This is a genomic window from Streptococcus tangpeifui, assembly GCF_044503215.1.
GTDB classification, from domain to species: Bacteria; Bacillota; Bacilli; order Lactobacillales; family Streptococcaceae; genus Streptococcus; species Streptococcus tangpeifui.
In genome coordinates this window covers 691,845-749,515 of record NZ_CP172427.1, presented here as the reverse complement: position 1 = coordinate 749,515, position 57,671 = coordinate 691,845, and the positions used below count along the sequence as shown (strand labels likewise).

Here is a 57,671-nt window from a genome sequence, read left to right as displayed (position 1 = left end):
TCTGGAGCTTTCAAAGCATCCGCTGAAACATCATTGGCTTCGGTATCGTCTGTCGAAACTGGCACGGTCAAATCGACTGTAAAGCTGGGACCTTCTGCATCGAGCAGGGCTTCCGCTTGGATTTGAGCAGGCTGATAATCCTGGTTTGAAGCTGCTTCAAAAACTTGTGCTGGGTCCGTGAGGGCAGCTCCTGCTTCTTGAAGTGGTTCATCTGCGGGTGTATCTCCAGCTGAGTCATCTACTGGTACGTCCGTCGTTTCTAAGTCCCGAGTAGCTTCTGCAACCTCTTCGTAAACAGTTTCAGCAGCATTAGCTTCTGCTTCCATATTATCTGCAGGCACTGTGCGGTCTGACTGAGCTGTTAGAGGACTGTCCTCAACTTCTGGCAGCGCTGGTTTCGGCTGCCCCAATTCACGGCGATAATCCTCTGGCATAGCTAGGTTCGCCGCCTTATATTGGGATTGGAGATCCAGAGTGATGGCTGCTCGATTGCCCAAAACATTACGGAGCTTATCGCGGAAGCTGGCATAGTTACCCAAGCCGAAGAAGAACTCAGGAGCTGAGTACCGAGGATTGTGCATCCGCTCCTTGAAACCGAGAATCAACTGACGACTTTCAAAAGCGGTCCGAATGGCCGAAAGAATTTCATTGCCCTGATTAATATCCAAATAGATATCACAGCGGCCAAAAAGCTGACGGACAGTCAGATTAGTCACATTGGGATAGAGATGGACATTGCTGAAACGGCCCAGACTGAGAAGCTTACTGGACATTTCCGTTAGAGCAGCAATATGCAAGGTCATGTCAGGGAAATCTTCGATAATATTTTCCACATAATCCAACTGGTCAGAATTGGTCAAAATCAGCGCTTCCTTGCGCGCCTGATTATCACGCTGGAATGGATAGAGGAGACCGACATAGGTAAAGGCCTCTCTCTGCTCTGGAGTTACCATCCGCAGGATTTGCTCATAGGTTTTAAAATCCTGAACAATAATCTTAGTCTTTCGCTCTGCTGCTGGATCCAACAGTAACTGCATGTTATAAGGCAGACTATCGCCAATTGGCTCCTGCCAGAAGAGAACATCTTCTCCTTTTTGGTGCAGCTGATATTTTACCAAGAAAGGCATTCCCAGAGAATTAAAGATAATGCGATCCAAATCATAGCCAGAGGCCTGAATATAGTAAGTAACAAAATCAGCCTTGGACTTGAAGATGTAAATCTTACCTTCATGTTCCAAAATCAAATCGCTCGTTACATAATTTTCCACCAAGACTTCCTTGCCAGACTTGTCATAATAAGACTTCTGAACAGCTTGACTCTCGCGGTTGTAGATGGTTTGAGCAAAGCGGTAACCGTATTTATTGTAATGGTCGGTTGAGCGAACCTTGCCAGCTTCATCTAACCAGTCAACTGATTGAACAAAGCGGTTGTGACTAGGTTTTGAAAAATGGATATTGGCCCGTTTTTTATTGAGGTCAAAAATTTCACCACTAGAATTAGTCGCCTTGATTTCCCAGAACTTGGGTACCGGGATTTCGTTGAAATGCAGAGGCTTTCCTGTCGCATTGACAAAACCAGTGAAAAAGAGGAAGGGAGAGGTCACATCATCTGGCAGAAAACCATTGTCATTGATGGCAATAGTCGTATTTTGGTAGCCTGACAGAATGAGAGAATAATGCAGGTCCCAGCTGTCTTGATTATAATTTTCAAAAAGATTAATCATTGCTCAAGCTCCTTAATCAGTTGATTCCATTTTGCTTCAACCTTATCAGTTAGATAGTCCTTAGCCATATCATAAGAGACCCGATGCATGCTGTCTAAGTTGGCCAGAGTAAAGATCTGGACAATCTTCGTACTCAAGCTTTCAACGATTTCTTGATCGGTATCCAATTCAGAAATGGGAATCAGATAACCGTTTTCCTCGTCCTTGATAAAATTCTGATTACCATAACGGACATCAAATCCAATCAGAGGCATTCCTGAGCCAATGGCCTCCATGAGGGTCAGACCAAAGCCCTCACTCTTGGAAGCTGAGAGGTAAACCTCATGGTGCATATAGGTATGACTCAAATCCTGATGGCCTCGGAGTTGGATATAATCCTTAGCGCCTTTTTCATCAATAATTTGACGCAGTTTGTCTTCTTCGCTGCCAGAACCGTAGATATCAAAATTAATATCTGGCACCAACTCACGAGCTTCGACAACGGCCTCAATCAACCAGTCCACATGCTTTTCAGTTGCCAAGCGCGAGGCCGTCATGACAGAGAAAGGAATCCGTGGACTCTTAGGCTCTTTAATCTCATCTAAGGAACCGACCGGAATAGTCACAATCTTGGGTTCCTGATGCTTATAAACCGAGAACTGCTGGCTAAGGATTTCTCTTTGGCGGTCAGTTGCCACAATAAAGACATCAACACTGTCTGCATTGGTAAACTGGAAATCGTAGTAATTATTCCAGAGGACTGAATTAGCATTAGTCCCATTTTCACTGTAGTGCTCAGCATGGACAACCACACCTAATCTAGCAGGTTTAACATGGCGAAAGACAGCCTGACCAATACCTGTTGAACGATCCAAAAGGACCAAATCTTCTGAAGTCAACTCTAGCCTTTCCATAAAGTAAGCAACCAATTCCTCTTTGGAGTAGAGAATCCGATTTGGAAAACGGAAGAAAGGTTGATCCCCATCGGTAATTTCATCGTAGGCAATGCTGCCATCTAAATTGTAGTAGGATCGCTTATAGAGCTTGGCTGCATTGTCTTTAGGGGCATAGTACTCGGTAAAGGAAAGATGCTTACCATTGTTATAGAAGTCCTTACGAACCAGATTCCCATTAGAAACAAATTCAATCCGATGAATAATTTCCCTGCTGTGGCGGCAATAATAGGCAGTTGCAAAATCGCGGTCGCCAAAATAGAAACGCACCAACTTGTCTTCTCGGTCAGTCTTGGTAATATCCCTTGTAAATTGGGCCTTGAGATCGGCTTCAGTCAAGGTCGTTGGAGCGGGCGTCTGGTCAGTAAAATAGGTATACATCCAGATAATCTGGTCATCACTAAAACCGACATTGCGGGCCATATCAACAATATTATCCTGACTGAAAAAGTCGGTAAAAACAAACTTGGCAGCTATCCCAAGTTTTTTAAAAACTTTAGAACGGTAGGCTTGGGCGTATTCAACACCGCTGGAAGCCCAACCAATTCCTAGATTGATATTATAAACTGTCATAGTGACCTTTCTAAATCAATAATTATCTAACTAGACTGACTAGTTGGAAAAATGGCTGAGTCTGAGACAAAAGTCCAAACTCGTTAGCATTATTCTAAATTTACCAAATTGACGCAGTGGTCGGGAGTAAGACTTCTTGGCTAGGCCAAGAAGTCTTACTCTTGCACAGTTCATGAGGTACTTTAACACCAATGAACCACTGCTGATTAGCTGTCCCTATCTTGGGCGCAGTCACATTTTCAGGCGCCCTCTTAAACAGTCCACTGAAACTGTTTAACTACCACACAAGAGATAGGTCAAACAGTCTGGGAGACTGTTTGAGAAAACCAATATCAACTGTGCGGAGGTGGATTGAAATGCTCCAGTGATCTTTGGCAGTCTGGGGATAGGCTGCCAAATCCTGCCACCTAAAAACAGAAAAGTGACAAAGAACTGAGTTTTAAAATGGGAGAGTGAAGATAATCAAAATCGTGATTTTATCACGATTTACTGATTGAGTCCCACTCTCTTAATGACCAATTGAAATTAGCACTAAGCGCTTTTTTCTGCACCCTTCATCATACCATAATTCTGGTCATTTCGCCTCTCTTTTAGACAAAACCTAACCGAAAAATAATGGCAGCTAGAAACCTTATCAGCCACCAGCCTAGCTGGTGGTTTTCTTATTTTTCTCTCTGAGAAAAACTAGCTAGAAGCCATAACAGGATAAAGCTGGACGAACTAAAGGGCTTGAACTACTACCTCTTTGCCACCTAAGCAGACTAAATATTTATCAACCTGCTGAATTCCGAAAGAATCTCTGAGAGCCTTGGCATAGAGGTCCATTTGACTTTGATACCGATGAACTAGATCTGCAGGGTTTTGGTAGTAATCAGTTTTGTAATCAAAGAGGACAATGTGATCCTCATAGCGAATAAAACCATCGACAATCCCCCGAATAACCATCTCTTCTTGAGAATCTCGGTCTTCGTAGAGCATAGCAAAGGGAGCTTCCCGTACAACCTTATCACCTCCAGCGAGAATTTCCTGACCCAGAGCCTCGTTCTGGAAGAAATGCACAATTTTTTTCAGGTCAATTCTTTTTTTTACAGCTGGCTCAGCCTGAACTTGAGCTAGGACAGCCTGTAAATCCGTTAAGGACAAGGTCGCTTTCAGAGGGATTCGCTGCATGAGTTCATGGGTTGCCGAACCGATAGCAGCTCCTGTAACCTGGTTCTGCTTACCAAAGCTAGGCAGGTCAAATTTAGGTGTGCTAGTCCGTTTTTCCATGATATCCATCCCCTCTTCATCCATCACGGGATGGTAAAACTGCTTAATTTGACTCGGAGTACGAACGGTCGGAAGATCGATGGCAGCTGCATACCGCTGATTGAGCCTGTCAACATTTTCCAGAGCTTCCAGTGCTTGACTGATCGTCTCCGATTGGCAGTTATGAGTCTGGTCATCCACATCCATGGGCAGACTAGGTTCTAAGCTGCCCATCTCCTCTAAGTCTTGATCAGAAATAAAAGAGAGGTCAAAACCCAAGTCATCATCTGGGAAATTTTGTTTGAGAGCTAGGAACCAATCCTGAAAACTAGTCCACGTCTCACGCCCAGCAATACTCAAACGCTCTTGATCTCGATTTCCTTGATACCTGTCGGCTAACTTTTCTTGACTGCCTTTACCAATCAGATAGAGCTTGGTTTCAGCTCGAGTCATAGCTACATAGAGAAGTCGCATCTGTTCCGATAGCATGGCACGATGAAGCTGCCGCTGATTAATCTGATAGGGCAGGGTCTCCATAGCCACCTTGACATGATCAAACTTAGCTTCTGGAAACCGCTTAGCCAAATCAGCCACATACTGGATGCCAACACCATTTTCCCGACTGAGAATTACCTTACTTCTTTGATCTTGCTGATTAAAAGTCTTGTCCAAATTAAGCAGGAAGACATAAGGAAATTCCAATCCCTTACTCTTATGGGCTGTCATCAGCTGAACAGCATTCTTAGGCAGGGCCACTTCAACATCAGCCAAATCATTATCGGTTGCGATAATCTGGTCAATCATATTGATAAAGCGGGGCAGACCCTTAAAACCAGTCTTTTCAAACTGATGAGCTCGCAGAGTTAAAGCGTAGAGATTGGCCTGCCGCTGTTGGCCATTGGTCAGAGCCCCCACATAATCGTAATAGAACTTGTCATTGTAAATCTTCCAGATAAGATCATGCAGACTATTGGTCCGAGCAAAGGCCCTCCAAGACTTCAAGACCTGATTGAAGGCTTCTACTTGCTCATAAAGTTTGGGCGTTAGCAAATCAGGGTGGTCACCTGTACGATTCAAGGACAAAAGAATTTTATCATAAAAATTGCCCCTCTTAGCCTGAAGGGAAATCCTAGCCAGCAGGTCCTCGCCAAAATGAAACATGGGCGACTTAAGCAGGGCCAGCAAAGATTGATCTTGCAAAGGATTATTGATGGTCCGCAAAGTGTCCAGCATAACCAGAATTTCTAGGGATTTGAGATAGTGCCCTGTGCCTGATTCAGCTACTAAAGGTACACCGTATTGCTCAAAGGTCGCAAGAATTTGATCATTTCTGGTTCGAGTCGGTACCAAGAGGGTAATGTCATCAAAAGGCACCCCTTCTTCTTGGTGGAGGCGGATAATTTCCTTGACCACCAGCTTAACCTCGCCAACCGATAATTCAGGAAGGGTTGACTCACCATCAAGAGGACTTTCCTGCTCTTCTTTTTGGCCTTGGTCATAGATAAGCACTTGGGTACGATTGACTGGAAGAGGCTGGGCTTTTTGAGCATGGCCCGCTACTAAAAAGTGACTCTGATCATAGGTAATCTCGCCGACTGCTTGATCCATCAGGCGAGCAAAAACAGCATTGGTCGCTGCCAAGACTTCCAAATGGCTGCGGAAATTTTCCTTGAGAATAATCAAGAGTCCTTGACTTTTACCGATTTGAAAGTTCTCAGAACTATCATAGGCCTGAAACTTAGCCTGAAAAATCATAGGGTCGGCCTGACGAAAACGATAGATAGACTGCTTAATATCACCTACCATAAAGCGGTTGTACCCATTGGAGAGCAAGTCCAGCAGACGCTCCTGCATGTGGTTGTTATCCTGATACTCATCAACCATGACCTCGTGGTACTTAGCCTGATAGAGCTGACGAATTGGCTCATCAGTCTCCAAAATCTTAATGGCTAAATGAGCAATGTCGTTGAATTCAAAGGCATTTTCCTGTTTTTTTCGCTCCAGATATTGGGCAGAGAAGTCCAGCACGAAAGCTTGCAAGATTTCTAGCAGGGGCAGGGCCTGAGGCTGATAAATCCGCAGAGCTTCAACCGTTGACAAAGCCCGCTCCAAGTCCAAGATGGGAGCCAAATAGCTGGGCCTCTCCTGATTGTAGGCAGTCGCGAAAGCCTTGAGAGCCTCATCTTTGCTGGAGCCGAGACTCATGGTCAGTCCCCGATTGATGGACGTAATGGCTTTAACCGCCTGCAATTGTTCTCGCAGTTGGTCTAGGGGAGCTTGAAGGTTAACATTAGCCAAGGCTTCCAAAAGATTTTCAACATTGTCCAAATATTTATAAGACTTTTTAAATTGATCACGAACAGCACTCAGATGATCGCGGAAAAAGGCTTGAGCTTGGTCAAGAATCTTTCCAAAATCCTGCTCCTGCAGAAAAGGTGCCAGATAAGCATCCACCTGCTGATCAAAATCAACTTGATAAGACTTGAGGAAGGTCTTCTCCAACCAAGCCTTAGGATCTGCTGTCGATTGACTGAAAGAATGGACTGCATAAACCACCTGACGAAAGCCTGTTGAATCCTTCCCCAGACCTGTAAAATTACGGACGGTTTGTTTAAAAATTTGACTATCAGGACCAGTCATATAGCTGGTAAAAAGGTCACTATAGACTTCATTTTTAAGAATGTCTTGCTCACTTTTATCCTGCATAATCCGAAAATTAGGAGATATGCCCAGACTGTAGCCATAGGTATTGACCAGCTTCTGGGTAAAGGCATCCATAGTCCCAATATCAGCATTTTGGACATCTCCCAACTGGGCAGATAGATGCTGTTTGAGAGTTTGATCCTGAGTTTTAGCGATTTCCTTAATCAGTTTGTCTTCAATACGCTCTTTAAGCTCACCAGCTGCCTTGACAGTAAACGTTGAGATGAATAGCTGGCTGATGTTGACGCCCCGTTTGAGCATGTCGATAATCCGCTCAACCATAACGAAGGTTTTCCCAGAACCAGCCGAAGCCGAGACTAAAATGTTAGTACCATTGCTGTAGATAGCCTCAATCTGTTCAGGCGTGCGAGGCAGACGCTCTTCTGCTTGACTCAGTGTCAGCTCTTGGGCCTTAAGTTCTTCAATTTCTTGGGGACTTAAAAATTTATCTCGAACCATCAGTTGGCACCTCCTTCCTCATTAAATTTCTGCATGCTGGCTAGATAGTCTTCCCGCTTGGCCTTGATGAGACGGCGGGCATATTTCATGTGGCGGTCTGCTTCAAAACCTGTAATACTTTTAAGCTGATCTCCCTGAACTGAGCGACTATCTTTAGTATATGGATTAATAGCAAAGCGTCCTGAAAGAATAGTTAGAGCCGCCTTGCGATAGAGCACTTTAGTATAAGTCAAAAGCAAGTCCAATTCTTCCTGACTGAATTTATTGGCCTTGCTAGTATTGTAATACCGAGCTAAATGATTAGCCTGTTGAGCATCATAGAGTCCTTGATACTTAAAGGTTTTAGCTAGAGCACTGGCTGCATCATCCAAATTTTTTAAATCCCTGAACTTGAGCTCAGGATCCTGCATGTGGAGATAGGTAGCGCCAAAAATAGGAGCCTGATAATTGCTCGGCATCTGCTCCTTAAGCGCTAAAATGTAGGTTAAGAGCTGGGGGGTCAAACCATTATAAAAGTCAGCCAAATTAAATTTTTTATCACCCGATTTATAGTCAACAATCCCTAAACCATCGGATGAACGTAGCTGATCCAGTCGATCAATCTGACCACGAATTTCTAACTGACGCTGATGAGCACCAATCGGTAATCGGTAACTAAAATTGACTTCCAAAGCTTTAAAGTCTTGAGGAGTTTTTTGCCAATCTTTATCGCCTAGATAATGTTGGGCTTCAGATCGGCCGAGCACTTGAACGGCTGAATTATCCCGCAAAATAGGAGCCGTGCTATGAGCAATATCCAAGAGAATGTCTTGGGTCAGCCGGCCTTCTTGATCGGTCTCATAGAGAATGCGGTAAGTTTCTTCCTGACTAACCTGATTAATAACCTGATTCAAAAGGGCATCAAAATCTTCTGAGCCTTCAGCCTGAGCCATGACCCGCTCAAAAATTTTATGCAGATAGACCCCATGGTGGCGAAAATCTGGATGGATGGATTCCTCTTCCTCCAGGTGCAAAACATGATTTAAGAAATAAGCATACTGGTTATTGTAAAAGGTTGTGAGACCGGAAGCCGACAGACGCAAAGGCTGATCGCTAGGATAGAGAATGTCCAGAACTTCTTGAGAAATCGGCTCTACTGTCAAATCATCCGTAATAGTCGGAATGGCCATATCCTGCTGAGTTAATTTTTGCCGCAATCGCCGAACCATAACGGACCAAAAAGTTGCCTGATCTCTACTTAAATCTTCTGTCTGACTGAACTGATTAGCCTCAATCACTCTGGACAGGAGAGCCTTGTAGGTCCCTAAGTCAGCATTTTCTTCAAAAGAAACTGCTGGCTTACTGATAAGGGGCACTCCTATATCCAGCAAGTCTTGCAGATAGGGTGAGAACTTGTCTTCATTTTCATTAAAAATTTGTGGAGCAGACAGAACCAGTTTCTGAGTCGCTGAATTAATCAAGGAAATCATAGCTGAATGATTCTTCTTAACATTTTCTTGACTAGGGAGGTCAAAATGGCCCTGACGCTCACTTGCAGCTAATTGCTCATTAAATGTTTGCCTTTCATCATCCGTAATCAAACTGCTATTCTTGTGAATTCTTGGGAAATTACCTGCTGTCAAGCCCAAAGCAAAGACATAGGGACTAGTATGAGGCTCAATCAGTTCATAATCCTTAACGGTCACCACATCCAAGGTAGCAGGAACAGTCCGATAGCTGCTTGCCTGCATACCAGCTTGAAGGAGAGCCAGAAAATCATCTATCTTTAGCTTCTCTTGGCCAAAAATAGCAGCCATCTCAGTCAATAAATCAGTCAAGGTCTTCCAAACTTCTTCTTCCTTTTCTAACTCTTGTTCTGATTTCCCATGAGCTAATTTAGCCATATTGGCTGGTAGATCTATAGCCTGCAAAAAAGGCAGGAATTTCTTGTTTAGGAGATTTTCTCCCAGCAAGGCTCGGCTGGAAAAGAGCTCTAACAAGGGATCAAGAAAAGAGCGACGAGTTTGATTGAGAGCAGTCAAATCGTATTTATAAAGGATTTGCCCATTGTCATCGACTCCTTGCTGGATATTAGCAGTGAAGTCCTTTTTAAATTGTGCCTGACCCTTGATATCAGCATATTTGAGATACTGATCAAACTTATCAATGTCAGTATCCTTAAAATCTTTGAAAAGGCCTGATTTTAAAAGATTAAGGACATCTTCTGCCCGAAAATTATAACGTTTGATGCGCTCCAAACTTTCAATAAAATTAACCAGAGGGTGATGACTCATAGGCTCAGCCTTGCCAAAATAGAAAGGAATGTCATACTTCTTAAAAATCTTACCAATCTGTAGCTGGTAGGACTCGGGGTCCCCTAATAAAACAAGAATATCCTTATAGCGAACACCGTCATTGAGCAGGTGACGAATTTCTCTGGCCACCTGTTCCACTTCTTCTTTCTGACTAACCACATCCCAGATCGTCAAAGCCTGCTTATCCTGTTCTGTCAATCTAGGCAAATCAACTGAAAAATCATGGCGAGCTTCCAAATAATCAGAGAGATGGGCTAGACTATCTCCTGAAGAGTGACCGATATATTCAGCCTGAAGGCCAAATTTTTGTCCTAAATCCAGGAGAAATTCGACATTAGCCTGATAGAGATTGCCACCTAGAAAAGTTGCCTTATAGGCTTTCTGACTGGCATAGGTCCCTATGATAATTTCTACGCCTTTTTCGTGCAAAGCACTCACCAATGCTTCTTCCTCTGCTGAAAAACGGCTGAAACCATCAATAATAACGACGAGATTTTCTAACACTTGATCCAATTCGCCACTGTTGACATGCTTTAAAAACTGAGCAATCTTAGTCTGAACTTCAAAATTTTCCTCTTCCAAAACTTGATAAAAGGCAGAAAAAATAGTAGTTAAATCTTGATATTTAAGGTCCGACGCTAATCCTTCCAAGTCAAAGATTGTCAGATTAGAGCGCTGCAATTCTTGATAAAGGTCAACCAGCTGCTGAATAAAATTGCTGTCCTTTCTCAAACTGCCATAAATTTTTAAATCACCTTCCTCAAATTGAGAAAGAATGCGAAAGAAAATCATAGCCAGCCCCGTATCGGTCACAGGCTTTTTATCTGATACATCATTGAGGACAAAATAGCGGGCCATCTGAGCAAAACGCGTAATAGTAATATTGAAAGAAGCCTTCTCTTTCAACGTTTGCAAAACTCTCCGCTCCTTTTCAAAAGAGAGAGAATTGGGAGCAATATAAAAGACCCGACGACCAGCTAATGCTTGCTCCTGCGCCAGCTGGGCCAGCTGATCCGTTAAATTATCACGAATAGCCGTATAAAGTAATCTCATGACCATCCTCCAAAACTGCTGAACTTAGCTTCTATTATAGCATAGAAAATCTAACAAACAGAGACCTGAAAATGGTGAACAGCTCCCTGTCAAGTGGACAGTGAAATAATAAAATTAGGCAGTGACTCTACCCCTATTTTTACATTAAGCAGAATATTGAAATAAAACCTACAGAGCAAATGCCGTGGAGGCGCAGAAATAGTGTAACTATTTATTAAGAATCTAACGACAGCTACCTACTTCTACAGTAGTATAGGCGTATTCAATGACAGTGATGTCGTGCTTACTTTCAGAGAAGATTAATATTGCCAGCGGCAGAAAGTAATAAATGGAAGCTAGAAGCCTTATCAGCCACCAGCTTAGCTGGTGATTTTCTTGTTTTTCTCTCTGAGAAAAACTGGCTGGAAGCCATAATAAAAAATGGACTCAATGTCAAAATAGCATGATTGTCGAAAATCCATAAGCTTTTCTAGTAAGTATTATTGTGGATACTAATAGCAAAAAGATTATAATAATCAAAAAAATATATTTTAGATTTCCTTAAGATTAAAATAATGACAATTATATTTCATATAAAGCGCTTTTATGTTACAATAAAATTGGCAAATCATCATTTGCTAAAAAATATTGGGAGAAAACAAATGAAAGTCAAACAAATTTACGGTTTTCGAAAAAATAAGGCTGTGAAGTCTCTATGCGGTGCTGTACTGGGAGCTACAGCATTGATGGCATTGACAAGCCATAGAGCCGCTGCCGAAGAAGTTATGGGATCCACCACAACAAGCGGTGTTGATACTCAAGTTGTCAGGACAGACAACCCAGCCACTAATCTACCGGAAGCCCAAGGGCCAGCCAGCGACGCAGCTAATCAGAGCCATAAACAGGCAGGGCAAAGTGAAGGTGAGCTAATAGTCGATGTCCCATCGCCGGAGTTGGAACAGACCATAAAAGATGCCTACCAAGCAGGCGTGAAAGTTCAGCGCGATGATGTGGTTGATCAAGGGACAGCACAGACTCCTGATGAAGCCGCTGCCAAGCAAGCAGAGATTGAAGCAGACTATGCCCAGCAAGTTCAACAATCTAAGGAAATAATAGCCGATTATTCCTCTTCTAAAGCCATTTATGATGCCAAAAAAGAGGTGTATGATAATGCTAAATTTCAGTACGATCAAGATAAAGCAGCTTATGATATAGCTAAGTCACAATATGATCAAGATAAAGCAGCTTATGATACGGCCAAAGTCAAGTATGATCAAGACAAGGCAGCCTACGATACCGCCAAACTCACATATAATCAAGATAAGGCGGCCTATGATACCGCCAAAACCAAATATGATCAGGATAAGATAGCCTACGGTATCGCTAAAACTGAATACGATCGTGCCAAGGCAGCTTATGATACGGCTAAAGCCAAATATGATCAAGATAAGGCAGCCTACGATACTGCCAAGGCCAAGTATGATCAAGATAAGGCGGTCTATGATACGGCTAAAGCCAAATATGATCAAGATAAGGCAGCCTACGATACTGCCAAGGCCAAATATGATCAAGACAAGACAGCCTACGACACGGCCAAGGCCAAGTATGATCAAGATAAGCATACTTATGACCTTGATAAAGAATTATATGACCAAGATATTATTAAATATCAGGAAGCGCTTAAAAAAGCTGAAGAAAAGAAAAACGAGGAGGGTTATCTATCCCAAGCAATGGCACAGCCCTTAATTTTTAGGCAGGAAGATAATGCCATCACTAGCTTAGAACCTTCTGTAAAACAGTACACTAAGGACGAACTAACAGATTATATTGCAGCCTTACCCATCGACACTCCTTCTAAAGAAATCATTGATATTATCAATAATATGGAGGATTTAGCAGACGGTACCAGGGTTGTTCTAAAAAAAGGTGTCCCGCTTACTGTTACCTATACCAATCTGGAAAATTCAACTTTTGATGGTAAAAAGATCTCAAAAATAACTTATACCTACACTCTAAAAGATGCTAGTATTACTGACCAAGAACTGCCTATAGTCCTATATAAGGATCCAACTAAAACCCTCTGGTACCCTGCTATGGGAGGAAGCGTTAAGATTAACATGGCTGCAAAATTTTATGATGCCGATGGCCAATTAATTGATTTAACAGGCGGTTTGTTCAGTTTTTCTTCCTTGAATGCAGATTCCAAATCAGTGGAGTGGGTCTCTGGCTTTAATGGTGACATGATCCCAATTTCAGGCTCTGCTATTGTCCCCCATCCAAACGGTGATGTTCATGCTGATCACTCTACAGATTCTATAGCAGAAGGCTCACGCTTTGACTATGCTGAGTGGGATACAGAACTCAGTTCACTTAAGTGGTATGGTGCGATCGTCGGTAAGGCTAATGGTAGCGATGTTAATTTCGACATCGCTTCAAGAGGTCGTTACTTAGTTTGGTTTGCTTTTAACTCTGATATTAAAGCAGTCGGTGTTCCGATTAAGCCAATAGAACCAGTTGCGCCAACTCCTCCAACTGAGCCAACAGCACCAGTTGCACCAACACCCCCAACAGAACCAGCTAGCCCAATAGAGCCGATTGCACCGACGCTCCCAACAGAACCGGTCGCACCAACTCCTCCAATAGAACCCACTGAACCAGTAGAGCCTGTAGCACCGACACCTCCAACTGAGCCAGTTGCACCAGTTCCGCCAACTGCACTGCTAGAACCAGCAGTCCCAACGATCCGCTACCACTATGCAAGATACGCCATCCAGCCTCAGGTTAACAAGGCAATCACCAATAACATAGGAGTCGATATTGACAAGACTCGAGTGGCTAAACAGTCAGTGGTCAAGTTCCAACTGAGAACGGCTGAACTGCCGGCCAACCGTGAGGAAACCACCTCCTTCGTCTTAGTCGATCCTCTTCCAAGCGGCTATCAGTTCAATCTGGAAGCGACTAAGGTGGCCAGCCCAGACTTTGACGTCACCTATGATCAAGCCACGCATACGGTGACCTTCACAGCCACCGCTGAAACGCTGGCCCTGCTCAATCAGGACTTCACCAAGGGCGTCACCGCTCCAGACCCAACCATTGTCGGTCAGGTCATGAATGACGGGGCTGTCTACAAGAATAACTTCACCCTAACAGTGAACGACGCTTATGGGGTTAAATCCAATATCGTTCGGGTAACCACCCCAGGTAAACCAGAAGACCCTGAAGATCCAGGCAACAGTTATATCAAACCGCACAAGGTCAATAAAAATGACAAGGGGGTTGTCATTGATGACAAAACCGTCCTAGCCGGAACGGTCAATTACTACGAATTGACATGGGATCTGGATCAATACAAGGGCGATAAGTCTTCGCCGGATACCATCCAAAAAGGGTTCTTCTATGTAGACGATTACCCAGAAGAAGCACTGAACTTGAATCCAACTCTCGTTAGAATTGTCGACGCTAGTGGAAAACCCGTTGAAGGGATCAGTGTCACTGATTATACCAGTCTTGACGCTGCCCCAGAGGACGTTCGGACCATGCTCCAAAAGGCTAACATCACACCAAAAGGCGCCTTCCAGCTCTTCACAGCGGATGATCCGCAAGCCTTCTATGAAGCCTATGTGGTTAAAGGAATTGATCTGACTATTGTCACTCCAATGACCGTTAAAGCCGAGATGGGTAAGACCGGCGGTTCTTATGAGAACAAGGCCTACCAAATTGATTTTGGCAATGGCTATGAATCCAATATTGTGGTCAATAACGTGCCTAAGGTGGATCCTAAGAAGGACGTTACCTTGACCCTAGATCCAGCCGATACCAGCAACATCGACGGTCAGACCGTAGCGCTCAACCAAGTCTTTAATTACCGTCTGATCGGTGGCATTATTCCGGGCAATCGCTCCGATGAGCTGTTTGAGTATAACTTCTATGATGACTATGACCAAACAGGGGATCAGTATACCGGACAGTATAAGGTTTACGCCAAGTCTGACATCACCCGTAATGATGGGACTGTAATCGCAGCGGGAACGGATGTGACTGGTTATACGACGGCAGACGTCAATGAAGCCGATGGTCTCATTGTCATCAGATTCCAGGAAGCCTTCTTGCGTTCGGTTTCGCTGGACTCTAGTTTCCAAGCGGAAAGCTATATTCAGATGAAACGGATAGCTGTCGGCACCTTTGAGAACACCTATATCAATACGATTAACGGTGTAACTTACAGTTCCAATACGGTTAAGACAACGACGCCGGAGGATCCAGCCGATTCTACGCCGCCAGCGCCTAATCATGACCGGATGCCGCTAACCGTGACCTATCACTTTGAGGACGCGACAGCGCAGCCAGCAAAGGCCAGCCTTTTGCCACAGACTGGCAGCAAAGACAGTGCTTATTTGCCACTTTTAGGCGTGAGTGCGATTCTGGCTGGTCTTGGTTTACTAGGCAGCCAACGCCGTAAAAAAGAAGATTAATCTCTTGATAAGAAGCAGACAGCCATCTGCTTCTTTTTTGGACCTTCCTTGCTTAAAAACATGTCTAACGTTCACTTTGCCTGTCGCCCCAAATGAGAACTGCCTACCATAGCTGATGACTGATCTCACTAACTGCATTTGGACATATAAAAACTCTTCTCACAGTGTCTGGTGAATTTTTGTTTTTTTACTGTCCACTAGTGAGGAGGGTATCATAAGTAGGTTGCCATGGCAGGTACTGCTGCAAATCAAGTTTATTCTAACTTTTCAGAGTTACTTTACCAACTGCAACAGAAAAACCAGCTCATTGTCTGAACTGGCTGCTAATCTATTCAAAAAAGGCATAATAGTCACTGAGGGCCATCTGGTTCTTGGCATCTTGGTCAAGGTCCTGAATAACTTTACCATCTTTCATAACAATCAGACGGTTGCCATACTTGAGGGCATCTTCCATGTGGTGGGTAATCATAAGGCCGGTCAATTGATCCCGTTTCATAATATTGTCAGTCAACGCCATCAGAGATTGGCTAGTCTTGGGATCCAAGGCCGCTGTATGTTCATCCAAAAGCAGTAAATCAGGTCGCTTAACCGTTGCCATAAGCAGACTGAGAGCCTGACGCTGTCCACCCGACAAAAAGCCTGTCGGTGTATCCAAGTGCTTATCTAAGCCATTGCCAATCTGGGCAATCAACATTTGAAAATCATCACGAAAAGTATGGATTTTTCGTGGGACCAATCCTCTGCTCTCACCGCGATACTTGGCCACCAGAAGATTTTCAGCTACTGTCATCCGCGGAGCTGTTCCCATTTTAGGGTCTTGAAAGACCCTAGATAAATACTTGGCCCGCTTTTGAGCCGGAAGATGGGTTACATCCTCACCCATAATATGGATGGAGCCAGAAGTAAGCATGAGGGTACCAGCGATTACATTGAAGAGGGTGGATTTACCAGCCCCATTCCCACCTAAAATAGTGATAAAATCATGCTCATAAATGTCTAGGCTAACCTGATCCAAAATCGTTTTTACATCATCATAACCATTACTGACAGTGACAGTGGCATCTTTTAATTCTACAATCTTTGTCATCGCGATAATTTAACCCCCTTGAAGAATTTTTCCTTGAATCTTGGCACAATCAAGAAGATAGCTAAAATTAGTGCACTAAAGAGCTTGAGATAATTAGTATTGAAACCAAGTGCTACTACTGCCCAAATCAAAATTTGATAGAGGACAGACCCAATCATAATAGCAATGAAACGCTCCAACATGGTCAGATTGGCAAACATGACTTCCCCGATAATGATGCTGGCTAGGCCAATAACGATAACGCCAATTCCTTTAGAAACATCGGCGTAACCGTCCTGTTGGCTGACCAGAGCACCAGACAGGGCAATAATACCATTAGAAACGACCAATCCCATCAGCTCCATATTATCCGTATTGATGCCGAAACTACGGGCCATCTCACGATTGTCCCCTGTAGCAATATAGGCCTGCCCCAAACGGGTGTTGAGGAAAAAGATAATGAAGAAAATGACTAGAATAACGACAATAGTTCCCAAAATCAAGAGATTGAGTTCTTTGCTGAAAGGCAAGAAGTCTTGTAAAAGTTTTTGATTAAGCAAACCTAGATTGGAGCGACCCATGACCATCAGCATAATCGAGTTACAAGAAGTCATGACCAGAATCCCAGCCAAAATTGTCGGAATCTTACCCCGAGTATAGAGCAGTCCTGTCGCAAAACCAGCCAAACAGCCAGCACCGACCGCTGCTAGAGTCGCTAAGAGCGGGTTGACCCCCTGTGTAATAAGGGTAACCGCCACTGCTCCACCCAGAGGAAAACTCCCTTCTGTTGTCATATCTGGGAAATCGAGAATCCTAAAAGTCAGGTAAATCCCGATCCCTAGGACAGCCCACAAAAGACCTTGTGAAATTGTTGAAACCATATATCTTCTCCTATTTAAGCACTAGACCAGATTTTTTAGCATCCCTAAGAACTGAATCTGGAATATCAACACCCAACTGCTGGGCAACCTTGAGATTAACAGCTGGACTGCCAGTATCCACAACCTTGACTGGAATATCAGCTACCTTCTTGCCCTTAAGAATTTGCACGGCAATCTTACCAGTTTCCACACCCAATTGATGCTGACTCTGATAAACCGAAGCCAAACCGCCTTGCTTGAGCATGGTATCGACACTTGGATAGACCGGTAACTTATTACTATTAGCAATAGAAACAACTGTTGTGAAAGCTGAGGCAATCGTATTGTCCTGAGGAATCCAGAGAGCATCCACTTCCTTACTAATAACATTCATGGTCGTGGTAATTTCGTTGGTCGATGGGACAGCATAGGTCTTAACCTTAAGCCCTTTCTTCTGAGCTTCCTTGCTAAAACTATTTACCTGCGAAACCGAATTATCTTCACTGCTGGCATAGAGGATTCCAACAGTCTTGGCTTGCGGGGTCACCGTTTGAATCAGTTTAACCGTATCAGCGATCGGCACCTGATTAGATGTCCCTGTGACATTGCCAGTCGGATGCTTCATATCGGTCACCAGCTTAGCACCGATCGGATCACTGATAGCTCCCATCACGACGGGAGTATCTTTACTAGCATTGGCCAGCCCTTGAGCTGCTGGCGTTGCAATCCCAATCAAGACATCATTGTGACCATCGGCCAATTGCTTGCTCATCGTAGCAATTTTTGATTGATCCCCTTCAGCATTAAGAAATTGAATCTTAACTCGGTCACCAGAATAGCCTTCCTTGGCCAATTCATCCTTGATTCCATCATAGATATCGTCCAGAGCTTCGTGGGTAACGTATTGAAGAACGCCAACTTTGACCACACGATTGCTTTTACCTGCCTGCCCCAAGTGCCACTCATCCCGAATAACCAGAGCTAGGGTAAAGATGATTAAGAGGGACAAAACTGCCCACAAACGCTTGTTTTTCATAGAAATCCTCCTCAAACCACCAAGTCTCAGATAACCTAGGTGACATCCTAAAAACCACATTTTAGGAATCGATCACATATCCAGCACTCGGAGTACTATTATAATTGTTGGCCGCAACACCTAAAAGAGTGCCAACCCCTCCAGAAAAGCAGGACTTAGTTATGGAGAAAACTAAAACGCCCTCACATCCCTAAGGAATGTGAGGGCGTAGTCCACGCGGTGCCACCTCAATTGAAAAGACTAGTAAACAAAGGTCTTTTCATCTCTAGATCGTCTAACAACGATTAGCAGGATACAGTGTGCTAAACCCGAGGACTATGTGTTATCCTCATATCTCTGATTCACCGGTCAAACCGATGAACCACTCACAACAGCCCAATTTCAGAAGCCACAACTACTTGTTCACAATAACCACAAGCTCCCTGAAAATCATGACAACTTACTTTTCTGTTAAGTTCTATTATACTCAATTTGAAAAAGCTGTCAAGTGGAATTTTCAGAAAATTTAGCAAGCCAATTAGATAGTTGATTCCAACTCTTGTCAAACTCTATCAGTCTCAAAAACTAGTTGCTTTCACCTTAATCCGGCTGGAACCATCAAGTCCCTTTTCAATAAGGACCTGTTGCTGAATGGTATCTTTCATTTCCTTAACATGACTGATAACACCGACCATCCGGTTTTGTCCAATTTGTTCCAAAACAGCAATGGCTTTATCTAAGGTATCCTCATCTAGTGATCCAAAACCTTCATCAATAAAGAGAGTTTCAACCAAAGCGCCATTACTGGTATTTTGCACGACCTCTGACATAGACAGGGCAATAGCCAGCGAAGCAATAAAGGTTTCACCGCCAGACAAGGAAGCAGCTGGTAATTCCTTGTTATTAGTTCGATCGTAGATATTGATTTCCAGTCCCGACTGACTGTTACCAGACCCCTCCCTACCAATCAAAAATTCAAACTGCTGATTACTCAGCAAGCCGATGTAGTGGTCATTTGCGTAGGTTAGAATTTCCTCCAAGTAGGCTTGGATGACATAGGTTTCCAGTTTGAGCCGCTGACTACCTGTTTCAGTTCCACTGATGATATTTTTAAGCTGGGTCAGCTGGCTAAATTTTTCCAAATGATGGCCAGCTTGGGCTACTATATTCTCAATTTCAGCCACTAACTGGACAACTTGGTCCCGATGGTGCTCACTGAGAGCTAATTGACTAGCAGCCTGATTAAGAGCAGATTCTGCCTCTTCTTTTTGCTGAGCCAGAACTAACAAATCAGGCTCACTCTGATCCGCCAGAACTTGGTTGAGATCAGCTAAACTGGCCTCCAAACTTCGGCGATGCTGCTGATACTCAGTCAGCCAAGCTTGCAGGGTCAATTGCTGGCCTGCTGCTAACTCTGTCAACCATTCTTGGAGCTCAGAACGTTCATGAGTCAGAGCTCTCGAATCTGCTAACTTGCTCTCTAGCTGCTTAGTCAGGGCTTTAAGATCTGCTCGGTTAGCCTGCAGACTCTCAGTCAGACTAGCCAATCGGCCTTGGAGACTGGATAAAGCTTCTTTCTGACTAGCCACTTGTTGCTGACAAGACTCAAATTCTCTGCGAAATTGTTGGTAAGCTTCTCGGCGATTGGCAATCTCTTGTTGATAATAGTCCGGTGTTTTAAGATCCGGATAAACTTCATTGAGTTGGCTTTGACTTTGCTTCAACGTTTTAATCTGACCCGACAGACCAGCCATATCTTGCTGGACTTTTTGCTTGATTTGATCCAAGCTTGCTAAATTCTGAGTCAATTGCTCCAGCTGCTGAATTTGCTTAGTTTTCTTGGCAACAATATCTTGGTATTGTTGATCAAGCTGGTGCTTAATCACTTGGCCAAAATAATCAGAATAAGCTGTTTCCCATATAAAGTCACTCAAGTAACTGGATGTTTTCTCCCGCAAGATTTGGTAGCTAGATGCTAAGTTTTCTTGCAGATCTTTCCTTATTCTTCTATTATCGGCCAGTTGACTCTTTAGCTGGTCAGCTTCAAACTGTTTAGCTTGCAGGGCTTCCTGCTTATTAACTAATTGTGCTTCTAAATCCTCCACTTTTTGGGAGAGATCGACTAGAGTCTCTTCATCAACCGACCCAACTTGAACCCCCGGATGATCAAACGAACCACAGACTGGGCAAGGACTGCCTTCCTCTAATTCTGTCTGAAGCTTGGCCACCATCAATTTGAGTTGGTCTTGCTTCATTGTCTTAAGCCGAGAACGTACATCAATCAAATCACTTTCCAGCTTATCTTGAGCTTGACCAATGGCCACCTGCCGGTCAGAGAGGGACTTCTGCTCTTCTTGCAGCTGAGCTAATTTTTGTAAGCTATCTGACAAGTCGCCATCTATCAAATGCTGAGCCTCCTGCCGAATCTCCTTCAAATCCTGCAGCTCTTGCTCAGAGATCAAACTCGCTTCAAGGTCAGCCTTGTTCTGGCTAAGTTCTTGCTCTTGATTAAGCAATTTTTTCTGGTCATCCGCTAATTTTTTCAAGCCTAACTCTGCTGCTGTCAACTCAGCTGTTTGTTTGGTCAGCGTCTGGGCACTACTCAAAGCCAAACTCAGATTTTCAATTTCTGCCTGACTTTTTTCTGCTTGGATTTTCTGTCCCTGCAACTTAACTAGCTGTTTGTCTAACGGTGCTAGCTTCTCCTGCCTTTTAGCAACTTCTTCCTGCAAATTGGTCTGCGAACGATCCAGCTCTTGGGCTCTTTTTTGCTTACTATTTTCTTCCTTGACTAAATCGGACAAACCTGCCGCAAAATTTAACTGGTTTAGTTTAGCTTGTTTTTTCTGATAATCCTCAGCTTGATCTACAATCTGTTCTTGGTACTGGACTTGCTTGCTCCGACGGTCCTGAAATTGGGCAGCCAACCCCTGGGCCGCTTGATAAGCTAAGTCCGCCTCCCTAGCGCTTTTTTCAGCCACTGCCTTTTTCTGCTTAGCTGCTGTCAGCTCTTTTTGATAGTGTTGTAAGTGTTCATGAGCTTGTGAGAGTCGTTGTTCACTAGTCAACTCAGCAAATGTTGTCCGTTCTTCTGGTGTCCAAATCTGACTGGCAAAATGAGCATCTAAATTCGTTTGAAACTGACTCTGCTTCTGTTTAGCCTGAGACCATTTGTGAGCTAAATTTTCCTCAAATTGGGCAAAGACCTGAGTCCCAAAAATTTGCCGCAAAATAGGAATTTTCTCGCTGGTTGGCGACTTGAGAAACTGGCTGAATTGGTATTGGGGCAGGAGAATAATCTGTTTAAACTGTTCACTAGTCAGTCTCAGCAAATCAACAACAGCTTGATTAGTATCCTTAGGTTTGCCAGCCAATTTATCCAGCTCCAGACCACCGACACCGTCAACAACCGACAGACTAGCTTTACTAGTGCCGATTCCCTTGCCTCGATCAAGCCCCTTTCGAGGTTTTAAATCCAGCTCCCGCTCTAAACGATAGAGCTGGTTATGATGCTCAAAATAGAAAACAACCTTGGTTCTAGGATCCTTGAGCTCTGCAAAGCTTGAACGCAGTTCATTAACAGGACGATCGCTCGATGTCTTGTCATAGAGAGCATAGGTCATAGCATCAAAAATACTGGACTTACCAGCCCCTGTCCGACCACTGATAAGAAAGAGACTATTTTCGTCAAGAGAAGAGAAATCAAGAACTTCTCGGCGGTAGGGACCAAAATTAGTCATTTCAATGCGAATCGGCTTCATTTCTCTTCACCCCTTCCTAATAACTCCTGAACCAAGGCTTGTTGATAGGCTGAGAGCTGATCGCCTCCGGTCATCTCCGAAAAGAAGGTTGCAATTAACTGATCCTCAGACAAGGTTGACTTGGTGGGATTAAAATTAGCCCGACTAGATCTGACTCTGGCCTTAGTCTCCTTGATTCGCAAATCTATGATGTCTTTTCCATAAATGTCTTCCAGCTGGGCTCGGATGTTAATCCCTTCCAATTCTTTTCTGTCCTCCACCAAGATGTCAAAGGCAAAGCGAGCCGCTTTCCTCGGATAAGATTCATAAAAATCCTGATGCAACAAGTCCTGATAAGGAGATTCCAAAACGAAAAAGTCCTTGTAGGGTTTGAGCGGATGGAAGACCTTATTGATACCATCATCAGAAATCTCAACCAGATAGACCCCCTTAATATCCTTGCGCTTAGCTTCATCCTTGTTGAAAATTAAAGGGCTACCGCTATAGGCAACTGTCTCAGTTGGCGAGGCCAAACGAGTATGAATATGTCCCAAAGCCACATAGGCAAAATCATCAAAAAGATCACTAGTCAAGGTTGTCAACCCACCAACAGTTCTGGTCGTTTCTGAAAGCATCTGCTCCCGCAAAACACTATCATCTGCCCCTTGACTGACTGCAAAATGCGTTACTAAAATCTGTTTTTTAACTGGATCAAAAAGCTTTTTCATATCAGCCACAATCCGTCTGATAGCTTGATCCATAGTCGAAATCCCAGAATCTTGGTAGTAGATTTTAGCATCAATAGGGTCGATAAAGGGCAAAAGAAAAATCTGAACCCCTTCCAGCTCAATCGGCTGAAAACTATCGGCCAAATTGGAAACCAGATAAAATCCTTGGCGTTTAAAAAATTCCTGACCAAACTCCAAGCGTTTGGCCGAATCATGATTGCCCGTAATAGCATAGACAGGAATCTTAGCTTCAAAAAGGAAACGATTGAGAATTTGGTTAAAGAGATTGACCGCCTCAACCGGAGGCAGTCCCCTATCATAGAGGTCTCCTGCAATGATAACCCCATCAACCGCTTCTTTCTTAGCCAAATCCAGAATTTGCTGTAAGACATAAGCCTGATCGTCCAAAAGGCTGAGGCCGTTATTATTGAGCTGACGGCCAATATGCCAATCAGCAGTGTGTAGTAGTTTCATACCTGTACTCCATTTTTTACTTAAATTCATTATAGCAGAAAGATGAAAGTTTTTAAACTAACAACCATTTTATATCTAATCTTTACTGACAGCTTAAGGTTAATTTTCTGTGCTATAATAAGAGAAGTACATTTCAAGAAAAGATGAGGAAATCAACACTATGTCATTCGATGGCTTTTTCTTACATTATCTAACTCAGGAGCTTCGCGATCAAATTCTTTACGGTCGCATCCAAAAGGTCAACCAGCCCTTTGAAAGAGAGTTAGTCCTAACCATTCGCAACAATCGGCAAAATTACAAATTACTGCTATCAGCCCATCCTGTCTTTGGTCGGGTTCAGGTGACCAAGACTGATTTTCAGAATCCGAAAAATCCCAATACCTATACTATGATTATGCGAAAATACCTGCAGGGAGCGGTCATTGAAGACCTGCAGCAACTAGAGAATGACCGAGTTTTGGAGCTGACCATTTCTAACAAAAATGAAATCGGTGACCAAGTCAGGGTAACCTTGATGGTTGAAATCATGGGCAAGCACAGCAATATCATTCTCTTAGACAAGGCCGAGGGCAAGATTATTGAAGCTATCAAACACATTGGCTTTTCGCAGAATAGCTATCGGACCATTCTGCCAGGATCAACCTATATCACCCCACCCAAGACCGATGCTCTCAATCCCTTCACGGTCAAGGAAGATCGGCTCTTTGAAATTTTACAGACTGAGGATTTGAGTCCCAAGAGTCTACAAAGACGCTTTCAGGGTTTGGGAGGCGATACCGCTCAGGAATTGGCCAAGCAATTGGAGTCAGATAAACTTAAAAACTTTCGGACCTTCTTTAATCAATCCTGCCAACCTACTCTGACTGAAAAGAGCTTTGCTCCTGTAGCTTTTAGTGATAATCTAATGGACTTTCCCAGTTTATCCGAACTGATGGACTACTACTATCAGGACAAAGCTGAGCGAGACCGTGTGGCCCAACAGGCCAGCGACCTCATTCATCGGGTGCAAAATGATTTGGAAAAAAATAAAAAGAAACTAATTAAGCAAAAGAAGGAGCTAGCAGCCACAGAAAAAGCTGAAAGTTTCCGTCAAAAAGGTGAACTCTTAACCACCTATCTCAATCTGGTCCCCAATAATAAGGATAAGGTTGAGCTGGACAACTACTACACAGGTGAGAAGATCACCATTGCCCTAGACCTCAGCCTCAGCCCCAGCCAGAACGCTCAGAAGTATTTCAAAAAATATCAGAAACTCAAGGAAGCTGTTAAACACCTCAAGGGTCTAATTGAAGAGACCAAACAGACCATCTCCTACTTGGAATCCGTTGAACTAGCTCTGTCCCAAGCCTCATTGGACGAAATTGCAGAAATCCGTGAAGAACTGGTAGAAACTGGCTTTATTCGCCGCCGCAAACACGATAAACAGCAGAAACGTAAAAAACCTGAACAATACTTAGCCAGCGATGGCAAGACCATTATCATGGTCGGCCGTAACAACCTGCAAAATGAAGAGCTAACCTTCAAAATGGCCAAAAAAGGTGAACTGTGGTTCCACGCCAGAGATATTCCCGGCAGCCATGTCATCATCAGGGACAATCTGGAGCCTTCTGATGAAGTCAAGACTGACGCTGCCGAACTAGCTGCCTACTACTCTAAGGCTCGCCTCTCCAATCTCGTTCAGGTCGATATGATTGACAACAAGAAGCTCCATAAACCAAGTGGAGCCAAACCCGGCTTTGTCACCTATACTGGCCAAAAGACCTTACGGGTCACACCAAATGAAGAAAAAATCCAAGCTATGAAAATTAGATAAATTTTTATTCGACGCCTCTCAATTAAAGAGAATCGAAACTGGACAATTTAGCAACTAACACCATCACAAGCCCATCGCATCTACATCCCCAACTCCACTATAGACGTAAACCTATGACAAACTATCAAACCATTATTTTTGACCTAGACGGGACCCTAACGGATTCCCAGACAGGCATTATCAACAGTCTGGCTTATGCCTTTAAAAAGTTAGGCCTTGCCCTCCCCCCCTAAAAGTGACCTAATGACATTTATCGGGCCACCTTTGAGTCAATCCTTTCAAGACTTCTGTGGTCTTTCTGAGTCAGAAACCCAAGAAGCGATTAGCTACTATCGCCAGTATTTTTCGGACAATGGCTGGAAGGAAAACCGACTTCTACCAGGGACTAAAGAACTTCTCCACGACCTCAAGGATGCTGGTAAGACTCTCTTAGTCGCCTCTTCTAAACCGGAAGTTTTCGTCAAACAGATCCTCGACTATTTCGATATCAGCTCCTACTTCACCGTCATTGCTGGTGCTACTCTAAATGACAGCCGTAGTCAAAAGTCTGAAGTCATTGCCTATGTTCTCAAGAAAGCTGGCATACAAAACACCAATCGGGCCATCATGGTTGGCGACCGCAAGTACGATGTCGAAGGAGCTAGAACCAACGGTTTATCTGCTATCGGACTCCTATTGGGTTTTGGTAGCAAAGAAGAACTGGAGGAAGCTGGCGCTACTGCTATTGCTAGAAATTTTAAAGACTTGGAAAAAATCCTCTTGAACTAAAAAGACTCCCTTTTCAACTTGTGAAAGGGGAGTTTCCTTATCTAAACCTACCTTTTACGGTCTTTATAACCACAAAAAGGAAGAAGCTGATTAGGTCAATGCTTTTGGACTGGGGGCAGCAATGGTAACTACACCCGACTCTTTAATAATCAGCCCTACCTCAAAATTTTAGGTACCACACTTCTATAGTGTCACTCTCAACTCGAATATGAATACCGCCATTCACAAGGCTAGTTAGAGTAGCAATCAAGTCCTCATCACCAACTAGAAAAATTGATATTAGAAAGAGAAAAAGGAGCCGTTGAACTAAAAGCAGGATTCTTCATCATTCCTATACAAACCTAAACAAGTCTAACTCTTGGTTTAGCCACCTTCCCTTAAGGGGGCTGGCAAGGGCTTAAACATGTTCGATTGGAAGAAGTTCCTGACAGCAACTATCAAGCTCTTAGGGATTAAGAGGCGAATATGACTATTAAAACAAGCCGCTAAGCTGACCAACTGGGAGACTCCGCTCCTGATTTTGCCCATTTTAGCGATGACATTCTTTTTGGTGAATATTGGAATTGAGGACATTGTTTTGAAAACATATTATCTCTTGACCGTTCCACTTCGAACATTATTGTCCTTTCTTTAGCTTACTCTGTAAAATTCAAGATGATCACAGACGACACCACTGCTAGCCTGACAAACATTACTCTTCACACCAGCTAGTCTAAAGCTTAAACACCCTCCACCCGACTCTGAAAGTCTGGGATAATAATACTGATTTAAATTCAAAACTTTCACTTTAAAAAATTTAATATCATTAAAAGACTAAAAATACAGTGAAACTAAAACGCTTCTTTCGTTTTAGTGGTATTCGAGAGTGGGACAAAAATCGGTAAATCGTCATAAAATAGCAATTTCGATTTTCTTCGCCTTCTTATTTTAAGGCTCGGACCTCCCTGCCGCTTCTCTGTTTTAAGGCGGCAGGCTTTAGCAGTCTGTGGATAGACTGCCAAACTCCACTGGAGCATTTCCATCCCACCTCCGCACAGTTGATCTTGATTTTCTTAAACAGTCCAGTGGACTGTTTAAGAGGGGCGCCTGAAAATAGGGATGCGCCCCAAGATAAGGACTCCAATCACTGCGTCAATAGTTTAGTACTGCACGACAGAATCAAGCTTAGGACTTTTGTCCCAAGCCCGACGGACATTTTGAGACTAATTGAACACAAGCTAAAAACTCGGGATTTAGATAAGTTTCCTTGTGTGCAAACACACGGCGTCACCTTCCTAAAATCCTAGTCGTTTTTAACGCCCTTTGTATCTTAGATTAGGCTCAAAATATAGCAATGAAACTCCTTGGATTCCAAGAAATCATCCACTGGATAATTTCTTCTTGCGTCCGCACTTTTTAAGAAAGAAGCGAAAATGAAAGTTTTGATTTTAACTGAGTATAAACACAGGATATCTTTCTAAAAAGCCACAAACTAATAACAATTAGTTCGTGACTTTTTCAGTTGATCTGATTTAATCCTTCTTCACCGGAATGAATTTCCAAGCTTGTGCCTTAGTATTGTTGCGAGAATAAAGCTGCACATTTGTCCTTGGATTAGCAACACCTCCAGAAATATCTAAAACTTTATCCTTATGCTTGGAAACTATTTCAAAAAAGCCATTAATAGTACTTGCCTTAATCATCCATTGCTGACTTTCAGAGCCATTAGGTGTGATTATCGAAATATTATTTCCATTAAAAGTTCCATTGCCTGAATCATCAATCATTTTACCTGAGTAGGTATGAGTAATCGTGTAATAGCCATTATTCAGATATTGCACATGAAAGACTTCCTTAGAATTAGTCAGATTAGGGTAAATTTGAATATTAGCACCATCTTCCTTTGATTCATTTTCAACATCTAAAGCCATATTTTCATCTAAAGCAGAGACAATATGGTAATCGCCATCCGCAACTGTGCGTTTTGCATCCTTATCAACAGCTATAAACTTAAACTTCTGAGCTGCCGACTGGTTGGGAATATACACTTGTAGGTTACTATTATTAGCTACCGTGCCATTAGCAACATCTAGAACCAGACCATTTCTACGTGATACTATCTCATACGTATTATTGCCACTACTTTGCTTGATAACCCACTGCTGTGCTTCTGTCCCATTTGATTCCCATAGTTGCACATTAGTTCCATTTTCAGTTGATCCAGCATTTACATCTAAAGCTTTCCCTGTAGCCTTATGAACAAGTTTATAAAAGCCATCTCCTAAGAAAGAAACAGTAAATATCTGATTATCAAATGTAGTATTTCTATAAAGTTGAATATTAGTCCCATTTGCAGAACCTGCTCCAGAAACATCTATTCCAAACTCAGGGTTAGATGCAAGAACAATATGATAATCCCCATCTGATATGGTTCTATCACTTGGCACTAAAGTAGCAATATCATATCGACCATCGGTTGGTTTTGAAGTAACTACCAAATCCTTGAAATGTATATATCCTGTAAAAGCGCTTTTATGGGCTATACGTTTATGATAGTTGTAATTCCAGCCATAATTATATTCCTCAATTTCAACATTATCACCTATCACATTTGAAATCCATGCAACATGTCCGTAAGAACCATCTTCTAACCAACCAACCGAACCAATAGCAGGACTATTATCAACGCGATAACCTTCACGACGAGCACGGTAGCCCCATTGCCCACCGTGACCGTAGGCGCCAGGAATGGTGAAACCATTAACAGAGCTTAAACGCCAAGCTGTAAAAGAAGTACATTCCCGATTATATAGCCTCCAAGGATCAATCACACTATCGGGTACTGCATTTTTAAGATAAGCTGGGTAATCATCTCCTCTTGCAGCTGATACTGTATTAACTGACTTTCTTTCTACGACAGCAGCAACCGAAGCTCTTTTGATAACTGGACCCCCTTCTTTTTGACTTTCTTGAGCTGGCTTATTACTCATTTCTGGATTTCCTGAGACAGCCTGAACAGGGGCATCTTCAACCTCGACTTGAACATTTTGTTTAGATACCTTTTCTGATTCAATTGTTACTTGACTTTCATTTACTGCTAAATTTTGGCTATTTTGATTAGTTGTATCTTGAATTAGTTGCTGATCCTCAGAATTAGCATGATTACTTGCAGTTTCTGGACTTGCTTGATTTTGAGCTTGTTCCTGATTTCCCTCTTGTTTCGTAATTAAGCTTACTGTATCTGAGGAATTACTAGTTACTGTTTGCTCATCAGCATGGACAAATCCTGACGACAGTGCCACTGCTCCTACAACCATTGTCGTAAGACCAGCCAAATAAGCCTGCTTTTTGAGTTCATGCTTACGTGTTTTCATTTTGTTTCGTGTCATAAGAAACCTCCTCGCATATGCATTACTTTTTGCAAAACCATTACAATCTTTGAAGTAACTTTTGAAATTATAGTTAGCTGCTAAAAACAACAGTGAGATTTCAAATTATTCAAAAGCGCACCAATGGCTTCACTTATTTATTCGTAAGACGATTAAAAATTCTCTAAAATTTGGAGTAACTCATGGATTTATACTGTAAATAAAGTGATAAAGCTCTCTATATTGATTTAAATCCGTTCCCAATAAACAATTGGTTTTAAAGCAAATCTGTATAATTCTTGAATAATTTCCTAAAGTTTATTCATCACCTCTTCCAGTGTTCTGTAGGTAAATATCGTTAGATACTTAATCAATCAACACATCATTTTCTACTTCCTTTGGAGAACTTAATAGCTTTGTGACTTATTGTAACTGAACACAGGCTAAACAGACTTAAGACAAAGGCATCATACTACAAAAATCTGACATTCCTATAAGAAGGTCGGATTTTCTAAGAGCTATCTTAACGATTCGTTAGCAGTTCCCATTTCGTAATTATATTAATCATTCCTCACCGGAACAAATTTCCAAGCTTGTGATTTACTGCCATTACGGAAGTAGAGCTGAACATTAGTCCCTGAAGCAGAAGAGCCACCAGCTACATCCAGAGCCTTCCCTGTAGTCTTATGAATCAGTTTATAATAGCCACCACCTAAGTAAGAAACAGTAAATACCTGATTATCAAATGTAGTATTTCTATAGAGTTGAATATTAGTCCCATTTGCAGAGCCTGCTCCAGAAACATCTATTCCAAACTCAGGGTTAGATGCAAGAACTATATGATAATCACCATCAGAGATAGTTTTATCAGTTTGAGCAGCAAGTTCTGCCACATTGTAACGATTAACACTTGGAGTCGGTGAAGCTTGAAATGATGCATTAGAAATATAAGGTGTTGGATCAATACGACCAGAATAACCATTTCTAAAGTTTGGGTTAGTTGATAGCATTTCGAAATGAAGATGAGGCCCAGTAACCAAACTGCTACCAGAATAACCAATTACCTGACCTTGACTGACTTGTTGGCCAACCGAGACAATAATTCGTGACAAATGAGCATAACCTGTATGCATGCCATCTGGATGCTGAATTAGAACAGCATTTCCTCCTTGCCAGCCCATCCAAGGATGATTGGCACCTGCAACTTTTACTACACCATCTCGTGCAGCATGCACAGGGGTTCCTTCAGGAACAGCATAATCAATACCACCATGACCAGGATAGCCATTAAATCCAGCCGATATTGGTCCTTGAACAGGCAAAGTATAAGTAGAATCCGTTGCTGCTGTAACAGGTTTCACAACAGTTGCAGCAACTGAAGCTCTTTTGACACTCAAATTTTCTTCCTGATTATTTTGACTTGTCTCCTGACCAACTTCTGGTTTTACTGAAACATCTTTTGCAGGACTAACTTCAGACTTTGTTTGAACATTTTCTTCAGTAATTTCTGAAACTTTTTCTGATTCGATTCCTGTTTGACTTTCAATTGCGGAATCTTGAGTAACTTGATTTGCTACAACCTAAACTTGCCGATAATTTTCGGAATCAATCTGACTTTCTGCAGTCATCTGATTTGTTTGCTCTTGAACCTGTCCTTGATTTGTATCCTGCTTGCTAATCAAGTTAATCCTATCCGATGATCCACCAGTTACCGTTTGTTCGTCAGCATGAACAAAGCCTGATGACAGAGTTACAGCTCCAACTGCTACAGTTGTTAAACCTGCTACGGCTAAGCGATTGAAATAAGCCGACCTCTTTAATTGATGCTTACGCTGTTTCTTCTGATAACTTGTCATAGTATCTCCTTTTGAATATTAAAATAAAATTTCTGAATTAATTTCGTCATTGTCATAAGTCTAGTCTTTTATAAAACAACTCTTTATAGAACTTAAATATTCTACCAATAAAATAGGTTACGACGTAGTCATTTTAATTCTTACCACAGATTACAGCAGTATTTTTCAGTCACATAAAATTAATTTATGTCCATTAGAAATCTTCTTGGTCATAGTCTATTACTAAAAAATTTTCGCCTATAAATTACTCTCTTACTTAAATCATTGAGTAATTTGTAAATCAGTAATAAAACAAATTATAAAAGAATCTAGCTGCAATATTGAGTCTTAAAAAAGCCGTATTAGTACTGCGCAGTACTAATATAGTATACCCCCCCTCTGCTTAAAAAAACTTAACAATCCTTAAGATGTCAGAAAATTATCATGAATTTAAAAAACTCAGGAATTTTCTACAAGTATAAAATTCCGACCTACCTACACGACGGAAAGCAAAAAAAGAGCTTCAACTAAAGAAACTCTAATTATAATATTAAGTTTTAACACTTAACAACTACTAACCTTTTTTACTATCTTTATCGCCCACTCTATCAGAAATAATATACTTAGGCCGTTCTTTGACTTCCAAGTAAATTTTTCCAATATACTCACCAATGACTCCCAAACTAACCAATTGTATACCAGAAACCATCATTACTAAAGCTAAATTACTCGCCCATCCACTGACGGTATGTCCCAAAAAGTATTGAACTAAGATCCAAACAATTGCTAAAAAACTAAAGCCCGCTACAATCAAACCTAGAGCGGCAATTAAACGGATAGGCTTCACACTCAGGCTCGTAATTCCATCAATAGCAAGATTTATCATTTTACTTAAGGGATACTTAGACTCGCCAGCAAGACGCTCATGACGTTTATAAAAAACGCTCGTACTCTTAAAACCGACAAGCGGAAACATCCCTCTTAAAAAGAGATTTACTTCTTTAAAGTTTGCAAATTCTTTCAAAACCTTACTGGAAACTAAGCGATAATCAGCATGATTATAGACTGACTCAACACCCATTAAATTTAAGACTTTATAAAATCCTTGAGCAGTCGCCTTTTTAAAAAAAGTATCAGTATCACGATTATCCCGAACACCATAGACTATTTCAGAGCCGTCTAAATACTCATTTACCATCTGATCCATTGCATTAATGTCATCTTGACCATCACAATCAATAGAAATAGTAATATCAAACTTATCTTTGGACTCCATAAGCCCTGCATAAACAGCATTTTGATGTCCACGATTCCTGCTTTGAGAAATTCCAGTGATATACTCAGACTCATTAGCATAGCTCTCAATTAACGCCCAAGTCTTATCTTTACTACCATCATTTACAAATAAAATTCTACTATCTTCTGAAATTTTTCCCTTATCAATTAACTCAAGCAATTTTTTTACAAAGATTGGCTCTGTAATAGGAAGGACTTTTTCCTCATTATAACAAGGGATAACAATACATAACCTAGGTTTTATAGTCATTTCAATTCCTCTCTCTAACCTTCACTGCCAAACAACAAAATAGCCATTTAAAATGCTGCTCACTCTTTAATAGTGTAAAAGGACTGATGTTTAATCTCGACAAAAATTAGCAAAGAACGAATGATAGGGGCCACATTCCAATCTTGTCCACCTCGCCCAATGACACATGACACGCCTCTCTTGATCTTCTTGTACATCTCAGATGGGAGCTCAGAGGGAAGTGGGCAACATCTATAACAATAATATGATCACCACACACCTTTCCAGGGCTCGCTAAAAGTTCAGCTCCTTTTTCAAAATTATGAAAATAAGACAAACTAAACATCAGGATAACTGACCACTTCTCCTAGGATCTAAAATGTACAACCTCTTGGAACTATCAATTAAAAAGGTAAAATCAATTCTTCTTTATTGTAACAGCGTACCACAACAGGTGACTTTTATGCCTTCTTATTCTTAGCACACTAATTAACTCTTGCTTAGTATAACATACCAATAATCTTATTAGCAAAGCGAGACTTATCTGCTTGAAAAAAAGTATCTTTTAAAAATAACCTCACCCTTATTATACAGGGAATAGAGTCCAAATGCCGATATAGGAAGCAACAAATAAACATAAGGATAGACATATTGACTCTTAGTTTCCCATAACAAGTGAAAAATTAGACCACCTGATAAATAGATAAGAGGGACAAATAAGAATAATCTATTCTCTCTTTCTTTTATTATTTTCCACTGATTATGTAAAAACGGTAAAACTGCTGAATAGACGATAAATAGTAGTAAAGCAGAAAAATAATAAATTAAGCGAAAAATTAGACCACCTTCATAAATGCTAGACATCAGCTGTCCTGAAATTTTCTGATTTTCTACTGGCATTTTAGTCACTGGCCCAGACCAAATAGATTCAAATAGGCTATCCGTCCATGTTGATAAAAACTTATTTTTGAAAAATGTAAATCCATAATCAGGATTATCCTGCATAATTTTTAAACGTCTTGCAATTAACCTATGACTATCCTTTTTAATTTCATCAGGGTCGCCTTTGTATTTGACGTAAACATCTTCAAGGTAAGCATTATACCATCCTGGAATACGGTGGTAAATATTAGACTTATCATCTAATCCCATCGCTACCCACGCAATTTTAGGCTCTCCTTCAATTTTTGATGTGTTATAATGCCACCCAATAACTTTATTCGCTACTACTACGAATAAAATCAAAGCGAGAACTAATATCACACTCTTTTTCAAATGGTTACTCAAAATATCCAAGATAGCCACAATCAAAACTGTTAAAATTAGGATGCTATTATTACTGCGAATCAGATTAGATAGGCTTAAAAATATCACTGTCAATCCTAAGTTTAACCAAGTTCTCTTTTGAAGATAAAGTTGAAAATTATATAGTCCTAGCATGGCAAAAAAGAGACCATACGTTAAGCCATAAACAAATAGAATAAAGAACAGGTGGGGCAAGAAGATAAAAGATAAAATAATAGTAATTTTTGTCACCTTGGAATTATGAAAGGCATTCTCAGCCATTTGCCATAATAAAAAGTTGTCAGCAATAGCCATGAGCAAATTAATAACAAAAAAGATTTTGACATTATTATTTCCAAAAAATATAAGTATTAAACGCTCAAATGACACTAAACCTAATTGATGAGGAAACCTATGCAGGTAACCTGTTAAATCAGTTAATTGTGAAAAATCTCCTCTATTCATGGCTTTAGCACTTTCCAAAACCTGAAGAGAATCGTGCCTAATCATATCATTTTGGTGGAATATCAAATAGGCTCCCAATAAGAGATACAGAGCACTTCCCAGCAGGAATAAATGTGACGCCTTCAAATATTGAGATAAGTATACAAGAAACAGAAATAAGCCCACAAAAATAACCAACATTATAAAAAAGACTATATTGGTATGCCAAATCTGGGACATTTCAGAGCCATCCATTGGCATTATTGTCCTAATCAATAAACTCGACAGACTAAATAAAATAGAGACAAGCAAAGACCACAAGAGAATTGCTCTCTGTCCTAATATAGATAGAAATTTCATATGACTCTCCTAAAACAAAAAGGCGATCGAAAATAACTCTCGAAAACACCCTTTTATATGATGTTTTACCTCTACTACATCAACTATTGGGGAAGACTACGGCCCTTTCGTTCCCTTTGCAAACTAATCGTATCAATAAATTCGCAACATATCATCATAATAATAATAAGTCCAGAAAAAATAAGCGGTGTGTAGGTTCGCAGCCCTGAAGCATAGATTGTCGGTGATAGAGATACTGTCATCCGAGCAACATAGCCCACTGCTAAAACAACTATAGCCGTTCCCGCCTGCCATCGATTTTCAAATATCAAGAAAACAGAAATAGCAATCACTGCTAACAAAATGGTATACAGAGACAATGGATAAAGATTTGCCTTAAAGCTAAATTTGGTAATTGGCTGCTGGCTTTGAAAATCATTAACCCTTTGCACAGCCGTTAATAGACTTGTACTTCCCAGACGATTAGTTAAAATCGTATAAAGAACTGCACCGGACATAACTGATGAAATATACCGCCGCTTAAGCAAGGCCAAAACAAGGGTAGCTATAAGCAATAAATAGATAATTGTTAGCTCAGATGTCACAAACAAAACACGGTTGGTCTCCATATACCCTTTAGCTATTTTAACCACAAACGTTAACTTGTCAAAACCAGGATACCAAGTCTTAGCTTCAACCATAGTGCGATGACCAGAGCCTGGTGCTACTAAAGCAGAAATAGTTCCCACAAACGCTATTACCACAGCTGATAAATAATAGACATTTACCTGCTCATGAATAAGCCAAGTTTTAAGCAACAGAAAGGCAAAAATTATCAGAGCAAAGATCGTAAACTGCTCTTGCATACAGGCGAAAATCATAAAAGGAAAAGATGTAAGCAACCACTTAACCTTTTTTTGCTCCAGACAATACCAAGCTATCACAAAAGCAACCATCGGAAAAAGATAATTGGTTACTGTTGCAATCAACCCTGCACTAGTAAAAAAGATACTTGGGAATACCAATAAAAACAGGGCTGGAATAATAAAACGAAGTCCCCAATATTTATCATCCTTTAGGAAGACACCATTAAAGCAATAAAAGAATACCGCCACAGCCACCAACAGAGTGAGATCAAAAATCAGATAATGGGCTGACATAAACATGGTAACAGATTCGATGAGGAGACGACTAGACCATACTTGGTAGCGGTGGATAGCAAACTCAAAGAAACCATAACGCTTAGATAAGCGAGCAAAACTAACCTGATCCCCTACATCATTGATATAAACAATGGATTGCACTGTAAAGAGTAAACTCATAAAGCAATAATATACCGGCAAATAAAATTTTTTCACGCTACTTTTCTCCCTTTACTTTAAAGAAATCGTCATTTGAAGCTATATAGCCCTTACCAGAAATCAAGTCATATTCGATCAACTTTAGATCATGTGCTACTTTTTTCTGTTTCTTAGTTGTATGCTTTTTATCAATGCTGGCATTATCCATCACTTCTGTTAACAAGGCCTGATAAGGAGATACCTTTGTTGACGTTGTCAACAACAACTCTGCTGAAAAATCACTGGAATTAATATAAGGGTGGTTTTGTTTAGGAGTGGGATAATTACTCCAGATAAAGTAATCTGTCTGATACTGAGTTTCTGGTTTATCTTTAAACGTACTATCCGGATAGAAACCTGGCAGGTGATCCCCATAAAAGACAACTGTTACCCTTTTATCTAATTTGGATAACTCACTCAAAAACTCTTTCGTTGCATCATCAGTTTGTTTTAACTCTTTTGCATAATTATTGGTATAACTATTCTCAGCCGGATCAAATCCTTTACCAGAACCACCGTATGGTGTTTTATCTGTATAATTCCAAGGTGCATGGTTTTGATAGGTAATAACCGAGAAAAATTGATTCTGCGAAGGATTGATATTATCTGTAACAGTCTGATAGGTATTAGCATCACTTGGATAAACTCCTAGAGTTCCCAAATGTTTAGATTTTTTTGTCCCACCATCAGCTGCTATAAATTCATCAAATCCAAGACGTCGATAAATTGATTTGCGTGAATACATGTTAGCATCACCCAAATGGATGGCAATCTTATTTTTTGACTCAAAGGAATCACTAATTGAAGGCATTCGCTTCATTTCAGGAGCAACTTCAGTATAAAGCGTCGAAATAGATGATGATAAATTATACATCGGCAATCCGGTCAATGATTGAAACTCCATATTGGCTGTACCACCACCGTAAGAATCTGCCTTCATTAGACCACTTGTATAATTCTTTTTAACTGACTTAATATACGGGATAGGATCACGATTAAGGCTAACATCTGATAAACGACTAGGATCCGCAAAACTCTCACTCAAAACAAAGATGACTGTCTGATCCGAAATACTACCTTTTCGGCCTTTGTTGATAACATCAGCTTTTTGAGTATATTCTTGAGCAAGTTTCTCAATAGTATCTTTGCTGTAACCTGAGGGCCTTTCCATCTTAGAGGAAGTCAGCTGCTTAGTCCAAACGAACATTAAAGAACGCTCCCTCGCCACCACAGACTGTCCCATCCACTCAATATTTTCTGTATTGTTGAGACTAGATAAAATCGGAATATTATTTGCAATCTTCCCGTTCTCCTGCTGCCCAAAAATCGTAACCACTGTGGTAAACAGTACTAAGATAGGGATTGATACTGCCACCCTTAGACGCCAGTCCGAATGGATAATATCTTTAAATGATAAGAGTTTCCATAAAAAATAGGTCAGGCCTGCTAAGGCCACAATAGCTAGAACAGCAATTAAAATTGCTGTCGCATTGACATAGGAGAGCAAGAGTCCAACATCTTTGAGCCAGCTTAAATCGCTGAATAAAACTGGTTCATTACGCATACTGAATTTAATACTATTAGCAACAGATAGCAAGGAACCCACAGCAATCAAGGTTGTTGTCGCAATCAGGTAGCGGTTAACCACCATATAAAAGACAACATTGACCAGAGCTAAAACCAAAATTTGGTAGACACTGGCCCCTGGGAAAATATACCGACCTAGTATCGGTCCATCTGCCTTGATAGTCGCCTGAAAAATATAGTTAAAGATAATCGCTAGTAAAAAACTTGTTGCTACTGCTAATGAGATGGACGCCCGTTTTTTCATAGCATCGGCGATCCCCCTAACAACTACAAAGCACAAGGCCGAATACAGTACCAAGCAGATAGCCAAACTTGCTCCCATAACCCAAGCATAGTCAGAAAGATCTGCTTTTTTAATAAGACTTAAAAGAGACGGTTTCATAGCAGCGATAGCTAAATGATCATTGACAATAGCCATCCCCAGAAAAGCAAATACAGGCAGCTGATAACTCTTATAATGTTTCAAGGGTTTGTCTAGACTAAGCAGACTATCTTCTAATTTTGAATGTTTAGATTGATTCTTCTTATGGTTCTCACGCAGTTTATCCGACAAAAACTGAATGACTCCCGCTAGGACTAAGATACCTAAAACAGTCAACAGAGTTTTAGACTGAAAGAAATCATTATGACCGAGGTGCTCCCACCTAAATTTAGCATTATTTAAATTTCGTGTTACTAGCAGGAAATAAGAGACAAAGAGGTAAGTGAGGTAACCTAGACCATACTGTAACCAAAGTTCCCATTTTAGTCCTCGGCTGACATAAATAGCCAATCCAACCACTGAAATTCCGTACAGAGTACCATTAAGGGTACCAGACGATTTAAAGACCTTCAACAGCTTGTGAGCACGATGACCCTGCAACAACTGCTGATTGACTAAGAAGAAACTGATGCAAAAGACAAAAAGGCAAATAAGCACGATGTGCAAAATTTTGTACCAATCTATATCTTTGATAATTTTTCTCATAGTTTACTTTTTTAAAAGCCTCTTCACAATATACTTCACCGCCCGGGCTGGTCCGATGATAATATACTTCAAAGCTCCCTTAATTCCTCCCATATAGGTAAAATCAACATAAGTATTTGGACTACTGTTGGCACGTGTATTGAGCATCTTGTTCTCAATAAAAGGTGTCATAGTAATCGGATTTTGTGAAATACGATAATCATAGTGGCCAGCCCAAGCGATGTAAATCAATAGGCGCTCAATAGCATGGAGAATCGAATTTTGCGGCAAAGGCTCTGCCGGAACATCTTCATCTGTTAAATCCAAATCAAAGAGAGGCTTAAGAGCATCGTATCTAAACCAAGCATAAGTACCGTAACTCATAACAAAGGTATCCATGGACTCGAAATTAATAGACTTTTTCAAAGCCATCTTTTCCCAGAGTTCTTCCATTTCTGGAGCAATGAGATTTTCATTCCAGGCCACGACAATTTTATTGAAACGAAAGAAGGTTGGCATATCGGCAATGACAATCCCAAGTCTGTCATTACTAGCCATCTGAGTCAGAATTTTATCCGCTGGCTTAACCAGCATAGCAATCAATTCCTGCCGCCATGATTGACCAGCCCAATAGTCTGCTTCCTTGGATTTCTTGGTGTGGAAATGACCAATATAATCATACTTCTTGAGCTGTTCCTTCAATTTTAACATAGGCAGAACATCACGGCCAATATTCCCAGTCACAAAGATTTGGGCTAGAACTCGATTCTGCTCTAATATTGTCTGGATTTCGGACTGCTTCTCTTCCCTATCCGTTGTAATAAAGAGATCATAGGTAAAATGGAAAGACTTGAAGGCATCCAAAAATTCTTGCAAAAGATCCACATAGAAAACATGGAGGTGAACAGCAACCTTACAAGTCACTGGTAGCTCTGTTTCAGATGTCTTACCCAGATATTTACGAGCTAAAAGATAAGGTAGATCAGGCTGACTGATACTGGTCATATGGCTGATAATTAAATCCACAGGGTAGTCCGAACTCACTTCAATCTGATTAAGGATATAAGGGGCAATAGACTGGTTAGCATCCATGGTCTTAACCTTAATAAAAGGCACACGAGCATCAAGGATAGCTGTCGGATTGTAATAACTAAAATCAGGATGTAGCATTCCTTCTGTGGAAGTCTTAAGCGTGTTAAAAACTGCATCATACTTGAAGCCTACATCGGTCAAAGCTGTTGTTACTCGGGTTTCATACTGCCCAATAACCTCTTGGACATTCGTAAAATCTTCAATCCCTTGCCAGAAATCAAGAAAAGCTGATGAAGCAACTACCTTTTGACTGAAACTGATAAAGTAGCTCTGTATATGTTCAGGAAAGCTCTGAGTCTTTCGATGATTGGTCAGTCCCCAGAAGTCAACATTAGGGTCAGTCTCAAACTTCTGATAGCTCGGTTCCAAATCCCACAGGGGGCCAAAACAGGTATCGTTCATAGTTGTAACAGAGTCATAACCTGCTAAGTTCTCCCACCCGACTTGAACCATACCATCACGCCATGCTGCAAAGTCAAAACCACTATTCTCACGCTGGATGAAATCATCAATTAAACCTTGCTCTTTGAGCATAGTTTGGTCCACTGTTTTAAAGGAACTATTAGAAATGAAGACGACCTTGCTAAAGAGCGGCCGCATTTTCTCCAATTGATAATGGACATGCGAACTCAGGCGATTAAATTTATTAAAATGAACATACAAAAGCAAACGCTTCATGTTTTATTTTCTCCTAAAGAAATTGATGATTTTAGTTGTAAGGGTCCAACGCTTAGACGTAATAACCTTCTGATATTCTGACAGCCAATGGGATTTTTCAGCTTTCTCTTGTTCCAAGAGCTTATGAGCTTCTATACCAGAATGGATTTCCTGATTGAGCAAATTATGCGTATTTTGAACTTCATCAACCAATTCTACAATTTTATATTTCTGTTGGTGAATCTCTTGGCTAAGATAAAAAATGCGTTTTTCTTGCTTGGCATCGTGACGAACAAGAATATCAGTCATCTCTGCCATATCTTGATCAGGATATTTTTTTAAATAGTATAACTGGGTTTTTAAAAGACCATCAATCCGGTGAAGCATTTTTTCTTCTGATTGAGGACGAGAATCAGAATCTCTAGTCATCCGATAGGCAACTGCCGGTTGAGGTAGAAAAGATAATTCTGTTCTTCTAAAAAATTCAAGTTGCATTGGAAAACCATCATCAACTGAGGTTGAATCTATAATTTCATTGACTTCCTGCATCATTTTTGTCTCAACTAACCATGACGAAGTTAAAGTCATCCCCTTAGTCGCTAACATTTTCTCATAGGTGTTAGCATAGGCGATAGGGCCATTTTTAAAAACATCCTCAGCTGTAACTTGATTATTTTCATCAACGATATTAAAACTAGTATTACACCACTTGGATTTGGGATTAGCTTCCAACAAATCCACTTGCTTTTGCAATTTTTTAGGGTCAATCCAGTAATCATCAGCATCACAGCGGGCTATATATTTTCCCCTTGCTTCTTTACAGATATCAATCCAAGTTCTAGTAATCCCCTTATTTTCCGCATTGAGGAAAACCCGAATTAAATCTGGGTGTCTTGTTGCATAGGACTGAATAATAGCTCTGGAGTTATCAGTTGAACAATCATCAACCAGTATTATTTCATAGGGAAAATTAACTTCTTGGCTGAGAAAACTTTCAATTGCTGTTTCAATAAAATCAGCATAGTTGTAACTCGTACAAATGACTGATACCATCATGTTCGACATAAGCTAGCCTCCCATCTACTCACAAATCAGTTAGACAAAATTTCCCAACTTCCATTTCTTTTGATAATACCCGATGCTGAATCTATAGCAGACAGATCATCAAGGTTAAGATCATCACGATTCAGCACAATAATTGGCGCATTATTATTGTTAGCAAAGGCCAACATTTCTTTTGACTTTCCTAGAACAGTAACCTGCAATTTAAGCTTAATATCATTCAAATTGGCAATGCTACAGGAATAGCGGTAGCTTTTATGACCACTCCCTTTGGTTGGAAAGTCTAAGGCGTTGTCATTATACATCCAAATATTGCGGTCAATATCTGTCAGTGAGAAGACAATATGAGTCTCAATATCATCTAAAACATCATAAGAGATTTCAAACTCAATTTTTTCATTTTGTGTCATTTGCTGATTAGATAACAATTTAACTTCCAGATTATCAACATGTTTGATATCTTCAACTTTATTTTCACTATCGTTACTTTCAGCTTCAGGCTGTACTGCATTATCCAAGCTGTACTGATTAGCAACATCATCTGGTTCACCATAGGCTTTAATCAAGCCATCATCAATCAAGACAGCCTTATTGCAATATTTCTTCACAGCTGCCATATCATGGGTAACAAGGATTGTAGTCTTACCGCTTTCTTTACGCTCCATGAAATAATCATTACATTTACGCTGGAAAGATTCATCACCGACAGCTAAAACTTCATCAAGAATGAGAATATCACCTTGCGCTTTAATAGCAACTGAGAAGGCTAGGCGAACCTGCATACCACTTGAATAATTCTTGAGTTTTTGATTCATGAACTCTTTGAGCTCAGCGAATTCAACAATATCATCATACATGGCATCAACTTCTTCAGTTGAGAAGCCTAGCATGGCCCCATTCATATAAACATTCTCACGACCTGTCAATTCAGGATTGAAACCAACCCCTAACTCAATGAAAGAGACCAGTTTCCCATCAATAGTCACAGAACCCTTTTCTGGTACATAAATCTGCGAAATAATTTTTAAAAGTGTAGATTTCCCTGAACCATTACGGCCAACAATTCCAAAGAAATCACCCTTTTCCACCTCGAAATTGATGTCACGCAGAACATGCTGCTCCTTGTAACCTTTCACACCTTTAAAACGATTGACCACTGTCGTCCGCAGACTGTTAGAAGCTTCAACAGGTAATTTAAAATATTTGCTGACGTGGTCAACTTTTACTGCAATATTATTTTCTGTTGTCATTATAGAATCTCCGCAAATCTCTTAGAACTACGATTAAAGACTGTTAAGCCAATGGCAAAAATGATAAATGGCAAAACATAAGGAATAGCATAGTACCACCAGTGATTGATCAAATTCCAGATAGTCAAATTGGCTTTATCAATCAGGAGATAACGCAGGTCCTGAATCATTTGCGCCAAAGGATTAAGCATGATAATTTTACCGGCCAAGACCCCCTTAGCACCTTGATTGGTAATAAAGGTCAAAGGATAAATAATTGGGGTTGCGTACATCCCAGCTTGCAGGAAGACTTCCCAAATTTGGCCAATATCACGGAATTTGACATAGAGGGTTGCCAGTAAGAGAGCCACACCCCAAGCCATGATAAAGAGCTCAAAGAAGAGCGGAATGGCAAAAACAGCGTCCCAGCCAATATGAACACCATTGACTAAGGCAAAAATCAGCACAACAATCAAATTAATTCCAAAATTAATCAAAGCTCCACAGACTGCTGATAGGACAATGATCGATTTGGAAAAATTCAGCTTACGCAGCAGATCACCACGAGTAACGATAGAAACCATCCCCATGCTAGTTGCTTCCATAAAAAAGGACCAGATAACATTGGCCAAAAGCAAGGCTACTGCGAAGTGAGGTACATCTCCCCCTAAGCGTAAGAAACGAATGAAGACCAGATACATAATCATAAAGAGCATGAGAGGCTTTAAAATTGACCAGAGATAGCCGATGACACTGCCCTGATAACGCAGCTTAAAGTCTGTTTTTATGAGTTCTTTTAGTAGGATACGATTCTTCTTACTAAGTAAATCCATGATATTCTCCTATGCTTGATAGCCATATTTTTGATAATGACTATAGCCGATTTTTGTTACAATTAATGCTTTAAAAACCAAGCTGTGAAAGGCTCGATTTTTAGCAAATCTAAAAGTTTTCAAGGTCTGGCATCTTTGTGAGCAGGAACCATCTAGTAGTCCGACATAAGCTTGAACCACTTTTTTGGGGCCCTGCTCCAATTCTAAATCCAGAAGTAGGCTGGCCTGCCTTTGGCTGGCATCAATCAACCACCAGTATTTGGCAATTAGCTTATGTGGCCGCAGCCAATTTTTTATACGCTTTGACCATGTCCGTGCCCCTAGAACGTTGTTATCATGTTGACGATAAAGCTCAGTGGCCTGATCCAAATAGACCAGAGTTCCTTTAGCAGCCGCCACCAGAGCCAAGTACCAGTCATGCATGATAACTTTATCCAAGTCTTTCTCTCCCCAATTTTTGGCAGTTGCTTGATTAATCATAGCAACGCCGCCAGTAACAGTATTCTCGGTCAACTCCTGCAAAAGGCTAGTATTAGCATGATCGGACTGAGTCCTGATCATACTCTCACGTAGCACTGCTAAGTTCTGATTGACAATCTTAAGATCAGTATACACCAAGAGTGGAGCATTCTGAGAATACTTCTGGCCTTCTTCGAGGCAGACCTCCAACTTTTCTGGCAACCAGACATCATCTTGGTCGCAGAAAAAATAAAAGTCAGCCTCTTGATACTTAAGGAGGGTATAAAAGTTTTTGACAACTCCAAGATTTTCCCGCTTATCTGGATTGATAAAGTGAATTCGAGGATCCCGACTAGCATAATCTGCGATAATCTCAGGCGTCCGATCACTAGAACCATCATCCCTAATCAAGAGGGTCCAATCTTTGTAAGTCTGATTCAAGACACTGTCCAATTGCTGAGCTAAGAAGCGCTGACCATTGTAGGTAGACATGAGTATATTAACTTTCATCTAAAAATAACTCCTCATACTCCCTAACAATTTTTGACCAAGTATAGTTGTCAGCCATTTGCTGATTGGCTGCCTGTCCAAGCTGACTAAAATCCGTTTGACTATCCACCTGATTAATCAAGTCTGCTAAGTCACCAGCTTCCTTAGTCCAGTAACAAGCCGTCCGGCCAGCCACCTTCCGATTAAAATCAACACCCAGAACCAGATTTAAATCTGTATGAGCTAGAGCTTCTAGGAGACCTGGGTTGGTCCCACCAACCTCGTGACCATGAACATAGGCAAAAGCCGCCTGACGCAAATAAGTCAAAAGCTCACGATTATAAACCGTCCCAACGAACTTGATGCGAGGGTCTTGATCGAAACCAGTCTTTTGTCGCAACTCCTCAAAATAAGGATTGCCTTCCTGATTACAAATGATAACCAAGTCCCTCTTGGTACCAGATGCCATAAACTCCCGGATAGCCGTTTCATAATTATTTTCAGGAACAAAGCGGCCTACAATCAGGTAGTAGCCTTTTTCTTCAGTCTGCCATCTGGTAAAAAAGTTTCTAACCTCGCTCGATCCAGCCGTCAAACTAGAAGGTGTCAGGTCAGTTCCATAAGCAATAAAAGTTGTCTTAGACCAAGGATAGCTAGTTTGAATATAATCTTCAATACCTTGGTTATCCGAAATAATCAAATCAGCCTTCTTAGTCATAACTTTCTCAGCATATTTGAGATAAGTCTGCACTGGCTTCGACCACTTAGACCGCTTCCATTCCAGCCCATCCGGATTGACAAAGAGCTGGCCACCCAGCTTGTGAATCTTACGAGCAAAAGGAGCAATAAAGGCTCCAATAGTATTGCCCAAAATGTAAAAGATAGGCTTTTTGATAGCATGCTGCTTAATCAATTTCAAAGCATAGTTGATGGCCTGCATATCATAAGCAATCACTCGGGCGGGACCCAACTGGGGCGGATTGACCGTATAACAGTCAGCCCCCATGTATGTAGAATGATGACCCGTTTCCTTATCAGAAAGGCAGGCAACATGATAAATTAAGTCATCAGATTGACGATTCTTGACCAGCTCTTGAACGAAGGTCTCAAACCCTCCATACTTCGCAGGCAAGCCCCGACTTCCAATGATAAAAACGTGTTGCATACACAAGTTCTCCATTCTAGCAATACAATCACTCTATTATACCATAAAACAAGTTATCATTTCAGTGATTAAGCTAAATTATTAAGATACTAAACTTTTAATGGCTTCACTAAATTTTAAGATGGGACCACTTGCAATGGCCCTAACTCCCTATGCTCCCCTTATCTTACTAGCCTAGTGAACAATGACCGCATCTACACTGACAACCTAAAAAGGGAGTGGGCAAGAACCCAAAAATTGAAAATTTTGGTTCTCACCACTCCCTGATTTTAAGGCAGTGACCTGAAACAATCTCTCCTAGACCGTTTTTGGTACTTGCTTTGCAAGCTTCATTCCCCGATTAAAAAGGTCTCCCAGACCTTTTTAACCCACCCCCGCACAGCTCACAAGGCCTGAGGAACCTTTGAGGTTGGAAATAAGATGAACGATGGTCATCACACTTGTTTAGTTTTTCCACTTTGGCCTTGTAGAAAAAGGAAAACCGGCCGCAGTGGTTCATTGATGCTAAAACACCTAATGAACTGTGGGAGTAAGACTTCTTGGCCTAGCCAACCAGTCTTACTCCCAACCACTGCGCCAAGAGTTTATTCCAAAACAGGAAGACTGGACGAGTTTTCGCCCAGCCTCCTCATGTGATTACTTCTTTTCTTGTTTATAAAATTCTTGCAGAGCTTCTTGCCACGTTGGAATAACAAATCCAGTTGCTTTGGCCTTGGTCAAACTCATGGTTGAGTTCAAAGGACGTTTGGCTTTAGCAGGAAATTGACTGGAATCAACTGGTGCCACTTCGACATCGGTATCCTTGAGGATCTCCTTAGCAAAATCATACCACGTAGTGTCTTCGGTCGCATCGTTGGACAGATGATAATATCCATAGTCCTTCTGATTTTCGGTGACATAGGTCATAAATTCAGCCAAGGTACGGGTCCAAGTCGGACGACCGTGTTGATCATTGACAACTGTCAAACGAGAATGAGTTTTAGCCAAATTTTGCATAGTAAAGACAAAATTTTTCCCGTAGTTACCGAAAACCCAAGCTGTCCGAATAATATAGTAGTGATTCAAGTATTTTTCAACCGCTTCTTCACCTAAACGTTTCGTACGACCATATTCAGTTTGTGGGTCAGGTTGGTCAGTTTCCAACCACTCTTCTCCAACAGGCTTTTGCCCATCAAAAACATAGTCGGTTGAAATATAGACCAAAGTAGCTCCGTACTTAGCAGCAGCCTTAGCAATATTTTCGGTTCCAATGACATTGATGGCATAATCCAACTCTTTTCCCTCATCTTCTGCCGCATCCACCGCAGTATAGGCTGCGCAGTGATACACTAAACTTGGCTTAACTTGTGCAAAGACCTCGTCAACCTTGGCAGCATTCGTAATATCCATTTCTGCCACATCTACAGCTACATACTCTTCATTTCTTTCATCCAGCAAATAGCGCAATTCTGTTCCCAATTGTCCATTGCTTCCAGTAATTAAAATCATTGAATTCTCCTTTGCACAAACAGGGCTTACAAGTAGGTTAGAAGCCAAACATCAGCCCTGCTAAACTTTATTGCTTCCTTATTCTAACAAAAAAAAGGGGTAATTTCACCCCTTTTCTTTAACAATATAGACAGGTCGTTTCTTGGTTTCTAAGAAAATTTTAGCAACATACTTGCCAATAATCCCTAAAGCCAAGAGCTGGAGACCGCCTAAAAACATGATAATCGATATGGTGGATGCCCAACCACTAACGGGATCGCCAAAAATCAGTCGTCGAATAACCACAAACAAAATGGCAACTATTGATAAAATAAAGCTAGTCAACCCAGCCCAGGTTGCCAGATTAAGCGGAGCTTCTGAAAAATTAACAAAGCCATCAATCGAATACCGCAACAAGGACCAAAAATTCCAAGAGGTATCACCTGCCACCCGCTCACGATTTTCATAAGGCAGGTAGGTGACATCATAACCAACCCAAGAGAAGAGTCCCTTGGAGAAGCGATTGACTTCCCCTAGTTCCAAGATACTATCAACAACCTGACGCGTCATGAGACGAAAATCCCGCGCCCCATCAACCATCTCAGTATCAGAAATCTTATTGACCAACCAGTAAAAAGCACGCGCAAAGAATGATCGAATGACGGGTTCCCCTTTACGATCAGCCCGACGCGTTCCGACCACGTCAAATCCTTCTTGAACCTTTTGATACATGTCCTCTAAGAGCTCGGGGGGATCTTGTAAATCCGCATCCATTACAGTTATCAAATCGCCATCAGCAGCCTCTAAACCAGCTAATAGCGCAGCTTCCTTGCCGAAATTACGAGAGAAAGACAGATAATGAACATTCGCAAACTTTTGACTCACCTCACGTAGGACCTGCAGCGTTTGGTCTTTTGAGCCATCATTGACAAAGAGATAATCAAAGATCAACTCCTCAGCCATAGTCTGCTCTACTTTTTGTGTCTCAGCTAAAAACGGATGGATGGTTGCTTCTTCATTATAACAAGGTACGACGATACTCAACTTTTTCATACTTCTAATCCTATCTAGCGAATTCCCAAAGCAATACGAGCGTAGCGACTCATGCGTTCAACAGTCCAAGCCGGTGTCCAAACCAGTTTGACTTCAACCTTGGTCACTTCCTTGACTTCTCGAATGACATCATAAATCTGGTCAGTCAAAAGATCAGCCAGAGGACAGCCCATGGTTGTCAAGGTCATATCAATCTCGGTATAACCGCTATCTTCAAAACGAATCTCATAAACTAGACCAAGATTGACAATATCAATGCCTAATTCTGGGTCAATCACCATTTCCAGAACCTCAAGAATATGGTCTTTGATTTTTTCAACTTCTTGTTCTGTATATTTTTTCTCTGACATCAAAACTATCCTTTCTGTCAAGGGATAAGAGTCTGACACCTTATCTAAGCAATAGGTAGGCTATTAAACGAATAGAGAGCACTTGCAAGCCTGAAGAAGCAATCAATTTTTCACTGGACCTGTCTCAGTCTCTAACTGCTAGTCTCAAAAGTGAGTTACAATAATCGCCAGAGCGGCTTTCCGATCTCCCATACTGTCTCCGTTTGATTAGCACTATTAACTAGTCAAACTACGTGTCACAGTTAAAATCTTCCACTGGGTATGGGTCACTTTCTAATTTTTAGGTGACATCAAAAGCACCCACTGGACAGGCGTCGCCTCCCCATTTTTAGGCGGCAGTTAAAAACCTCCACTAGAGGTTTTTAATCCTCCATAAAGTCTTTAAGTTGCTTGCTGCGGCTTGGGTGGCGAAGCTTTCGGAGAGCCTTAGCTTCAATTTGCCGAATTCGCTCACGGGTTACGTTAAAGACTTTACCAACATCTTCTAGGGTCCGCATCTTACCATCATCAAGACCAAAACGCAAACGTAGCACATTCTCTTCACGGTCGGTCAAAGTATCCAAAACATCATTGAGTTGCTCCCGCAGGACAATCCGAGTCGTGTAGTCAACGGGATTTTCAATAACTTCATCTTCGATAAAATCTCCCAGATGGCTATCATCTTCTTCTCCAATAGGAGTTTCCAGAGAAACTGGTTCTTGAGCAATCTTGAGGATTTCCCGAACCTTATCAGGGGTCATATCCATACGTTCTGCAATTTGTTCCGGAGTTGGGTCTTGTCCCAATTCTTGCAGGAGATTGCGCTGTTCACGGACCAATTTATTGATGGTTTCAACCATGTGAACAGGTATCCGAATAGTTCTGGCTTGGTCAGCGATGGCCCGAGTGATGGCCTGACGGATCCACCAAGTAGCATAGGTTGAGAATTTGAAACCTTTGGAATAGTCAAATTTATCCACAGCCTTCATCAGTCCCATATTACCTTCCTGAATTAAGTCAAGGAACTGCATTCCACGTCCAACATAGCGTTTAGCAATAGAAACAACCAAACGCAAGTTAGCTTCAGCCAGCCGCTGTTTAGCCATCAAATCACCTTCAGCAGCAGCAATGGCCAATTCTTTTTCTTCATCATTAGTCAAGAGGGGCACAACCCCGATTTCCTTCAGATACATGCGGACGGGATCGTTAACTTTGGCAGAATTGCTGCCAATAAGCTCTTCATCCGTCAGCTCTTCTGGTTCAGGAGCTTCAATGACGTACTTACTAGATGGATTACCATCTTTATCAGTAATTGAAATACCACCATCAGTCAAGCGCTCCAGCAAATCATCAATCTGGTCAGCATCAAGAACAAAAGGAATAACCAATTTTTCAGTGACTTCGTCATCAATAGCTGTCCCTTCCTTCTTATGATTGCGAATAAAATCAGCAACTTGTACATTAAAGGTTGCATTTGTTTTTTTACTTGCCATAGTTTCCTCTATTCCATATTTTTCTTTTGAGCGACGAGAGCCTGAAACTCTAACAAGGCCCTTTCATCATCCCCGTGATTACTGCTGTCACGGATAATTTTACTGCGTTTGCGTAAATCCTGTTCTTGGCGGTATTTTTCTATCCGCTGTTCTAATCCAGTTATCTCACCATCAGCTAATTCCCTAGGCAACTCTTCTTCTTGGACACTATAATAGGCCTGCCGTAAATCATCCGCCATCTGAGCCAAATCTAAATCAGAAATTTCCCCCTTCTGACATAAAATTTGATAAAGGCTTTCAAGTTGCGGACTTTCAAAAACAAAATCGTCTCGATTGCGAAACTCATTGAGAAGATAATCGTATTGAAGCAGACGATAGAATAGCTGGTTTTCAGCCCGCTGAATAGCTGTCAAGGTCTTACTGACTGGCAACTCAGTTAGAAGCGGACCCGAACTTGTTCTAGGCTCATTAAGCTGATTGCCTCCTGCACCAGCCCGCAATTTCAACCGTTCATTATTAACCGACTGCTCCACCTGAAAATAATCAAAGTCTGGCAAACTCTCAGCCACCATATTGATATAGGTATTCTGAGCAGTAATGGAAGTTACCCCAGCGATAATTTTAGCAATTCTCTCAACATAGGCAATCTCCGCTTGTAGATTATCAACATTTTCCGGTCTGAGGTATTGAATCCAAAACTCTGTACTGGAAATTCTCGACTGACTCAGGAGTTTGGCTAGCTCTTGAGCCGAGTTGGCCTTGATAAATTCATCAGGATCCATCTGATTGGGCATTCGAACGATTTCAACTGTCAAATCCTGCAAAATGGCCAGCGACTTGGCAATAGCATTTTGACCAGCGTTATCACCATCATAGGTCAAGATGACCTTTTTGGTGAATTTTTTCAGGTGACTGACATGCTCAGGTGTCAGAGCTGTACCCATAGAGGCTACCGCATTTTCAATACCAGCTCGGTAAGCAGCAATAACATCCATGAATCCTTCCATCAGGTAAACTTCATGACTCTTAGTCATCACCGGCTTAGCCTTATCCAGATGGTACAATTCATAGGATTTATTAAAGAGGGTCGTTGCTCTAGTATTCTTATATTTAGCTTCTTTGCGATCTTGATCAGCCTGAGTCCAAATCCGACCCGAAAAGCCTATCACATGCCCATTCTCATCCGTCAGTGGAAAGATAATCCGATTGCGAAAACTATCAAAGATCGAACCAGCTTCTGATAAATTGAAAAGGCCAGAATTGAGGATAGTATCTTCATCGTAACGAGGGGACAAACTTTGATAGAGATAATTCGATTCATCAGGAGCCAGACCGATATTGAAGTAATCAATCAGCCGGTCATCTAGCCCCCGATCATAAAGGTATTGCTTAGCTGCTTCTCCGATCTTAGTCGTCTTCAAAACGGCCTGATAAAACTTGCTAGCATCCTGATTGATATCAAAGAGCTTCTGATGAGGGTTCTGACGGATCTTAGTCTGTTGATGCGATGGTTCAATGGCTAAATCCATGCCAATTCTTTCAGAGAGAATCTTGACACTTTCCATGAAAGTAATTTGGCGATACTCTTCTAGAAATTTGAAGACATCCCCTGACTTGCCACAGCCAAAACAATGAAAGAACTGCTTGTCCTCAATAACATTAAAAGAAGGGGTTTTCTCTTGGTGGAAGGGACAAAGGCCCAAGTAATTTCGACCTGACTTTGTCAGACTGACCACTTCACCAATCACATCAACAATATTGACGTTATGCTTAATCTCAGAAATAACTGATTTATCAAGGGCCATGTCATTACCTCCCTACTAAAAAGATAATTTTAGTTTTACCCCTTATTATAACACGTTTTCCTAAGTCTTGTAAAATATCAAAAGTTCCATCGCACGACACCTAATATAACAAGGAAATTAAATACTTATAACAATCAAAGTTTCTAGGCAATTCCCTTGACTTACCCGTTCTCTTTTCGATATACTGAGCAAGTATTAAATTTTGAAAGGAATTCAATTTTTTAAAATGATTAAAGAATTAAAAGACTTCTTGTTCAAGGGTAATGTCCTTGATCTTGCTGTAGCCGTTGTTATGGGGGCTGCTTTCAATGCCATCATAACTTCATTAGTTGGTGATATCATCACACCACTTATCTTAAATCCAGTTGTCAAGGCCGCTGGTGTTGAAAATCTCTCCAAACTAACTTGGAATGGTATCACGTATGGAAGCTTCTTAAGTGCCGTTCTCAATTTCCTCATCGTCGGAACAACCCTCTTCTTCATCGTTAAAGCTGGCAACAAGGCCATCGCTCTCAACAAAAAGCAAGAAGACGAAGCTGCAGAAGCTGCCGGTCCTTCACAAGAAGAATTGCTTACTGAAATCCGCGATCTTTTGGCTAAAGAAAAATAAGCTAAACAATCCAAGTCTGGCTCCTATGAGCTAGGCTTTTTTATATCTTTACTGGAGGCTACTAACCAGGCTCTAACGCAGGCTGCCTGCCGGCACTTTTTCAGACAACAAAAATCCTCAGCCACGCCGACTAAGGATTTTTCTGTTTGTTCAGCTCACTTAGAATTTTTTACGTTTGCGAGCTGCTTCTGACTTACGTTTCCGCTTTACAGAAGGTTTTTCATAGTGTTCACGTTTACGAGCCTCTTGAAGAGTTCCCGCTTTTGTGACTGAACGCTTGAAACGACGAAGAGCGTCGTCAAGTGATTCGTTTTTACGTACCACTGTTTTTGCCATGGATTTCACCTCCTCAAGAATAATGTAACGCTTTTTACGTTCCCCATTAGAATAACGAATTTTAGCAGGAATGTCAATACTTACAAGTCATTTATGAAAAAATGTTAACTCTTTGTTACCTTGTCAAAGTAAATTAGCTTTCTGGAAAAGCAGACGTTCGTCTGACATAGAAAAAAAGCTGGAAAATTCTCAGCTTCTAATGATTTTATTTTCCAGCTTCCGATTCTTGGTTAGCCTTCTTAACATAATCATCAATCTTACCTTCCTTTTTCAGTTTCTTGATGATACCGTTGATGCGGTTTCGCAGAGCTATTGATCCCTTTGGCAGGGCAATGGCATAGGAAGACCCATCAACTTTTTTGAGAGTAATATTTGCCACAGTAAGATCATCATTGCTGGAAACATACCCTTGAGCAATGGCGCTCTCCATGACGATACCCTCGATTTGACCGCTCTTCAACTCATTAACACCCTCGCTATTTTGAGTAAGAGAGACAGCCGAAGCCTTTGGAATTTGATCAGCTAGCACTCCCTCTTGGATAGTACCCTTTTGCGCAGAAACAGATTTTCCAGCAAAGCTGTCAACCGAAGTATATTTAGCCAAATCAGCCTTGCGAATAATTACAACATTTTTAGACTCAAAATACGGTTCGGTAAATTCAAAAGCTTTTTTACGTTCCTCAGTGACAGAAATCCCCGAGATCCCGTAATCAGCCTTACCAATAGATACACTTCCCAAAACATTCGTGAAAGACACTGTTAAAAAATGAACATCGACATCCAATTCCTTAGCAATTTCCCTAGAAAGCTCAACATCAACGCCAGCAACTGTATCCTTACCGTTGACCAATCGTTTAAACTCAAAAGGTGCAAAATCAGGACTGGTGGCGACAACTAGCGTGCCTCGCTTCTGGACATCCGACAGAGAAGTGTCCTCCTGAGCCGATTTCGATGAATGCGAACAAGCTACCAGACTGACTGACATTAAGGCCAGCAGGGCAACTGTAACTATTTTTTTAATTGACATAGAATTCTCCATTGTTGAAAAGGGCGGGCTTAAGTTCTATCGTCCTTAATTTTTATACTATTCTAGCTTATAAAAATACATCTGTCAAGATGAATCTACGGATTAGACAGTGGAATTCTGCATAAAATCGCAGGTCTAGTAAAACGTCTTCTGCCACTCGCCATCGATTTTATCGTGATAAAAATATTCCGACAGTTCTGTTTCATCAAAGACTCTGAGTAAGGCCAACATATCATAAGCCAAATCCATCTCTGGCAGTTCCTGACGATTCACCCAACGAACTTCTCCCTCATCAGAAGAACGCAGATGTCCGAAATAGGATTCAGCCTTATAGAGAAAAACAATATAGCGAATGCCTTCCTCAGTGTGCCAATTCTTCAGACCAACCAGACGAGGATTTTCCACGGTCAAACCTGTTTCTTCCCGAATTTCTCGTACTACCGAATCGTGGAAAGATTCCCTACCTTCTACATGACCGCCAGGCAGGGCGGCTCCTGACCAAGAATAGCGTTTGGGGTCACGAATTTGCATAACAATATTGCCCTTACCATCTTCAATTAGGCACATATTGGTTAGAATAACTTGAGACGCACGAGACATAAAAATTCTTTCCTTTCTACAAAAGAGGCAAAACAAGGGTTATCCAAAGCCAACTGATAGGCATCACTAAAACCATGGCTGGGATCATGTCAGCGGTCGGGAACATCTTGACCTGAATAATCCGAAATCCTGTTGCTACCATCAGAAAACCACCGCATGCTGTGAAATCACCGATGATCGCTGGTGTTGTTAGGGGAACAATGATACCGGCTAAATAAAAGAGAGCCGTGAAAATAACAAACTGAGGCAGAGCGATAGCAGCCACTACATATCCTAAGTTACAAGCAAAGATTGCTGCTGTGAAAAAATCCAGAATAGATTTAGAAATCAGGATGGAGGCATCTCCTGTCATTCCGTTGACCAAACTCCCATAGATACCAGTTCCGCTGGCACAAAAGAGAACGATGACGGTTACGAGGGAATTGAGAAATTGCTTCCTAGGCATATCGGGTTGTTTGGGAAAAACTTTAGACATGTAGCGTTGCATGATAAATCCACCCTTAAAAAGCAGACGATCAAAATCAAGGAGGAGACCAACGATGGTCCCCAAAACAACCGCAAAAACAACGGCAGGCATATAGGACATTTTGGTGATGGAGGTAATCCCCATCCCCATGGAACATACCCCAAAAATCATATTCATCTTCTCTTTGAAGGTATCATCCAAATGATGACCAAATAAACCGCCTAAAAGACCGCCTAAGATAATGGACAGACTGTTTACAATAACGCCAAGAGGCATGAGAACACTTCCTTTTCATACTCTTCAACAATCAAAATAGCCCTCGTCAACTCAGTTTGCCTTACGCCATTACTGTCTGCAGTTCGTTGCCTTGTCTATTTTGAATTTTCATTGAGTATTACTTTAAATTAGCTATTATTCTATCACGACTAAAAGCAAAATGAAAGGCGGCTGAGGGAAGCCTTATCTCTGGCTAGAGTTGTTTACACCTACCTTATGATGTCACTTTCTAATTTTTCAAATCGTTTTCAGCCATTAAGTTAACCGTTAGCACTTGCTTACTATTCAAGAGCTCTCATCTATTATAATTCTCCCCTTCTTACGTTTTATGAATATACCTGCATTCCCTACCCAAAAACAAGAGCCATTCTTGCTTGCAACGATTACCAACTGTTTACGATTGACACGGCTAGGAGAATGGGTATAATGAAACCATCATGTCTACTATTATCAATTATTTAATAGCACAAAGCAAAAGTCCTTCTGGCCTTGGTGGGCGTATCCTCACTAAAATCTGGTCAACTTATTTTCAAAAACTGAGCCTTTGGACGCTGAATTTAACGACTATACCACAAAGCGCTAGAATTCTTGATATCGGCTTTGGCGGCGGCATTAACATCCAAAACCTAGCTTCAATGACTGAAAAATCAACAATTCATGGCATTGACATTTCTAGAGAAGCCTATAAACAAGCGAGCAAAGTGAATCGGCAACTCATCCAAAAAGGACAAGTTCACCTCAGTCTAGCCGATGTCACTAGACTCCCTTTTCCAGACCAATGTTTTGACCTCATTGTGGCGACACAGACCCACATCTATTGGGATGAACTCGCTAAAGGTCTGGCAGAATGCGCACGCGTTTTAAGAAAGGAGGGGAAACTCCTTATCAGCAGCGAAAAGGACAAAATCAATTATCATTTACCGGCCTACAGTGATCCAAACGACTTTGTTGCTCTACTAAACCAACAAGGTTTTACCAAAATTACCATTAAAGATACCCCATCCTATATCGGTTTTATTTGTCAGAAAAAACAGAGCTAGCTTCAGGCAGTAGCTCTGTTTTTTACCTTTTTAGAGAGGGCAACCAACAGAGTAACCCCTTCTCATTTCTAAGCCATCGCCTTTAGTTCCAGCACCATATCACGGATCTGGGCGGCCAATTCCAAGTCAAGCAGCTCGGCGGCTTCTTGTATTTCATTTAAGTGGAGATCTGGTAATTTTAGTCCCTTCAACAGCTAAGTCACTACGCTTAATTTTCTCCCGCCAATCTTAAATCTTCTCAGGTAGGTAATGTAGATACATGTCAATAGCATCATCGCTATTTTCTAAAACCGCCATCAGATCTGGGAGGGGGTCAGCATAAAGATATGGCGTTCTTCTGCTAATTTTTCCTGCGATAACCCTAACTAACTGTTTACGATAATCACGCAAGCGTGTTTCAAATATTATATGCATCTTCCCCTAAAAATTATTGGTTACTGATGAACAATCCAAGTTTAATCAAAAGAAGCACCACAAACGAGCAATCCTTGATAACATTCACTAACACTGCTGCTACTTTCCGTAGCATTTTTGGAAATTGCCCTATTTTACAGCATTTTTGTATTGACCATGAAGTACATTCTAAGCTGTCACAAAATAAAACATTAAATGAAGAAAAATCAGCCAGTGCAAGGTCTGCGTTTTTTCTCTCAAATAAGTAAAAAGCAGAGCCATCAATGCCGTTAAAGCTAATAAAAAGAGGTTACGCCAAAAGTGAGAAACATAGAATAGATGCGCCAAAATAAACAGTGCTGGCAATAGGATTAAAACTTGTTTAAAAGAGAAGCGCTGTCGCAAATAATTTTGCAAAAGACCAAAAGTAAGGTAATCCTGCCAAACTACAGATACTGTCGTAAAAAGTAAATAGTAGACCGCCGGCAGTCCCGTCCAGTGATAATGCAGCAGCACACTCCCAGCAGCCAGCAGTAAGATGAGATAAAGCAGGTATGTTTTCTTTTGCCTGACCGCTATGAGAGATTCAGTCCATTGGCGGTGACTAAAAGCAAGAACTGCCAGCCCTACACAATTAAGCAGCACACCACCGATAATCACTCCCTTTTCATCCGTATAACGACTGAGAAGATCATGAGACACACCAAGATTAACCGTTAAGCCAAATAAAATAAACCAAACAGCAATGGCAAAAATCCCTTGAAATAAGTATTTATGCTTTGTAACAGGCTCTTGCATAGCAGTCCTCTTTCTACTTTATTTCTTGAACAACTAATCCATCGCCTTTAGTTCCAGCACCATATCACGGATCTGAGCGGCCAGTTCAAAGTCAAGCAGCTCGGCAGCTTCTTGCATCTCTTTTTGGAGCTTCTTGATGGTTTCTTGACGTTCTTTCTTGGACATGGTCGATACATCCATCTCCTCTGCCACTTGTGTTTCCTCATTGGTCTTAGTAATAGCAATAAGATCCCGAATTTCTTTTTTGATCGTTTGCGGAACGATACCGTGCTCTTCATTATAAGCCATTTGAATTTGCCGACGACGAGCGGTTTCATCCATAGCCTTCTGCATAGACTCTGTCACCGTATCGGCATACATGATAACGTGACCCTCGCTATTACGAGCAGCACGACCAATGGTCTGGATGAGGCCGCGTTCATTGCGCAAGAATCCTTCTTTGTC

At 41.3% G+C, this 57,671-nt stretch carries 38 protein-coding genes and 3 pseudogenes (2 of these 41 cut by a window edge); 6 read left to right on the top strand and 35 right to left on the bottom strand.

The features are described 5' to 3' along the window. The 4 genes from gtfB to rexB all read right to left on the bottom strand — a co-directional run. Positions 1 to 1,724, bottom strand: the 5' portion of a protein-coding gene (gtfB, locus tag ACFSN5_RS03530; RefSeq protein WP_165209644.1) for an accessory Sec system glycosylation chaperone GtfB. 88 nt of this gene lie to the left of the window's left edge; only the first 1,724 of its 1,812 coding nucleotides appear in the window; its start codon is at positions 1,722 to 1,724; its stop codon lies off the left edge, out of view. Then, entirely contained in the window at positions 1,721 to 3,229 is a 1,509-nt protein-coding gene (gene gtfA / locus ACFSN5_RS03525) for an accessory Sec system glycosyltransferase GtfA (protein WP_165209641.1), read from the bottom strand. The genes gtfB and gtfA overlap by 4 nt, the downstream gene beginning before the upstream one ends. Positions 3,230 to 3,949: 720 nt before the next feature. Further along, positions 3,950 to 7,639, bottom strand: a complete 3,690-nt coding sequence (gene addA, locus ACFSN5_RS03520) for a helicase-exonuclease AddAB subunit AddA (RefSeq protein WP_165329137.1) — start codon at positions 7,637 to 7,639, stop codon at positions 3,950 to 3,952. Next, positions 7,639 to 10,986, bottom strand: coding sequence for an ATP-dependent nuclease subunit B (gene rexB / locus ACFSN5_RS03515; RefSeq protein ID WP_165209635.1), 3,348 nt, complete (start codon positions 10,984 to 10,986; stop codon positions 7,639 to 7,641). Before rexB ends, addA begins: the two co-directional genes overlap by 1 nt. A 641-nt stretch (positions 10,987 to 11,627) precedes the next feature. Between rexB and ACFSN5_RS03510 the strand changes: the two genes are divergently transcribed. Continuing rightward, a complete protein-coding gene (locus ACFSN5_RS03510; RefSeq protein ID WP_165329138.1) occupies positions 11,628 to 15,437 on the top strand; it encodes an SspB-related isopeptide-forming adhesin in 3,810 nt (1,269 codons plus the stop codon). Positions 15,438 to 15,765: 328 nt separating this feature from the next. On the opposite strand, the gene ACFSN5_RS03505 is transcribed toward ACFSN5_RS03510, so the two are convergent. From ACFSN5_RS03505 to ACFSN5_RS03485, 5 genes are all read right to left on the bottom strand, one after another. Beyond that, the gene (locus tag ACFSN5_RS03505) at positions 15,766 to 16,524 is read right to left on the bottom strand and encodes an ABC transporter ATP-binding protein (RefSeq protein WP_165209629.1); all 759 of its coding nucleotides are present in this window, start codon (positions 16,522 to 16,524) and stop codon (positions 15,766 to 15,768) included. Continuing rightward, positions 16,521 to 17,384: an ABC transporter permease gene (locus tag ACFSN5_RS03500; protein ID WP_165209626.1), complete on the bottom strand. Its 864-nt coding sequence runs from the start codon at positions 17,382 to 17,384 to the stop codon at positions 16,521 to 16,523. The genes ACFSN5_RS03505 and ACFSN5_RS03500 overlap by 4 nt, the downstream gene beginning before the upstream one ends. A gap of 10 nt (positions 17,385 to 17,394) precedes the next feature. Further along, on the bottom strand, positions 17,395 to 18,399 hold the full coding sequence (gene trpX / locus ACFSN5_RS03495; protein WP_165209623.1) for a tryptophan ABC transporter substrate-binding protein: 1,005 nt from the start codon (positions 18,397 to 18,399) through the stop codon (positions 17,395 to 17,397). Between the two features lie 557 nt (positions 18,400 to 18,956). Then, positions 18,957 to 22,139 (bottom strand): AAA family ATPase, encoded by a 3,183-nt coding sequence (locus ACFSN5_RS03490; protein WP_165209620.1) that lies wholly within the window; start codon positions 22,137 to 22,139, stop codon positions 18,957 to 18,959. Beyond that, complete coding sequence (locus ACFSN5_RS03485; RefSeq protein WP_165209617.1) at positions 22,136 to 23,320, bottom strand: metallophosphoesterase family protein; 1,185 nt, start codon at positions 23,318 to 23,320, stop codon at positions 22,136 to 22,138. Before ACFSN5_RS03485 ends, ACFSN5_RS03490 begins: the two co-directional genes overlap by 4 nt. A 160-nt stretch (positions 23,321 to 23,480) precedes the next feature. Between ACFSN5_RS03485 and ACFSN5_RS03480 the strand changes: the two genes are divergently transcribed. The 3 genes and pseudogenes from ACFSN5_RS03480 to ACFSN5_RS03470 form a co-directional block, all read left to right on the top strand. Further along, positions 23,481 to 25,133: an Rqc2 family fibronectin-binding protein gene (locus tag ACFSN5_RS03480; protein ID WP_165209614.1), complete on the top strand. Its 1,653-nt coding sequence runs from the start codon at positions 23,481 to 23,483 to the stop codon at positions 25,131 to 25,133. A 113-nt stretch (positions 25,134 to 25,246) separates the two neighbouring features. Further along, positions 25,247 to 25,901, top strand: a pseudogene (locus ACFSN5_RS03475) (HAD family hydrolase). Positions 25,902 to 26,399: 498 nt separating this feature from the next. Beyond that, positions 26,400 to 26,505, top strand: a pseudogene (locus ACFSN5_RS03470) (carboxymuconolactone decarboxylase family protein); the annotation flags it as partial. A gap of 907 nt (positions 26,506 to 27,412) precedes the next feature. On the opposite strand, the gene ACFSN5_RS03465 reads toward ACFSN5_RS03470, so the two are convergent. The 18 genes from ACFSN5_RS03465 to dnaG all read right to left on the bottom strand — a co-directional run bounded on the left by ACFSN5_RS03465 (position 27,413) and on the right by dnaG (position 51,681). Further along, entirely contained in the window at positions 27,413 to 29,269 is a 1,857-nt protein-coding gene (locus tag ACFSN5_RS03465) for an RICIN domain-containing protein (protein ID WP_165329139.1), read from the bottom strand. Positions 29,270 to 29,808: 539 nt separating this feature from the next. After that, positions 29,809 to 30,645 carry a peptidoglycan DD-metalloendopeptidase family protein gene (locus ACFSN5_RS03460; protein WP_241154245.1) on the bottom strand — a complete coding sequence of 279 codons (837 nt, stop codon included), beginning with the start codon at positions 30,643 to 30,645 and terminating at the stop codon, positions 29,809 to 29,811. A 183-nt stretch (positions 30,646 to 30,828) separates the two neighbouring features. Next, complete coding sequence (locus tag ACFSN5_RS03455; RefSeq protein WP_241154246.1) at positions 30,829 to 31,104, bottom strand: hypothetical protein; 276 nt, start codon at positions 31,102 to 31,104, stop codon at positions 30,829 to 30,831. A 553-nt stretch (positions 31,105 to 31,657) separates the two neighbouring features. Beyond that, positions 31,658 to 32,629 (bottom strand): glycosyltransferase family 2 protein, encoded by a 972-nt coding sequence (locus tag ACFSN5_RS03450; protein ID WP_165329140.1) that lies wholly within the window; start codon positions 32,627 to 32,629, stop codon positions 31,658 to 31,660. Between the two features lie 519 nt (positions 32,630 to 33,148). Further along, positions 33,149 to 34,696, bottom strand: a complete 1,548-nt coding sequence (locus ACFSN5_RS03445) for a hypothetical protein (protein ID WP_165329141.1) — start codon at positions 34,694 to 34,696, stop codon at positions 33,149 to 33,151. Between the two features lie 83 nt (positions 34,697 to 34,779). Next, a complete protein-coding gene (locus ACFSN5_RS03440; RefSeq protein WP_165329142.1) occupies positions 34,780 to 36,033 on the bottom strand; it encodes a hypothetical protein in 1,254 nt (417 codons plus the stop codon). Position 36,034: 1 nt separating this feature from the next. Next, positions 36,035 to 38,569, bottom strand: a complete 2,535-nt coding sequence (locus tag ACFSN5_RS03435; RefSeq protein WP_165329143.1) for an LTA synthase family protein — start codon at positions 38,567 to 38,569, stop codon at positions 36,035 to 36,037. A 3-nt stretch (positions 38,570 to 38,572) separates the two neighbouring features. Further along, a complete protein-coding gene (locus tag ACFSN5_RS03430) occupies positions 38,573 to 40,318 on the bottom strand; it encodes a rhamnan synthesis F family protein (protein ID WP_165329144.1) in 1,746 nt (581 codons plus the stop codon). A gap of 3 nt (positions 40,319 to 40,321) precedes the next feature. Then, complete coding sequence (locus tag ACFSN5_RS03425; protein WP_165329145.1) at positions 40,322 to 41,362, bottom strand: glycosyltransferase family 2 protein; 1,041 nt, start codon at positions 41,360 to 41,362, stop codon at positions 40,322 to 40,324. A gap of 26 nt (positions 41,363 to 41,388) precedes the next feature. Beyond that, entirely contained in the window at positions 41,389 to 42,609 is a 1,221-nt protein-coding gene (locus ACFSN5_RS03420; protein ID WP_165329146.1) for an ABC transporter ATP-binding protein, read from the bottom strand. After that, positions 42,609 to 43,421, bottom strand: a complete 813-nt coding sequence (locus ACFSN5_RS03415) for an ABC transporter permease (RefSeq protein WP_004229218.1) — start codon at positions 43,419 to 43,421, stop codon at positions 42,609 to 42,611. Before ACFSN5_RS03415 ends, ACFSN5_RS03420 begins: the two co-directional genes overlap by 1 nt. A gap of 9 nt (positions 43,422 to 43,430) precedes the next feature. After that, positions 43,431 to 44,390: a glycosyltransferase family 2 protein gene (locus ACFSN5_RS03410; RefSeq protein ID WP_165329147.1), complete on the bottom strand. Its 960-nt coding sequence runs from the start codon at positions 44,388 to 44,390 to the stop codon at positions 43,431 to 43,433. Next, positions 44,380 to 45,534, bottom strand: coding sequence for a beta 1-4 rhamnosyltransferase Cps2T (gene cps2T / locus ACFSN5_RS03405; RefSeq protein WP_004229180.1), 1,155 nt, complete (start codon positions 45,532 to 45,534; stop codon positions 44,380 to 44,382). The genes ACFSN5_RS03410 and cps2T overlap by 11 nt, the downstream gene beginning before the upstream one ends. Before the next feature lie 636 nt (positions 45,535 to 46,170). Beyond that, positions 46,171 to 47,022: a dTDP-4-dehydrorhamnose reductase gene (gene rfbD / locus ACFSN5_RS03400; protein ID WP_165329148.1), complete on the bottom strand. Its 852-nt coding sequence runs from the start codon at positions 47,020 to 47,022 to the stop codon at positions 46,171 to 46,173. 105 nt (positions 47,023 to 47,127) lie between these two features. Beyond that, positions 47,128 to 48,054, bottom strand: a complete 927-nt coding sequence (locus ACFSN5_RS03395; protein ID WP_165329149.1) for a glycosyltransferase family 2 protein — start codon at positions 48,052 to 48,054, stop codon at positions 47,128 to 47,130. 14 nt (positions 48,055 to 48,068) lie between these two features. Next, entirely contained in the window at positions 48,069 to 48,404 is a 336-nt protein-coding gene (locus tag ACFSN5_RS03390; protein WP_004228414.1) for a metal-sulfur cluster assembly factor, read from the bottom strand. A 362-nt stretch (positions 48,405 to 48,766) separates the two neighbouring features. Further along, entirely contained in the window at positions 48,767 to 49,876 is a 1,110-nt protein-coding gene (rpoD, locus tag ACFSN5_RS03385; RefSeq protein WP_004229816.1) for an RNA polymerase sigma factor RpoD, read from the bottom strand. Between the two features lie 8 nt (positions 49,877 to 49,884). After that, positions 49,885 to 51,681 carry a DNA primase gene (dnaG, locus tag ACFSN5_RS03380; protein WP_165329150.1) on the bottom strand — a complete coding sequence of 599 codons (1,797 nt, stop codon included), beginning with the start codon at positions 51,679 to 51,681 and terminating at the stop codon, positions 49,885 to 49,887. Positions 51,682 to 51,907: 226 nt separating this feature from the next. Here dnaG and mscL point away from each other — a divergent pair, with 226 nt between their 5' ends. Further along, entirely contained in the window at positions 51,908 to 52,291 is a 384-nt protein-coding gene (gene mscL / locus ACFSN5_RS03375) for a large conductance mechanosensitive channel protein MscL (RefSeq protein ID WP_040804486.1), read from the top strand. A gap of 159 nt (positions 52,292 to 52,450) precedes the next feature. Here mscL and rpsU read toward each other — a convergent pair whose 3' ends face one another. The 4 genes from rpsU to ACFSN5_RS03355 all read right to left on the bottom strand — a co-directional run bounded on the left by rpsU (position 52,451) and on the right by ACFSN5_RS03355 (position 54,996). Then, entirely contained in the window at positions 52,451 to 52,627 is a 177-nt protein-coding gene (gene rpsU, locus ACFSN5_RS03370) for a 30S ribosomal protein S21 (protein ID WP_002963309.1), read from the bottom strand. Positions 52,628 to 52,832: 205 nt separating this feature from the next. After that, a complete protein-coding gene (locus ACFSN5_RS03365) occupies positions 52,833 to 53,654 on the bottom strand; it encodes a transporter substrate-binding domain-containing protein (RefSeq protein WP_165209566.1) in 822 nt (273 codons plus the stop codon). Positions 53,655 to 53,789: 135 nt separating this feature from the next. Continuing rightward, positions 53,790 to 54,254 (bottom strand): 8-oxo-dGTP diphosphatase, encoded by a 465-nt coding sequence (locus ACFSN5_RS03360; RefSeq protein WP_165209563.1) that lies wholly within the window; start codon positions 54,252 to 54,254, stop codon positions 53,790 to 53,792. A 16-nt stretch (positions 54,255 to 54,270) separates the two neighbouring features. Continuing rightward, positions 54,271 to 54,996: a DUF554 domain-containing protein gene (locus ACFSN5_RS03355; RefSeq protein WP_165209560.1), complete on the bottom strand. Its 726-nt coding sequence runs from the start codon at positions 54,994 to 54,996 to the stop codon at positions 54,271 to 54,273. Between the two features lie 437 nt (positions 54,997 to 55,433). On the opposite strand from ACFSN5_RS03355, the gene ACFSN5_RS03350 reads away from it, so the two are divergent. After that, the gene (locus tag ACFSN5_RS03350) at positions 55,434 to 56,036 is read left to right on the top strand and encodes a class I SAM-dependent methyltransferase (protein WP_165209557.1); all 603 of its coding nucleotides are present in this window, start codon (positions 55,434 to 55,436) and stop codon (positions 56,034 to 56,036) included. 68 nt (positions 56,037 to 56,104) lie between these two features. Here ACFSN5_RS03350 and ACFSN5_RS03345 read toward each other — a convergent pair. From ACFSN5_RS03345 to uvrB, 4 genes and pseudogenes are all read right to left on the bottom strand, one after another. Next, positions 56,105 to 56,191 (bottom strand): annotated as a pseudogene (locus ACFSN5_RS03345) (excinuclease ABC subunit B); the annotation flags it as partial. A 73-nt stretch (positions 56,192 to 56,264) separates the two neighbouring features. Beyond that, positions 56,265 to 56,450: a hypothetical protein gene (locus ACFSN5_RS03340; RefSeq protein WP_206221341.1), complete on the bottom strand. Its 186-nt coding sequence runs from the start codon at positions 56,448 to 56,450 to the stop codon at positions 56,265 to 56,267. A gap of 168 nt (positions 56,451 to 56,618) precedes the next feature. After that, positions 56,619 to 57,227: a CPBP family glutamic-type intramembrane protease gene (locus tag ACFSN5_RS03335; RefSeq protein ID WP_206221340.1), complete on the bottom strand. Its 609-nt coding sequence runs from the start codon at positions 57,225 to 57,227 to the stop codon at positions 56,619 to 56,621. A 33-nt stretch (positions 57,228 to 57,260) separates the two neighbouring features. Then, positions 57,261 to 57,671, bottom strand: the 3' portion of a protein-coding gene (uvrB, locus tag ACFSN5_RS03330; RefSeq protein WP_165209554.1) for an excinuclease ABC subunit UvrB. 1,581 nt of this gene lie beyond the right edge of the window; only the last 411 of its 1,992 coding nucleotides appear in the window; its start codon lies off the right edge, out of view — the gene reads right to left on this strand; it ends in the stop codon at positions 57,261 to 57,263.

Bases quoted from the DNA above. Each gene is read 5' to 3' on its own strand.
- ACFSN5_RS03390 (WP_004228414.1), bottom strand. From the start codon at position 48,404: ATGTCAGAGAAAAAATATACAGAACAAGAAGTTGAAAAAATCAAAGAC.
- ACFSN5_RS03480 (WP_165209614.1), top strand. From the start codon at position 23,481: ATGTCATTCGATGGCTTTTTCTTACATTATCTAACTCAGGAGCTTCGC.
- ACFSN5_RS03445 (WP_165329141.1), bottom strand. From the start codon at position 34,696: ATGAAATTTCTATCTATATTAGGACAGAGAGCAATTCTCTTGTGGTCT.
- ACFSN5_RS03425 (WP_165329145.1), bottom strand. From the start codon at position 41,362: ATGTCGAACATGATGGTATCAGTCATTTGTACGAGTTACAACTATGCT.
- ACFSN5_RS03420 (WP_165329146.1), bottom strand. From the start codon at position 42,609: ATGACAACAGAAAATAATATTGCAGTAAAAGTTGACCACGTCAGCAAA.
- trpX (WP_165209623.1), bottom strand. From the start codon at position 18,399: ATGAAAAACAAGCGTTTGTGGGCAGTTTTGTCCCTCTTAATCATCTTT.
- rpsU (WP_002963309.1), bottom strand. From the start codon at position 52,627: ATGGCAAAAACAGTGGTACGTAAAAACGAATCACTTGACGACGCTCTT.
- ACFSN5_RS03340 (WP_206221341.1), bottom strand. From the start codon at position 56,450: ATGCATATAATATTTGAAACACGCTTGCGTGATTATCGTAAACAGTTA.
- ACFSN5_RS03355 (WP_165209560.1), bottom strand. From the start codon at position 54,996: ATGCCTCTTGGCGTTATTGTAAACAGTCTGTCCATTATCTTAGGCGGT.
- rexB (WP_165209635.1), bottom strand. From the start codon at position 10,986: ATGAGATTACTTTATACGGCTATTCGTGATAATTTAACGGATCAGCTG.
- addA (WP_165329137.1), bottom strand. From the start codon at position 7,639: ATGGTTCGAGATAAATTTTTAAGTCCCCAAGAAATTGAAGAACTTAAG.
- ACFSN5_RS03415 (WP_004229218.1), bottom strand. From the start codon at position 43,421: ATGGATTTACTTAGTAAGAAGAATCGTATCCTACTAAAAGAACTCATA.
- ACFSN5_RS03435 (WP_165329143.1), bottom strand. From the start codon at position 38,569: ATGAGAAAAATTATCAAAGATATAGATTGGTACAAAATTTTGCACATC.
- ACFSN5_RS03500 (WP_165209626.1), bottom strand. From the start codon at position 17,384: ATGGTTTCAACAATTTCACAAGGTCTTTTGTGGGCTGTCCTAGGGATC.
- ACFSN5_RS03360 (WP_165209563.1), bottom strand. From the start codon at position 54,254: ATGTCTCGTGCGTCTCAAGTTATTCTAACCAATATGTGCCTAATTGAA.
- ACFSN5_RS03485 (WP_165209617.1), bottom strand. From the start codon at position 23,320: ATGAAACTACTACACACTGCTGATTGGCATATTGGCCGTCAGCTCAAT.
- ACFSN5_RS03335 (WP_206221340.1), bottom strand. From the start codon at position 57,227: ATGCAAGAGCCTGTTACAAAGCATAAATACTTATTTCAAGGGATTTTT.
- ACFSN5_RS03410 (WP_165329147.1), bottom strand. From the start codon at position 44,390: ATGAAAGTTAATATACTCATGTCTACCTACAATGGTCAGCGCTTCTTA.
- ACFSN5_RS03365 (WP_165209566.1), bottom strand. From the start codon at position 53,654: ATGTCAATTAAAAAAATAGTTACAGTTGCCCTGCTGGCCTTAATGTCA.
- cps2T (WP_004229180.1), bottom strand. From the start codon at position 45,534: ATGCAACACGTTTTTATCATTGGAAGTCGGGGCTTGCCTGCGAAGTAT.
- ACFSN5_RS03350 (WP_165209557.1), top strand. From the start codon at position 55,434: ATGTCTACTATTATCAATTATTTAATAGCACAAAGCAAAAGTCCTTCT.
- ACFSN5_RS03455 (WP_241154246.1), bottom strand. From the start codon at position 31,104: ATGACAAGTTATCAGAAGAAACAGCGTAAGCATCAATTAAAGAGGTCG.
- ACFSN5_RS03430 (WP_165329144.1), bottom strand. From the start codon at position 40,318: ATGAAGCGTTTGCTTTTGTATGTTCATTTTAATAAATTTAATCGCCTG.
- mscL (WP_040804486.1), top strand. From the start codon at position 51,908: ATGATTAAAGAATTAAAAGACTTCTTGTTCAAGGGTAATGTCCTTGAT.
- ACFSN5_RS03505 (WP_165209629.1), bottom strand. From the start codon at position 16,524: ATGACAAAGATTGTAGAATTAAAAGATGCCACTGTCACTGTCAGTAAT.
- rfbD (WP_165329148.1), bottom strand. From the start codon at position 47,022: ATGATTTTAATTACTGGAAGCAATGGACAATTGGGAACAGAATTGCGC.
- ACFSN5_RS03450 (WP_165329140.1), bottom strand. From the start codon at position 32,629: ATGACTATAAAACCTAGGTTATGTATTGTTATCCCTTGTTATAATGAG.
- ACFSN5_RS03510 (WP_165329138.1), top strand. From the start codon at position 11,628: ATGAAAGTCAAACAAATTTACGGTTTTCGAAAAAATAAGGCTGTGAAG.
- gtfA (WP_165209641.1), bottom strand. From the start codon at position 3,229: ATGACAGTTTATAATATCAATCTAGGAATTGGTTGGGCTTCCAGCGGT.
- rpoD (WP_004229816.1), bottom strand. From the start codon at position 49,876: ATGGCAAGTAAAAAAACAAATGCAACCTTTAATGTACAAGTTGCTGAT.
- ACFSN5_RS03490 (WP_165209620.1), bottom strand. From the start codon at position 22,139: ATGAAGCCGATTCGCATTGAAATGACTAATTTTGGTCCCTACCGCCGA.
- ACFSN5_RS03465 (WP_165329139.1), bottom strand. From the start codon at position 29,269: ATGACACGAAACAAAATGAAAACACGTAAGCATGAACTCAAAAAGCAG.
- ACFSN5_RS03395 (WP_165329149.1), bottom strand. From the start codon at position 48,054: ATGAAAAAGTTGAGTATCGTCGTACCTTGTTATAATGAAGAAGCAACC.
- dnaG (WP_165329150.1), bottom strand. From the start codon at position 51,681: ATGGCCCTTGATAAATCAGTTATTTCTGAGATTAAGCATAACGTCAAT.